Genomic DNA, 57236 nt, shown 5'->3' with positions numbered 1-57236 from the left:
CCCTGCCCGCCACGGACGACCTGCGCACCCGCGCCCGCACGAGCCTGCGGCGCATCGGCGTGAGCGTCCCGGAGGGCGGCGACTTCCAGGCACGTACGCCCATCACGGGCGAGGACCTCTTCGGCCTGACCGCGTCGACCGCCGCCGACGCCGAGGACGCCATCGCCGCAGCCCGCGAGGCGTTCCTCACCTGGCGCACCACGCCGGCCCCGCGCCGCGGTGAACTCGTTCGCCGTCTGGGGGAGTTGCTGCGCGACCACAAGAGCGACCTGGCCGACCTGATCACGATCGAGGCGGGCAAGATCCGCTCCGAAGCGCTCGGCGAGGTCCAGGAGATGATCGACATCTGTGACTTCGCGGTCGGCCTCTCTCGCCAGCTCTACGGCCGCACCATCGCCTCCGAGCGCCCCGGCCACCGCCTCGCCGAGACCTGGCACCCGCTGGGCGTGGTCGGAGTGATCTCCGCGTTCAACTTCCCCGCAGCGGTGTGGTCGTGGAACACGGCGGTGGCGCTGGCCTGCGGTGACACCGTGGTCTGGAAGCCGTCCGAGCTCACCCCGCTGATCTCGCTGGCCTGCGACCGGCTGCTGGCCCAGGCCGCGAAGGAGACCGGCGCGCCCCGCGACGTACACCGTCTCCTGCTCGGCGACCGTGCGGTGGGCGAGCGGCTGGTGGACGATCCGCGCGTCGCGCTCGTCAGCGCCACCGGTTCCACCCGCATGGGCCGCGAGGTCGGCCCGCGCGTGGCGGCCCGGTTCGGGCGCAGCCTGCTCGAACTCGGCGGCAACAACGCCGCGGTCGTGGCGCCGTCGGCCGACCTCGACCTCGGGGTGCAGGGCATCGTCTTCGCGGCGGCGGGCACGGCGGGCCAGCGCTGCACCACGCTGCGCCGCCTCATCGTCCACCGCGACATCGCCGATGCCCTCGTCGCGCGCCTGACGGCCGCGTACACCAAGCTCCCCATCGGTGACCCGTTCGACGAGAACACCCTCGTCGGCCCGCTCATCTCCCCGGCCGCCCTAGACGGCATGCAGGACGCTCTCGCCCGCGTACAGGCGCAGGGCGGCAAGATCCTCGCCGGCGGCAACAGGCGCCTTGCGGACGCGGCGCCGGGGGCCGCCTATGCCGAACCGGTCGTCGTCCGCGTCGACGAACAGACCGATGTCGTACGCCAGGAGACGTTCGCCCCGATCCTGTACGTGCTCACCTACGACACCCTGGAGGAGGCCATCGCCCTGCACAACGACGTCCCGCAGGGTCTCTCCTCCAGCATCTTCACCCGCGACCAGCAGGAGGCCGAGCTCTTCCTGTCCTCCGAGGGCTCCGACTGCGGCATCGCCAACGTCAACATCGGCACGTCCGGCGCCGAGATCGGGGGCGCGTTCGGCGGCGAGAAGGAGACGGGCGGCGGCCGCGAGTCGGGCTCCGACGCCTGGCGCGCGTACATGCGCCCGGCCACGAACACCATCAACTACTCGGGCCGCCTCGCCCTGGCCCAGAACGTCAGCTTCATCTAGGCACCGGGGGCAGGCTCACGGCCGGACAGCGCGGCGCCCCTTGGCATGGGGTTACCAAGGGGCGCCGCTGAACGCTGCCCAGGGCTGTTCAGGCCCTCAGAGGCCGTGCCGGAAAAACTCCACGATCACCACCCAAAGGGCGCGGCCCACCAGGGCCGCCGTGATGCGTGAAGCCAGATCCCGTCCCGCCTTTGTCCGCTTGGACGACTCGCGCTCTGACATATCTCCTCCTCTCGGTTTCCGAGCGCCCGCTCGGCCGCCGTATGACGGCCGAACACCGCGCTCCCCCCAACGCGAGAAAGAGACGAGATCAACGTAACGCTGAACAAAGGGAGTTCGGAAGCACGCGGACATCCGAGACTGCAACCGAGGCAGCCTTCTCGGAGAGGGAGCACCGCCGAGCCGCATCAGGGGCCGAGGGTGATACCGGCGGTGACGGGCAGGTGGTCGCTGCCTGTGGCGGGGAGCGTACGGACGTGGGTGACGGTTGCCGAGCGCGTCATGATGTGGTCGATCCTGGAGACGGGGAAGGAGGCAGGCCAGCTGAAGGCGAAGTAGTTTCGTCCCGTCGAGTCCAGACGTGTGGTGACCGGGGCGAGGCTGCGGTCGTCCGCCGTGCCGTTGAGGTCGCCCAGCAGGATCACCTTCTTCAGCTTCTCGGCGGCCAGTGCGTCGCCCAGCAGGCGCGCGCTCTCGTCCCGTCGCCCGGAGCTGAAGCCGTGCCACTGGACGCGTACCGAGGGCAAGTGGGCGACGTACACCGCTACATCGCCCCATTGCGTACGGGCTCGCGCCCTCATTCCGCGGTTCCAGTCCTTTCCGACCCCCTCCGGCCTGATGTCCACCGCATTGATCTCCGTCAGCGGATGCTTCGACCAGAGGCCGACCGTGCCCCTCACCGCCCGGTAGGGATACTCCGGGGCCAGCTCCCGCTCGTACGTCGGTAGCGCGGTCGGCGTCAGCTCCTCCAGGGCTATGAGATCCGGGCCGGAGTCGCTCAGTGCGCGTGCTGTGCCCGCGGGGTCGGTGTTCACGTCGCTGACGTTGTGCTGGACGGCCGTGATGTCGTGGCCGCCCTCGTCCCCGGCGGTCACCCGCCCGCCGAAGAGGATCCCCCAGGCGACCGCCGGCAGCAGCAGCGCCACCAGGGCCAGGGCCGATCGGCGCAGCAGGGCCAGGGCGAGCAACAGGGGAACGGTCAGGCCGAGCCAGGGCAGGAACGTCTCAAGGAGGCTGCCGAAGCGGCCGACGGCGTTGGGCACGGCTGAGTGGAACGCCAGCAGGGCTGCGGTCAGGACGGCGAGCGCCGCGAGAACCCGGCCGCGCGTCCAGGGCGACCTGCCCTTCGCGTCCACGCCCCACCGGAGCCGGGCGCCGCGACCCGGCCACCGCCGCCAGCGCGGTTTCCGCGTTTCCGGCGCCGCCCCGCTGTCCACCCGCTCCACTCAGCTCCCCTGTCTCCCCCGCTCCCCGGCCGTGAGCGTCGCGTGGCTGGAAGGACGCCACCATCGGGTGATCAGGTTCCGGCCGCCGGATGCGGGGCACGCGGGCAAAGGGAACACTGGGGACGCGTGTCCATACACGCGTGTCCGCGCACCCGTATCCACACACCCGTGTCCGCACACGCCCGTCCGCCCTCCGTCGAAGGGACCCACAGTGGCCGACCTCTACGCCCTCGTCGGAGAGCACCTCGAGAAGGCCCGCGCCTCCGCGCACGGGCGCAGTGCCGAGCTGCTCCTGCACGACGGTCCGCTGCGGCAGAGCCTCATCGTGCTCATCAGCGGACACGAGCTGAGCGAGCACGAGACGCCCACGGCCGCGACCCTGTTCGTCCTGCGCGGGCGGGTCGGGCTCACCACTGCGAGCGACACGCTCGAACTGGGCGAGGGTGAGTTCGCGCCCATCCCGCACGAGCGTCACGGCCTGACCGCGCTGGCCGACTCGGCCGTCGTGCTGACGGCCGTCACCGAGGTCTGAAGTCCTGAAGGTCTGAAGGTCTGAAGTTCTGAGCAGGCGGCGCTACTGCGGCGCGATGCCCTTGAGCCACTCCTCGACTGCGATGACCTCCGCCCACTGCGGGAAGAGCTTGCCGATCAGGAGCTCGTGCACCTCGGGGTCCAGGTCTAGGCAGGCGTCCGACAGGACGGTGAGCCCGAGGTCCCGGTCGTTCGCGTGACACGCCGTGTGCAGCACTACGCCGCTGGTGGCGATGCCGGTGAGAACGAGGTTGTTGATGTCGCGCGCCCTGAGCACCAGGTCCAGGTCACTGCCCGAGAACGCGCTCCCGCGCCGCTTGGTGACCACGGTGTCGCCCGGCCGAGGCGCGATGTCGGGGTGGATCTCGGTGCCGGGCTCGCCCTCGATGTGCAGACCCGCTCGCGCCACTGCCGTGAGCGCCTTGTTGCGGGTGCTGACGTCCGGATAGCCCGGTCGTAACGCGATGGCCACGTAGATCACGGGGATGTCCGCCGCGCGGGCGCCGTCGATCGCACGGCGCAGGCGCGGCAGATATCCCGAGCCGTCGTCGGCGAGGTCCACGATCTCCCGCTGGACGTCCATCACGAGGAGGGCGGCGTTCACGGCCGTACCGCCACCGCATCCACCTCGAACAGCATTCCTGGCAGCGCGAGCGAGGCCACACCGCTCAGCGTCTGCGCGGGGAGCCGGTCGCCGAAGCGGGCGTGCAGCGCCTTGCCCAGGGCCTCCAGCTTGTCCAGGTCGTGGTCGACGATGAAGGTGCCGAGCCTGACCACGTGCTCGTATCCGAGGCCGACGCCTTCCAGGGCCGACAGCAGCCTGTCGAAGGCCAGGTCCACCTGGGCGTCGAAGGCGCTGGGGACAGGGGCTCCGGTGGCGTCGGAGGCGTACTGGCCGCCGATGAAGACGAGTTCGCCGGGTGCCGACGCGGCGTGGCTGTAGCCGAACGGCGTCGGGTCGTGGAGGGTGTCCGGGTTCGTGATCGTGATCGTGCGCTGATCGTTCGTCATGTCTGATCGAACTCCCGCGGAGGCCCGCCCATTCCCCCGCGCAGGCCCACCCCATTCCCCTGCGCAGGCCCGCCCATTCCGCGGCGACGGAGGCGATCACCGCCCGGTGCGATCATGGTGCGTGATGAACGCCGATGAAGAGGACGCCGAGCGCGACCCCGCGCAGGACGGATGGCCGGACATACCGGGTGACACCGCGCTCACCATCAAGGTCCCCGAAGCCGACCCGCTGGTCCGGGCGGGGTTCCCGGCCCATGTGACGGTGCTCTACCCCTTCGTGCACGAGAGTCGCCTCGACGCCGCTGCCCGCCGCGAACTGTCCGGTCTCTTCGCCGGGCACGACGCCTTCACCCTGACCTTCGCCGAGTTCGCCCGCTATCCCGGCGTGCTCTACCTCGACCCGTGGCCGCACGCCCCGGTCACCGCCCTGACCAAGGACCTCACCGCGCTCTGGCCGGAGGCCGTGCCCTACCGAGGGATCTTCGACCCCCCGCTCGCCCCGCATCTGACGGTCGCGAACAGTGAGGGCCCCGCGACCCAGGACGCCGCGTACGACGCGTTGCAGGCCGAACTGGAGCCCCTGCTGCCGCTGAGCTGCCGTGTCCGCGCGGTCCACCTCATCGCCTGGGACGGCACACGCTGGCAGGACCGCGCCGAGTACCGTCTCGGCCCGTGATGGCGGAATCCTCGCGGCCCGTGATCGCAGAAGCCCCCGCGGCCCGAGATGCGGGACTCCCTTTTCGGCGATATGCCTGACTCACCGGAAGTGATTCCGCGACCTCGCGGACTCCGTGAAAGGGGCATCCGCCGTGGACGACTACCCGCTGCTGAATCTTTTCCTGACGATGCTGTACCTCTTCCTGTGGATCATGTGGTTCTTCCTGCTGTTCAAGGTGATCACCGACCTGTTCCGTGATCACACGCTCAGCGGATGGTGGAAGGCGGGCTGGCTCATCTTCGTGCTGGTCCTCCCCTTCCTCGGCGTCCTCGTCTACCTCATCGCCCGCGGCCGCAGCATGGGCGAGCGGGATGTGGCGCAGGCCAAGGAGCAGGAGCAGGCGTTCCGCGCCTACGTACAGAAGGCGGCCGGCTCAGGGCCGGGCGGCGGTCACGTCGACGAGCTGGCGCGGCTCGCCGAGCTGAGGAAGAACGGCGACATCACCACCGAGGAGTACGAGAAGGCCAAGGCGAAGGTCCTGGCCTGACCCGCTACGGCCGCCGGGCACCCACGCGCACGGGAAGCTTCTGCACGCTGTTCCCCACGAAGGAGGCGTGGCGGGGCAGTTCGGGCTCCGGGACGGCGAGGTCGAGGTCGGGGAAGCGGCCGAAGAGCTGCTCCAGGGCGATGGTGGCCTCCATGCGGGCCAGCGGTGCGCCCATGCAGAAGTGCGCGCCGTGGCCCAGGGACAGGTGCCGGGTGGTGGTGTTGTCGCGGGTGATGTCGAAGCGGTCGGCGTCGGGGCCGTGCGCCTGCTTGTCGCGGCCCGCCGCGGAGTAGCCGGCCAGGACAGGGGTGCCCTTGGGGATGACCGTGCCGTCGAGAGTGAGGTCACGGGTCGGGTAGCGGAAGGGGAAGTAGCTGACGGGGCTGTCCCAGCGCAGGGTCTCCTCCACCACGTCGGCCCAGCTCACCTTGCCGGTCTGGGCCAGGGCGAGCTGCTCCCGGTGGGTGCACAGGGCGCGTACGGCGTTGGTGATGAGGTTCAGCGTGGTCTCGTGCCCGGCGATGATCGTGAGCATCAGGGTGCCGAGCAGCTCGTGCGGGCTGAGCCGGTCGCCGTTCTCCTCACGGGCCGCGATCAGGGCGCTGGTCAGATCGTCGCCGGGGCTCGCGGCGCGGGCGGCGGCGACCGCTCCGAGGACTTCCACCATCTCGCGGTTGGCGGCCATCGCCTCTTCGGGGCCGATGTCGGTGGCGACGATCTGGTTCGACAGGTGGTGCAGCCGGTCGTGGTACTCGGCGTCCACGCCCAGGAGTTCGCAGATGACGCCCATGGGCAGCGGCAGCGCGAAGTGTTTGCGCAGGTCGGCCACGCCGTCGTCGGCGGCGGCCGCACCGAGGTCGTCGAGCAGCTCGGTCGTCAGGGCCGTGATCCGCGGCTGGAGTTCCGCCACCCGGCGCGCGGTGAACGCCTTGCCCATCAGGGAGCGCAGCCTGCGGTGGTCGGTGCCGTCGGCGGTGGTCATGCCCTGCACCGTCGCGAACGTCTTCAGGGGCCAGCCGTCGGCTATCTCGCCTGCCTGCAGCGCGGCGAAGTGCTGTGCGTTCTTGGCGACATCGGGGTGCGCGAGGAACTCCTTGAGCGCGTCATGGCCGAGGACCGCCATGCCCTGTACGTCACCGGGCAGCACCACCGGCGTGACGGCGCCGCGGGACAGGAGCCGGGCGTTGTCCGCGTGCGGGCAGCCGCCGGCCGGGTCGAAGCGGTGCGGCCTGCTTGCTGCGGCGTCGGTGTTCACCGGTGACGTGTTCAACGGGCTCTCCTGATCGAGGGGCGGGTCGGCTGCGGCCGATGGCTGACGGGGTGGCGGGTCAGAGCACGGCCTGGGCCTGCGGCAAGGGTGCCGAATGCTGTGACAGGACAGGGGCGGTGAAGCGGACAGGGAGCGCGGCGAGTCCCCTGCTCCAGGGTGACTTGATCCACTCGAGCTGGTCCTGCGGAATGGCCAGTTCGAGGTCGGGAAGGCGGTGGCGGATCGTGTCCACGGCGGTACGGGTGATGAGCCGGGCCGGGTCCTGGGCGGGGCAGATGTGCGGGCCCGCGCCGAAGGCCAGGTGCGAGCGGTTGCCCACGACCGGTGTGCCGTCGTCCGGGAGGATCTGCGGGTCCGCGTTGGCGCCGGCCAGACCGAGGATGAGCATGTCGCCGGTGCGGACGGACTGCCCTCCGAAGGTCATGTCGCGGGTGGCGTAGCGGGCGGGGAAGTTCTGGGTGGGCGGGAAGCGCCACAGGACCAGGTCGAGTGCGTCGTCCACGCTGAGGTGGCCGCCGGTCAGCGAGGAGCGGAACTGCGGGTCGCACAGCAGGATGCGCAGGGTGGTGGCGATCCAGTTGACGGTGGTCTGGTTGCCCGCGACGAACATGACGACGAGGTTGTGCAGGACCTCTTCGTCGGTGAGCCGGGCCGGGTGGTGCAGCAGGGCCGACGTGATGTCGTTGCCGCGGCGGCGCCGCTTCTCCTCGATCAGCTGGAGCAGGATGGCGCCCATGCGCTTGCTGGCGTCGGCGGAGTCGGCGGTGGCGGCGACGGTTCCGGCGACGGCCTCCACCAGGTGGCGGCCGGTCTGGTCGTCCACGCCGAGCAGCGCGGTGATGACGCGCATCGGCAGCTTGCGCGCGTAGTCGGCCACCAGGTCGGCCTCGCTGCGCTCCGCGAACGACACGATCACCTGCTCAGCGGCGGCCCGCACGGAGCGCCGCAGTTCGTGGCCGTTGATCCCGGCCAGCGCGGCGGAGACGGCGGCACGCATCCTGCGGTGCTGCTGTCCGTCGGCGAACAGCAGAGCAGGGCGCCAGCCGACCATGGGCAGGATCGGTGAGTCGACGGGCACCCGGCCTTCCCGCAGCAGGCTCCAGCGGCGCGGGTCGTGCGAGAAGTCCTGCTCGTCGCGGGTCAGTTGGAGCACTTCGCGGTGGCCGATGACGAGCCAGGCGTCGACGCCGGGGGCGATGGCGACGGGCGCCACCGGCCCGTGGTCGCGGCGCAGTTGCTCGTACAGGGCGGGCATGGCGTCGCCGTCGAGGTCGGGTCCGTGCAGCGCGGCCGCCGGCGCCGGGGCTCCGGTGACCGGGCAGCGGGCGGGCGGTCCGGCCGCGGCGTGGGGCGAGGTCATGAGGTCTCCGTGGCGACGTGGATGAGGTGCTGGACGAGAGCGATCAGGGCCCGGACCGAGGACGCGGGGTCGCGTGCGTCGCAGGTCACCACGGGGGTGCCGGGGAGCAGGTCGAGGGCGGCGCGCAGGTCGTCGGCGGTGTGCTGGGGGCTGCCGGGGAAGATGTTGACGGCCACCGCGAAGGGCAGCCCGAGCTCCTCCAGGTTGCCCAGGGCGTCGAAGGACGCCTCCAGGTCACGCGTGTCCACCAGGGCCAGAGCGCCGAGCGCGCCCTTGGCCAGGTCCCGCCAGGCGGGCAGGAATCGCTGCTGGCCCGGGGTGCCGAACAGATAGAGCACCAGCTCGCCGTCGATGGTCATCCGGCCGAAGTCGAGGGCCACGGTCGTGGTCGTCTTGCCGCCGGCCACGACGGTGTCGACCCGGGCGCCCGCCTGGGTCATGACGGCCTCGGTGGACAGGGGTTTGATCTCCGAGACGGTGCCGATCAGGGTGGTCTTGCCGACCCCGAGCGGCCCGACGACCAGGATCTTGGCGGCGCCGGCGACGCTGGAGGTGAGGTACTTCCCGGAACCGGCGGGCCGCGGGGCCGGTGCCGGTGCTGGTGCGTCAGAGGCGGCTTTCGAGACCATGGAGGACCTTTCTGAGCATGGTCACATCGGTGTGTTCGGCCGGGGGGACGGGCGGGCGGGTCACGATGAGCCCCCATTCGAGGAGATCGCAGAGCAGCACCTGTACGACCGAGGGGGGCTGGCCGATGTGGGCGGCCACCTCGGCCACCGAGAGGAGCCCCTGGCAGTGCGCCAGGATGGTCTGGTGCTCGGGCTGGAGCGAGGCGGGAAACGCCGCGTCCGTCGCCATCACCAGGGACTCCCAGGCCAGCGCCTCGGTGTCGGCTGCCGCCCGCCCGCGAGTGATCACGTACGGGCGGATCGCCGAGGCCGTCGGCTCCTCCGGCCGAGGCTCCTTCATGACGCCGCGGCGGCCGGATCCCGCGGCTGGCTGCTCAGGTGCGAGCCGATCTTCACCACGAGCAGCTGCATCTGCTGGGCCACCAGGCCGACGTCCGCCTCCAGGTCGGTGGCGACCCCCAGGTGCGCGCCCACACCGGCGTGCGTGAACAGCACGAAGCCGTGGTCGGACTCCAGCATCAACTGCCGTACGCCGGCGCCGGATCCGAAGAGCAGCGCGGTCGTGGACCGGCCCGTCATGGTCATCGCCGCACAGGCCGCGGAGAGGGACTCGGCTTCGGCGACGCTGAGGTCGGCCACCGGGCCGGTGAGGTTCTCCGCGGAGGCGTGTCCGAGCCGCAGGCCGTCCTCGGAGACCACCACGCTGTGCCGGACCCCGGGGATCTCGATCAGGGGGCGGAGCATCCAGCCCAGGTCGGGAAGGGGGGTGATGATTCCGGTCACTGCCGGCCTCCGAAGTGCTCGTCAGGGGTGGGGGGTTGGGTCGGTGCCGCGGCCGGCCGGGGCTCCGCCGACGGGTTCGCCTCCCGCTCCGCGGGCTGTGCCGCCTCGGCGTCGAGGGCCGCGCGGCCACGGAGCGAACCGGACACCACGCTGGCGATCGACGCACGCGCCGCCTCCGGCGTCCAGGGGGCCGTGGGTGCGGCGGGGGGTGCCTGCCGCTGCTCCGGGACCGGCCGGTGGAGAGCTCCCGGGGCCGCTTGGCGCCGGTTCCGCCGCCGGGGCAGACCGGCGGGTGTCTCGCGCGCGGGAGGCGCACCCGGTGCGGCCCGGACGGAGAACTCTTCGTGTGCGGCGGGGTCGTGCTGATCCTGCTGGCCGTGCTGGTCGTGCGTCCGCGCGTCGACGTCCTCCGGCGACCCGCCGGGAACCATCGGCTGCCGTACGGGGACGGCCGCGGGCTCAGGATCGGCGGCCTGCTGCGGCGGAGCCGTCTGGATGCCCGCCCGGTGGGATCCCGTGAGCCGCGAGGGCGGTTCGGTGAGCAGACGGAACGGCACGAACGTCACCGCACGCGTGCCGCCGTAGGCCGAGGCCCCGCTCAGCTCCACGTTGAAGCCGAGCTCCCGGCTCCAGCGGCCCACGCAGGCCAGGCCGAGGCGCGGCACCGCGCCGAGGCGGGCCAGGTCCTGGTCGTCGCGGAGCTGGCCCATCGCCCGGTGCAGCACGTCCGGCGGCATCCCGAGCCCGGCGTCGTCGATCTCCAGGACCGCTCCGGCCCCCACCTCGCGGATGGTGACGACGACTTGGGAGCGCGAGGGGGAGAACACCGTGGCGTTCTCCAGGAGTTCGGCGATGGCGTGCATCAGCCCCTCCACCGCGGGCGGCACGGCGTACAGCGTCTGTCCGCCGTGCACCTCGATCCGGCTGTACTCCACGATCCGCGACTGCGCGCCGCGTACGCAGTCGTACAGCGAGACCGGCCGTGTCTCCCTGCGGGCGGGCCAGATCCCGCACATGACGAGGAGCGTCTGGGCCTTGCGGGTCATCTGTGCCGCCGCGTGGTCGGCCTTCATCACCTCGCCCATGAGGTGCGGGTCGTCGATGGAGCGCTCGACCCGGTCGAGCACCTGCTGCTGCACGGTGGCCATGGCGTGCATGGTGCGCGCGACGGACTCGAACGCGGCCTGTACCGAGTCGCGCAGTCCGCGCTCGCGGCGCACCGCCTCGTCCGACCCCAGGGCGACGGCCACGGCGGACAGGGCCCGCGCGAACTGCTCACCGGTCTCCGCGGGCGCCGCCAACGGCCCCGGCACACCCTCAAGGCGCTGCCCGGCGCGTACGCGCTCCGCGATCGCCGGGAGCCGCACACCGGCGAGGTGCGTGACCTCGGCCTCCCGGGCCGCGGCAAGGCGCTCCTGCCGGGCGCGGTCGGCCCGCTCGGCGGACAACTGCCGCACCAGCAGCAGCACCCAGGCGAGCAGCAGCACCGCGACCGCGGCGCAGCCGCCGGCCAGGACCTGCCGCCACTGCGCCGCGGCATCCAGTGCGGCGAGCACCGCGCCCGCGATCGCGAGGACCACGGCCATCAGCCAGACCACGGCCTCGCGGCCCACGGACCCGCGCCTGAGACGGCTCACCACGCCCCACTTGCCCCGGCGATCCTGCACACCTTCACCACGACGAACGAACCCTCCCCGAACGCACCGAACTCCCTTACGAATGGGGAGCGTGGCGATCTTAGGTCAACTCGGCCTTTTCTGGCTGGCCGTTCGGGAAGCTTGCCTTCCGGCGCGCGGGTCCCTGCCCAGGGTTGGCCGAAATTACTGCCCGGTAAGGCGGCATCGGGCAAGGAGAGTTGCCGGGTCGGCGGTATCCGGACGCGGCACGGTCCGGCTGGGCGGCGGCTGCTTCCCCCGGTCGAGCCAGGCCTCCATGGCCGTGAAGGCGGAACGGTGGCAGGGCACCAGAGGCCGCAGCTTGTCGGGGAACGTGTCGACGAGTGAATCGACGTGCGTGCCGCCTTCGACGCGGTAGTAGCGGAACAGGCCGCCGCGGCCCGCGCCCCGCACCATCTTCGCGTAGACGTCCGAGTCCTTGCTGATGGGCAGTTGGACGTCGAGGGTGCCGTGCAAGGTGATCAGCGGTTTGCCGATGCGTCCGGTCAGGGCGATCTTCCGCACGGCGTCGCGGACTGCCCGCGGCCGGGACGCGTACGCGTAGTCGGCGTCGCACGCCGGTGTCCCCGGTGCGCAGAAGGGAGTTCCGGCCTCGGTCGCGCCGTCGTAACCCGGGTCGAGCTCCTCGCGGTAGATCCGCTGGGTCAGGTCCCAGTAGACCTGGTGGTGATAGGGCCACAGGAACTCCGAACCGGCGGGGAACCCGGCAGCGACCATCTCCTGACGGGCCTTGTCCGCTCCTTCACCACCCGCAGCGTAGGTCGGATAGGCGCGCAGCGAGGGCGGCAGGAAGTCGAGCAGATTCGGCCCCTTGGTCCGCCACAGCGTGCCTTCCCAGTCCACTCCCCCGTCGTAGAGCTCGGGGTGGTTCTCCAACTGCCAGCGCACCAGGTATCCGCCGTTGGACATGCCGGTGGCCAGCGTGCGCGCGGGAGGCCGGTGGTACCGCTGGGCGACCACGGCGCGGGCGGCGCGGGTGAGTTGGGTGAGGCGTGTGTTCCATTCGGCGATGGCGTCGCCCGGCTCGGCCCCGTGCCGGTAGAAGGCGGCGCCGGTGTTGCCCTTGTCGGTCGAGGCGAACGCGTAGCCCTGGGAGAGCACCCAGTCGCCGATCGCGCGGTCGTTGGCGTACTGCTCACGGACGCCGGGTGTGCCAGCGACCACGAGGCCGCCGTTCCAGCGGTCGGGCAGGCGGATGACGAACTGGGCGTCGTGCTTCCAGCCGTGGTTGGTGTTGGTCGCCGAGCTGTCGGGGAAGTAGCCGTCGATCTGGATGCCGGGCACGCCGCGCGGTGTCGTGAGCCCGGCGGGCGTCAGGCCCGCCCAGTCGGCCGGGTCGGTGTGGCCCGAGGAAACCGTCCCCGCGGTGGTCAACTCGTCGAGGCAGGCGACCTCTTGGCGTTCGGCGCCCGGCACCTTCAGCCTCGCCGATGACCCGCAGTGCCCTGCGCCGCCGCCTCGATCTGCGCCGGGCTGTCCGGCGGCGGCTGGAACCGCGGCGAGCGTGACGAGCAGCGCCGTCAGGGCGAGGGCGCTGCTGCGTCGGGGCGGATCGGTGGCGGGCACGGGTTCCTCCGGGGGTGGGCGTGAATGCGTACGGCGGTTACTGAGCGGGGTCGATCAGGGGCAGGCGCCGTCGGCGATGACGTAGTAGCCGGTGGGCGACTCCTTGAGGGTGTGCGTGACAGCGGTGTTGTAGAGGCCCATGTTCTGGTTCGAGCCCTTGGCGTAGGCGTAGCCGCCGCTGGTGGAAGCCCGTCCGGCTTGGACCTGCTGGTAGTTGTTCGCTTTCCAGCACTTGGCGGCGGAGCCCGTGGTGGAAGCCGTCACCTGGGACGACCGCGCCCCTTCCGCGCCGTCCGGGCCGCGGGCGGCCACGCTGTACGTGTGACTGCCGCCGGGGCTGAGGCCGGTGTCCGTGAACGGAGGGCCGGTCGGGGTGGCGACTCGGGCGCCGTCCCTGTAGACGGCATAGGACGCGGCGTCGGTGACGCTGTTCCAGTTCAGGGTGACGGAGGTGTCGGTCGCGCCGGTCGCCGCCAGGCCGCTCGGCGCCGGCAGACCAACGGGGTCGGGGGCGGAGCCGTCCAGGCCGAAGAAGCCGGTGATCCAGTGGCTGGAGCAGATGGAGTCGATGAAGTGCGCCGTGCCGGTCGCGCCGCACTGCTCCGCGCCCGTCCCTGGGTCGACCGGGGTGCCGTGGCCGATGGAGGGGACCCGGTCGACTTCCACGGCGACGGCGCCGTCCGTCCCGAGGTACTGCTCCCTGCGGGTCGAGTTGGGGCCGATCGTGGAAGTACGGTCCGGGCTCTGGTCAAGGCCGTGCACGGCGGTCCACTGGTCACGCAGCTCATCGGCGTTCTTCTTGGCGACGGTGGGGTCGTTGTCGCCGTGCCAGATCGCCACCCTCGGCCAGGGACCCGTATGGCCGGGGTAGGCGTCACGGACGCCTTGCGCCCACGCCGAGGGGGTGCGGTCGACGCCGGGGCTCATGCAGCTGTACGCGGACAGCACGTCGTCGGCACAGTCGTACGGGAGGCCCGCGACCACGGCGCCCGCCTTGAACACGTCCGGGTAGGTCGCGAGCATCACCGACGTCATGGCGCCACCGGCCGACAGACCGGTGGTGTACACCCGCTCCGTGTCGCTGCCGTACGCGGAAGCGGCATGCGTGACCATCTGGCGGATCGAGGCCGCCTCGCCCTGCCCGCGTCGCGTGTCGCCCGGCTGGAACCAGTTGAAGCACTTGCTGCTGTTGTTGGCGGACGTCTGCTCGGGGAAGACGAGCAGGAATCCGTGCCGGTCGGCGAATTTCACCAGGCCCGCGTTGTCGGCGTAGATCTGCGCGCTCTGGGTGCAGCCGTGCATGGCCACCACCACGGCGGGGTTCGCCGCCAGGGTCGTCGGCCGGTACACGTACATGTTCAGACTGCCGGGATTGGCACCGAAGTTGCCGACCTTCTCCAGGGCGACGGCCGCCTGTGCCGAGGGCGGCGGCGAGAACACCGCTCCGGCCACGACAAGGCCCACGACGGCGGTCAGCCGCCCGAAAACGCGGCGCCACCTCCTCGCACCGCGGGAAGGCGGCTCTTCGGGCACCTGACTCAAAGGTCTCTCGTACGACGGCATGGCGGCTCCCGACGGAGGGTGGCGCGGTCTCCGGGGCGGATCACGCGACCCCAGAGCCCGTCCACACCTGCCGCGGTCCGGGACGGCCCGCTGCGAGCCGGGACACTGGGGTGCAGGCAACCGTAGGAGTCGCCGGAGCGGGGCCAGAATGGCGCGGGGAGCCACAACGTCACCAACTGCCGCTGGTGTCCGACCCGTTGTCACCTCACCCCGCCCGTGCTAGGGGGGCCGTGGACATCGACGGCGCCCCGGTCAGGGGTGAGTCGCGGATACCGCCGCGTGCGCCTCGGCCCGCAGAACGTCGGCGTCGGGCTGTTCGCTCGCCCAGGCGACATGGCCGTCGGGGCGGATGAGCGCGGCACGCACGGTGGACCAGGCGGGGCGTGGGTCGGGCCGGTGTGCCGTGTGCGTGACGATGTGGGGAGTGGAGGGCGGTGCCGGGGTGCCGGTGAAGTGCAGCAGGACGTGGCGGCCGGTCCGGAGCAGTGTGAAGAGGTCTGTGCTGTTGGAGAGTTCGAGGTTGGGTGCGCGGTGACCGGTCAGGGAGTGGTGGTGTGCGGGGGCCGGGTAGGTGACGGCCAGTGCGGAGAGTCGTTCGGCCAGGCTTCGAGAGAACTCGGGGACGGTGGCGATGAGTTGGCTCAGGAGTGCGCGCAGGTCCTGGCCCTCCGCCGAGTAGGCGTTCATCAGGGCCGTCTGGGCGCGGGTGCTGCGCAGCAGGTCGGCGCCGACCGGGTGGCGTTCGGAGTGGTAGCTGTCCAGGAGCCCGGCGGGGGCGGTGCCTGCCACTGTGGCGGCCAGTTTCCAGCCGAGGTTCGTGGCGTCCTGGATGCCGACGTTGAGGCCCACGCCTCCGGCCGGGTAGTGCATGTGCGCCGCGTCGCCCGCGAGGAGGACGCGGCCCTTGCGGTACTCGGCGGCCTGGCGGGTGGCGTTGCCGAACCGGGAGAGCCAGCGCGGGTCACGCATGCCGAAGTCGGTGCCGGCGATCCGGGTCACCTTGGCGCGCAGCCCGTCGAGGGTGAGTTCGCCGGGGTGGCCGGCACCTGTACTTTCCGGGTCACCGCCGACGATCCGGTGGATGCCGCCCGGCAGCGGGACGATCATGACGCCGCCGGTCGGGCCTGACATGGCCGGCACCGCTTCCTGCGGCGGATTGTCCAGGACGACGTCGCCCAGGAAGCCCCAGGTGGTGGCGTCGTTGCCGGGGAAGTCGATGCCCGCCGCCTCGCGCACGGTGCTTCGGGTGCCGTCGCAGCCGACGAGGTAGTCGGCGCGCAGCGCGTACGGGCCGTCAGGGCCGGTTGCCTCAACGCTCACCCCGTCTTCGTCCTGGGTAAGTCCGGTCACTTGGTGCCCGCGCCGGATTGTGGCTCCGACCGCATTCGCGTTCTCCTCCAGTAGCTCCTCGGTGCGGGCCTGCGGCAGGGCGAGTGTGAAGGGGTAGGGGGTGTCGAGGACCCCGAAGTCCATCCTGTCGTCGAGCCCGCCGAAGTGGCCGCTGGGGATGCGCCGCCCCTCCGCGAGGAAGGGCTCCAGCACGCCCCGGGTGGCCAGGGCCTCCAGTGTGCGCGGATGGATGGTGAGGGCCTTGGAGTGGGGATTCCGCTCGCGGCGAGTCTCCAGAACGGTGACGGGTGTCCCGCCCAGCCGCAGTTCGGCGGCCAGCCACAGCCCGGTGGGGCCGCCTCCTGCGATGACTACGTGCTCATGCTCCATGACAGCTCCTCAAGAATTTCTTGGTCACTGACCAAGACGGGGTGCGCCCAGTAGACTAGGTCGGTGACCAAGAAGCAAGCGGAGAATCTCGCCCGGACTCGGCTCGACCCCGCGACGGTGGTGCGAGCGGCCCTGGAACTGCTGGAGGAGAAAGGCGCGGACGGGCTCTCGATCCGCGGCATCGCGGACCGGCTCGGCGTCCGGATGAACACCGTGCTCTGGCATGCGAAGACCAAGGCGCGGCTGTCGGAGTTGATGGCGGACGCGATCGTGGCCGGGGCACCGGTGGACGGACTGCCCGAGCCCTGGGAACCACGGGTCCGCGAACTGCTCCACCGCTACCGCCGCGCCCTGCTGGCCCACCGGGACGGGGCCAGGATCGTGGCCGGTACGTACGCCGCCGAACCCGCCACGCTCCGCTTCGCCGACCTGATGACCGAGGCGCTGCTGGCCGGCGGTCTCGCGGAACGCGAGGCGGTCTGGACCGGCTGGAGCCTTGTCTACTTCACCCTGGGGCTGGCTCAGGAGGAACAGGCGCTTCCTGACGCGATGGGTCCTGCATTCGCACGACGGCTGGACACGGGCGAATACCCCTCACTGTCCCGAGCCGCCGCGTACTTCGAGGACACCTCCTTCGACGAGCGCTTCGACTACGGGCTCTCCCGCATCCTGGGGGTGTGAAACGGAACGGCGCCCCAACGGCCCGCTCTCCACGCTCGACGGGGGCCCGGCGCTCGGCCGCTCCAGAGGCGGACTGACCAGCAAACCTCCACGGGGCGGCCCCCAGAAAGGTAGAACGGCGATGCCCGGGGCACTCGTCGCTCCGGACGCAGGCCGCCGACCGGTCTGGCCCACTTATGAGGCCCCACCGGCACCGCGGAGGTGCGGATCACCATGCCCACACAACAGCCCATTACCGCCGGCGTCGACGGCTCACCCGGCAGCCTGGCCGCCGCCGACTGGGCCGCGGGCGAGGCCATGCGCCGTGACCTGCCCCTGCGTCTGATCCATGCCAGTGAGCCGCCCGGGGAACGCGGCCGGTTCCAGGGGAGCGACGCCGCGGCCCGTCTGCAGACCGGCGCACTCGAGCGCTCCGTCCAGCAACTCTTGTCCCTTTACCCCGAGTTGGAGATCCTCGACGAGCAGGTGAGCGGTTCACCGGCAGGGGCGTTGCTGGCGGCGGCCTCCTCCTCCGCTCTGGTCGTCATCGGAGCGCACGGCGCCGGCAGACTCAGCAATGTCATGGTCGGCTCGGCCGCGCTGGCCGTAGCCACCCGCGCCTCGTGCCCCGTCGCTCTGGTACGGACGGCGGAGGACCCCGAGGACAAGCACCGGGACGCGGCGGACCGCCCGGTCGTGCTCGGACTCGACCTCGATCGTCGCGGCGACGAGCTGCTGGAGTACGCCTTCGACGCCGCGGCCTCCCGCAAGGCGCCTCTCCATGTCGTGCACGTGTGGACCGCCCCCTTGACCGAGGATTCGGAGGCCATCGACCCCATGCCCGACAAAGAGCGCCTGATGGCCTCCGAACTCGGCTCATGGCGACGGAAGTTTCCCGGAACGCACGTTGACCAGAAGCTCGTGCACGACGCGGCCGGCCATCACCTGGTCGAGGTGACCTCGACCGCCTGCCTGCTGGTCATCGGCCGCCTCGTACCCACCGGGCCGCATCTCGGCGAGACCGCGCACGCGGCGATCCACCAGGCCAGGTGCCCGGTCGTCATCGTCCCGCACAACTGACGGGCTAGCCGTCGAGCGTCGCGGGACCGTACCGCGCGGCGGGTGCCTCGGTCGTGAGGGCCCAGTAGCGGTCGCCGTAGGACCAGTGCCACCACTCCGTGGGGTAGTTGACCAGGCCCGCCGTGGCGAGGGCCGCGGTGAGGGTGCGGCGGTTGCGGCGGGCGGCCGGGGAGATCAGGGCGCTGTCCATGTAGCAGGCGCCGTCGCTCTCCTCCGGGCTGGCGTTCACCGGGGTGCCGAGGTCGAGTTCGGTGCCGGACGCGCTCCGCAGGGTGAGGTCGACGGCGGCGCCGGCGACGTGCGGGCCCACCTCCGGCGGTGAGAGGGAGCGGCTCGTCTGCTGATGGAGGTAGGCGTCCGACCAGTCGGGGTTGGCCTTCCTCAGCTCGGCGGCGTACTCCTCGAAGTACTGGATCTGCAGGGCCAGCGGCCGGTACCCCTCGGTGACCAGGAGGCGCAGGCCCTCGGGCAGCAGCCGGGCGGCGCGGGCCAGGCGCCAGGCCACGCCCTCGCGGAGCTGGGCGTAGGCACCGGCCGCGTCGGCGAGGCGGTCGTCCACGTCCACGAAGGGCAGTTGGCGCAGGTCCACGAGGGCTTCGCCGCAGTCGTGGACCGGGATGCCGACGACTCTGGGATCGTTCATGAGGATGATCGACGACATGATTGCCCCTTCGTGGCGACGGCGGCGGGCACAGCTCCGGGGACGGGCTGCCGCCCGCCCCCGAAGTCCCCTCCGTGCCCTGGCAGGGGCTCTACGCGACGAGCGGCCCACACGACCGACGGTGTCGGTGGTGTGGGCCGTACGAGGCATCAGTGGCCTTCCCCCGTGCTTCCCCCGTTGAATTCCGCTGAGTCCCCCGTTGTTTCCTGCGATCCCCCGATGGCGTCGGCGTGTTCACCCGCCGACAACCACAGAGTGACGCAGCCCGCTGTAAATTCTCTGCAAGTCCGGGACAAGCGGATTACAGGCCGCCCCTTGAAGCGCCCTCAGAGCCCCGGCTCGTTCCGTTCGCGCGCTTCGTACGCCGTGAAGACCTCGCGTGCCTCGGCGCGCAGCGCACCTGCCGCCGCCCTGTCCCCCGCGGCCTCGCGCGCCGCCGCGAGATCGCGCAGGGTGCGGGCGCGGGGCAGGGGAAGCCCGAGGTCGTTCCAGAGCGCGGCGGCCGTGGTCAGGTACTGTTCCGCGGTGTCGAGGCGGCCCGTGGCGAGTTCGCACTCGCCGAGGGTGCGCAGGCCCAAGGCCTCGCCGAAGCGGTCGCGTTGGCCCCGGCAGATGTCGAGGACCTGGCGGATCTCGGCCTCCGCTTCGGCCGAACGCCCCAGCCTGATACGGCACTTGGCCCGCGCCTGCATCGCGTACGCGAGCATGAGCGGATCCCCCAGGGTGCTCAGGAGGTCCACCGCACGGCTGGAGAGTTCCTCCGCCGCCTCGTACTCGCCGAGCGCGCGATGGACCAGGCCGAGCGAGCGCAGCGTGAGGGATTCGCCGCGGCGGCTGCCGAGCCTGCGGTAGGCCCACAGGGATTCGTCGAGGAACGCGCGGGATGCGGCGAAGTCACCGAGTTCGAGCTGGACGGATCCGGCGTAGCGGCAGGACAGGCCGAGGCCCGGGTCGTCGTGGAGTTCACGGAACCCGTCGACGGCGCGCACCAGCGTCTCCTGCGCCGCGCGCAGCTGCCCCGCTTCGCGCAGGGCGCTGCCGAGCCCGGCGAAGGCGGCGGCCTGTCCGCGTATGTCTCCGAGTTCGGCGCAGAGCGCGGCGGCCTGCTTGAAGTAGCCCTGCGATTCGGGGAACCGGTCCTGTTCGTAGCGGAGTTGGCCGAGACCGATGAGCAACAGGGCCTCCCCCGCCCTGTCCTCGGCGCGGCGGGCGGCGGCCAGGGCCGCGTCGTGCGTGCGCCACCAGGCTTCGAAGCGGTTCCCGACGGTGTACGCGGAGGAACACAGGGCCGCGGCGGCTTCGCAGGAGAGGGTGTGCAGATCGAGGGCGGCCGCGCGCTCGACGGCGGCGGCGATCGCGTCGGCCTCGGCCTCGAACCAGGCGGCCGGGTCGGCGAGTGCCCTTTGGGTGGCTTCCGGTCCGACCGGGCGGACGAGTTGCCGCAGGGACCCGGCCGGGGATCCGTTCGGGCTGGTGGAGTCCAGGAGCCCGCGGTGCAGTTCGACGGCGCCCGAGGGTGTGGCGGACGCGGCGAGGCCGGTGAGCCAGAGCCAGGCGCCCAGTGCGCGGCCGACGGCGGCGGCCCGTTCGGCGGGCGGGTCCTCGGCGTCGGCGCGTTCGGCGGCGTACACGCGGACCAGGTCGTGGGGCCGGTAGCGGGGCTGGCCCGCGCGGTCGACGCCGGTGCAGTGCAGGAGCTGGGCGTCGATGAGCTGTTCCACGACACGGTCCGCGTCGGCCTCCGGCACGTCGAGCAAGGCGGTCACCACCCACGCGGCGACATCGGGCGCGGCGAGCAGACCGAGGCGGCGCAGGGCGGTGCGGGCGGGGGCGTCCAGGGCCCGGTAGCTCATGCCGAGACCCGCGCGCACCTCCAGGTCGCCGACGGCGAGTTCGTCCAGGCGGTGGTGTTCGTCGGCGAGCCGGTCGGCGAGCATGCGCGCGGTCCAGTGCCGCCGGGTGGCGAGGCGGGCGCCCGCGATCCGGATGGCGAGCGGGAGCCCGCCGCACAGTTCGACGATGCGCCGGGCAGCGTCCGGCTCCTCCCTGACACGCCGCTCCCCCGCGACGCGGCCGAGCAGCTCGGTCCCCGGCTCCGTGTCGAGCACGTCGAGATCGGTGCGGTGGGTGCAGGGCAGGGCGCCGAGGCGGGCCCGCGCGGTGATGAGCACGCCGCAGGTGGCGCTGCCGGGAAGCAGCGGGCGCACCTGGGACTCGCTGGCCGCGTCGTCGAGCACGAGCAGGACGCGGCGCCCGGAGACCAGGCTGCGGAAGAGGTCGCGCCGCTCGGCGTCCCCGTCGGGCGGATCCGCCCCCAGGGCGTAAAGGAGGCGTCCGAGGACTTCACCGGGCGCCACGGGATCGGTGGCGCCCCGCAGCTCGGCGTACAGCTGCCCGTCCGGGTACGCGTCGGCGACCTGGTGCGCCGCCCGGATGCCCAGCGTGGACTTGCCGACGCCGCCGGGCCCGGAGAGCACGACGACCGGCATGGCCTCGTGGGGGCCCGACAGTGCGTCCCGCACATCGGCGAGCTGCGCGTCCCGGCCGGTGAAGTCACCGATGGTGGGCGGCAGGAGGGCCGCCACCGGGACGGCGGCGGCCTCCCTTGAGCCGGGGCCGGGGGTGTCCGCCGCGGTGGGCAGCAGCTCTTCGTCGGCCCGCAGGATCGCCTCGTACATCCGTGTGAGGTCGGGGCCGGGATCGATACCGAGCTCCTCCGCGAGTACGGCGCGGCCCTCCGCGTAGATCGCGAGCGCGTCGGCCTGGCGTCCCAACCGGTAGAGGGCGAGCATCAGTTGGCCGCGCAGCCGCTCCCGGGTGGGGTGCGTGGCGACCAACGCGGTGAGTTCGGCCACCAGTTCCGTCTCGCGGCCTGTCTGAACCAGCTCCGCGGCGATCCGCTCCTCCAGGGCCGCCTGCCGCGCCTCCTCCAGCTGGTCGGCCATGGCCCGCAGCGTCTCGCCGATGCCGCCGAGCGCGGGGCCGCGCCACAGCGCGAGGGCGTCCCCCAGCAGCCGGGCGGCCGCGACATGATCCCCTTCGGCGGCGGCCTGCCTGCCCTGTACGGCGAGGCGCTCGAACTCGACGCGGTCGACGAGGGTGGCGTCCGCGTGGATCAGATAGCCGGGCGGCCGGGTCTCGATGGCGTCGGCGGACAGCGCGCGACGCAGCGCGGAAACGTACGACTGGATCAGGGAACGCGCCGTGTCCGGCGGCCTCTCGCCCCAGATGGCGTCGATCAGCGCGTCGACGGACACCACGCGCCCAGGCTCCAGGAGCAGCGCCGCGAGCAGGGCCCGGGGCTTGGGTCCGCCGAGGCTCAGCCGGCGGCCCGCGCGCCACGCCTCGACCGGGCCCAGTAAGCGGTAGTCGGTGTCCGTGTCCAAGCCCGTCTCCATGGGTCCTTGCCCCGCGCCGCCCCCACAGCCCCCGCTCCTGATCGGCTGGTCATACTACGTCTGCCCGCTGTCAACTGGCGTGCACACCAAGGGAATCAGGCCATACGCCGGCGGGGCGCCGCGCGGGCTCGGGCCGCGGGGCTTCAGCCGGGCGCGGGAGGTCCCTTGCGGGGAGAAGTGCCGTCGCCGGGGGAAGGGTCTGCCGCACCCGGCGTGTCCGGCGTGTCCACGGCCGGCGCGACCGGAACGCCGCCGCCCTGGAGGCGCTCCAGGTCGGCGGACCGCACCTGGATGACCACCAGGGCGATCAGCGCGGCGACGACGGCGAAGACGGCAGCGGCGATGAAAGAGCCCGAGATGCCCGAGGCGAGGACCTCATCGCCCCAGCGCCCCGGCAGCTCTCCCGTCCTGCGGAACTCCAGCTGCTCGGCCCGGGTCGCCTCCGCCATGAAGCGGGGGACCTGGTCCGTGGCCTCGTTGCGGCTCGCCGTGCCGAAGACGGTGACAAGGACGGACAGGCCGAGCGAACCGCCCACCTGCTGGGTGGCGTTGAGGATGCCGGAAGCCGCTCCGGCGTCCTGCGACTCCACACCCGACACCGCCATCAGGGTCAGCGACACGAACTGCATGCCCATGCCGAAGCCGAAGACCAGCATGGGCCCGAGGAGGCTTCCCATGTACGTGCTGTCGACATCGGTCAGCGTCAGCCAGCCGAGCCCAGCGGCGGCCAGCACGGCGCCCACGACCATGAAGGGTTTGGGCCCCCACTTGGGCAGCAGCTGGGAGGCGAGTCCCGCGCCCACCGCGATGATCGCGCTGACCGGCAGGAAGGCGAGACCGGCCCGCAGCGGGCTGAAGTTCAGGATGTTCTGCACGAACAGCGTCAGGAAGAAGAACATCCCGAACATGGCGGCGGCCAGGCACAGCATCATCCCGTAGACACCGGCGCGATTGCGGTCGCGGAACATCCACAGGGGCGTGATGGGCTGCCTCGACCGGCGCTCGACGGTGAGGAACAGGCCGAGCAGTACAACGGCCCCCGCGAAGGCCCCGATGGTCACGCTATCGCTCCAGCCGTCCTCGGAGGCGCGGATGAAGCCGTAGACGAGCAGCACCATGCCCGCGGTGGAGGTGAGCGCGCCGAGGATGTCGAAGTGTCCCGGGTGGCGCTCGGACTCACGGATGTAGCGGGGCGTCGCGAAGGCGATGAGCAGGCCGATGGGGATGTTCACGAACAGGACCCAGCGCCAGTCGAGCCATTCCACGAGCAGTCCACCCGCCAGCAGTCCGATCGCGCTGCCGCCCGCCGAGACAGCCGCGAACACGCCGAACGCCCTGTTCCGCTCGGGTCCTTCGCGGAAGGTCGTGGTGATCAGCGAGAGCGCGGTGGGCGAGGCGATGGCGCCGCCGACGCCCTGTAGCGAGCGCGCCGCGAGCAACTGCCAGGATTCCTGGGAGAGTCCGCCGAGCAGCGAGGCGAAGACGAAGAGAAGGACGCCGAACATGAAGACCCTGCGGCGTCCGAGGATGTCGCCGAGGCGCCCGCCGAGCAGGAGCAGGCCGCCGAAGGTCAGCGTGTAGGCGTTGATCACCCAGGACAGGGTCTCGGTGGAGAAGCCGAGCGAGGTCTGGATGTGCGGTAGAGCGATGTTCACGATGGTGATGTCGAGGACCACCATCAGCTGGCACGAGGCGATGACGAGGAGTGCGATACCGCTGCCGCTGCCCCGCTTCGGGGAGGCGGCAGGATCTGAGGGTGTCGTCCGAGAGCCCGTCATGGGATTGCTGGCGTGTCAGGCAGGCAGTGCGTGTCAAGCAGGCAGTGAACGGAGGCGTTCACTGATCCAAGGCTAAGCCCGGCCGCCCGGGCCCGCCATTCGTTCGCTGGGCGCGGGGACGCGTGGACGCTGGGACTCCGGACTAGTCGGCACCGTTCGATCGGGTCGGGGGTGGAGGAGGCCCGGCGAACAGGTGTGAGGGCAGGATCGTCCGTGAGTCGACTCTGGCGGCGTCGATCTGCTCCTTGAACAGCTCACGGGCGTCGGTGAGGTCCGCTCCCTTCAGGTTGGCCCCCTCGAGCGTCGCGTCTCTCAGGTCGGCCCCGTTGAGTGTGGCGTCGCGCAGGTCTGTGTGCGTGAGCGTCGTCCCCGCCATGAAGGTCCGGGTGAGTGTCGCTCTGACCAGGACGGCACCGGTGAGTGTGGCGCGCCTCATCTTGGCGTTGGTGAGCGTCGCCTCGGTCAGGTTCGCGCCGGTAAGCGTCGCGTCGGTCAGATTGGCCCAAGTGAGAGCCGCCTCGCGCAAGTTGGCGTTGCTGAGCGTCGCTCCCCCCAAGTACGCCTTGGTGAGTGCCGCCTTGAACATCTGGGCGTCGGTGAACGTCGCCCCCTGGAGGTTGGCTCGGGTGAGGGTCGTTCTGATGAGGTCGGCGCCGGTGAGATCGGCTCCTTGGAGGTTGGCGCCGGCCAGGTGAAGTCCGTGGAGGTCGAGGGGCTCGCGCGGATCTACGTGGGTGCGGGACTCCGGGCGGGTCAGGGCAGTGAGTGCGACCTGGATGTCCGCGGCGGGCTCGTCGGGGAGCGGCTCGGCGGGGAGCGGCTCGGCGGGGTCGGGTTCCCCGCTGCTCGAATCGCCGGCCGAGGCCTGGGGCGTGCGCGTACGTGGGGCGCTGTCCCGGAGGAAGTGACTGAGGACGCGGGCGGCATCGGTGGCTTGCTCGGGGGCGTCCTGAACGATCTGCTCCAGGGCGAGGATGCCGCCTATCCGGACGTAGAGCTTGTCGGATCCCAGGCGCTCGAGGGCCTTCGTGAACCGGTCAGTGACCTGCCCACGGTGGTTGAGGCGATAGGTGCGGGCCGTGTAGAGCAGTGCGATTCCGGCGCCGAGGGCGGCGATGCACGCCACCAGTGCGGTACGCAGACCGGTGACCAGGGCAGCCGATCCGGTGCCCTCACCCACCGTCTCCTCGTCGATGTACCGGGAGTCCATGACGTAAGGCGCTTTCCAGACCAGCCAGGGCAGTCCCACGCACAGCCCCGCCGCGGCTGCTGCCACCAGGAGCCAGGCTCCGGCCCGACGTGCTCGGCGTATCCCGCGTGCCCGACTGCGGCGCGCGCTGAGGGTGCTCTTCATGCATCCGTACATGCCCAATGCCGGTGTGGCATGCGCCTAGTGGCGTGCGACTAGTGGCACGCGACCAGGGCGCGTCCTGTCCATCTGACCGGCTGAGCAAAACCAGGTGCGACCGGTCGCCGCGGCGGTGTGAGATGCGGGACATGACGATCGTTTTGAACGAGCCCGGTGTTGACGGGTTGACCGGGGCCGTGGGTGCCCTCCGGGAATGGCAGGACGACCGTACGCCGCTGCAACTCCATCCGGGAGACCTCGGCTGGGCCTGGGCGCTGGGTGCAGAGAAGCTGGCTGCGGAGGTCCGTACCTGGAGCGTGGACGGGCGGATCGTTGCCGTCGGATTCCTGGACGGAACTGATGTGCTGCGCCTGACGACCGCGCCGGATCTGCGACAGGACGGTGAGCTGGCGCGCCAACTCCTTGTGGACCTCGATGATCCGGAGCGCGGGGTCCTGCCGCCCGGGAAGGTCGGCCTGGAACTCCCCAACGGCGCCCTGCTCCGCGAGGTCCTCTTGGAGGCGGGCTGGATTCTGGACGAGCCGTGGACGCCGCTGCGCCGCGACCTCGCCGAGCCGGTGAAGGACTCCGGCCTGCGCATCGAGGTGGCCGGTCCGGAGACGGCGGGGGTGCGGACCGCAGTGCACCGCTCGGCGTTCGGCGGCCAGAAGTTCACCGAGGAGGTCTGGCACGTCCTCGCGGCCGGGCCGGTCTATGCCGACGCCCGCTGTCTGATCGGCTACGACGACCAGGACAACGCGGTGGCCGCGGCGACGGTCTGGTCGGCCGGGCCCGGCAAGCCCGGTCTGCTGGAGCCGATGGGCGTGCACGCCGACCATCGCGGTCACGGCTACGGGACGGCGATCAGCATCGCCGCTGCGGCGGCGCTGCGTGAAATGGGTGCGTCAAGCGCACTCGTCAGCGCGGAGAGCTCGAACACTGCCGCCGTCGCCACCTACAAGGCGGCTGGATACCAGCCGTCGTCCGAACGGCTGGACGTCAGCCGAGCCGCCTGAAAATGATCAGGCGGCGGCGTCGGACAGGCCGCGTCGTGGCGGGATCACCGCCAGGTCATCGACGGGCTCTTGTGGAAGGTACGCACGGATGCGCCGTGGCGGGATCCGCCCCAGTGGCATGCGACTACTCGCACGGACGCGAAGGGGTGTGTGAGCCAGGCCACCTCGGTCGGCCGATTACTTGATCGCTTCCCGCCCGTCTTATGGGCAACAGCACTCCGAAAGACGGGACGGCATCACCATGACCGAAGCCACCAAGGGCCCTGCCAGCTACTTCCCTTCGATCGAGAAGAAGTACGGGCGCCCGATCCCGGAGTGGAAGGACCTCATCCGTTCCTCGCCGCTGACCAAGCACATGGAGCTCGTCGGCTGGCTCAAGACCGAGCACGGCCTGGGCCACGGCCATGCCAACGCCCTGGTCGCGCACACCCTGGCCGAGGCCCGCGCCGAGTGAGCCGCCGCTACCGGCTCAGCCCGGCGCCTCCCTTTCCCTTGCGGCGCCGGGCGAGCCGGTGGAAGGCCTTCGGCGTGCTCCGCGGGGCGGGCAGGGCGCCGGCGACCGCGTCGGCCAAGAGCGTGGTGACGGTCTCGGCGGCGCAGGTGCGATTGGCGCCGATGCCGCCGCTGGGCCCCCGCTTGATCCAGCCCACCACGTAGGTGCCGGTCCTTCCGGTCACCCGGCCGCCGTCGTGCGGGACGGTGCCGGTGCTCTCGTCGAAGGGCAGTCCGGCGACCGGCACCCCGCGGTAGCCGATCGCGCGCAGCACCATGTCCGTCCGTATCGTCCGCTCCCCCGACGCCTCCGCGACGCGCACGCCCTGGACGGCTTCCTCGCCGAGCATCTCCACCGGAGCCGAGTGGAAGCGGAGCACGATGCGCCGCCCCGGAGCGGGTGCTTCCGCCCAGTCGACGCGGTCGCGCGTGACGCCTCGCAGGAGTGCCGCCTTGCCCTTCGGGTCGGTCGCCGGACCGGCCTCGTCGATGGCCTCCGCGGTCCGGGGGTCATGGTCGTCGACGACCATGACCAGGCCCGGGACATGCTGGAGGGCGAGCAGTTCGGACTTGGTGTACGCGGCGTCCTCGGGGCCCCGCCGTCCGAGCAGGACCACCTCGCGCACCTTGCCCGCACGCAGCGACGCGAGGGCGTGGTCGGCGATGTCGGTGCGGGCGAGGCTGTCGGGGTCGGCGAGCAGGATCCGGGCCACGTCGAGGGCGACGTTGCCGTTGCCGACGACGACCACGCGCTCGGCGGACAGGTCGACCGCGTCCTGCGCCGCGTCCGGGTGGCCGTTGTACCAGGCGACGAACGCCCTCGCGGAGATGCTTCCGGGCAGGTCCTCGCCCGGCACGGCCAGCGTGCGGTCGGCCGAGGCGCCCACGGCGTAGATGACCGCGTCGTGGTGTGCGGCCAGCTCCTGCGCGGTGACGTCGGTACCCACGTCGAGCCCGAGGTGCATCCGCACCCTCGGATGCGTGTGGAACCGTGCGAACGTGTCGCCGACCTTCTTGGTGGCGGGGTGATCCGGCGCCACGCCGAAGCGTACGAGGCCGCCGGTCACGGGCAGCCGGTCGATCAGCGTGACTTCGGCACTGGTGTGCAGGAGCAGGTCCTGGACCGCGTACATCCCGGCCGGTCCCGTGCCGACGACGGCGACCTTGAGCGGCGCGAAGTCGGACGGCAGGACGCGCGGGAAGGTCGGCTCGTCCCAGGCGTGGAAGTTCGGCCCGTCCGGGGTGGGTTCGGGCGTCCGGTCCGCGTAGTAGGCCGCGTTGATCGTCGCGTACTCCCGCTGTGCGAGGGGCAGGCTGTCCACCGGGAAGATCGCCTCGACCGGGCAGGCGTCGGCGCAGGCGCCGCAGCCTATGCAGGTCGTCGGATCGATGTGCAGCATCTCCGTGCTGCCGAACGCCCTTTCCTGCGGCGTCGGGTGGATGCAGTTGACCGGGCACACGGCGACGCAGGTGGCGTCGTTGCAGCAGGTCTGGGTGATGGCGTAGGAGGTCATGTCGTCGGCTCGACTCGCTCGGGTCAGGTGAGGCCGGCTCAGGGAGGCCGGCGCAGATCAAGCTGGCTCAGGTCAAGCTGGGTCAGCTCAAGCTGGGTCAGATGAGGTTGGCGCGCTTGTAGAAGGCCAGCGCCGGCTTGGTGAGCAGCCGGGAGGAGGCCAGGAACTCCATCAGGCCCGAACAGCTGGACCGCATCATGGACTTGTGGTGTTCGTTGGCCTTCGCCTCGGCGATGGCACGCTTCTCGTCGAGCCCGGCGTTCGCGTACACCTTGCGGTTCACCATGCTCGTGACGATGACGTACGACGCGATGGCGATGACGAACGCGTTGAGCTGGCGGCGGACCCGGCCCGTCCCGGCCATCCGCTTGGTCGTCTGGTCGCGGGCGAACTTCATGTGCCGCGATTCCTCGACGACATGGATGTTGTTGATCGTGCGGACGAAGGGCACGACGCGCTCGTCGCGCATCCAGTCGCGCTGCATGACGTCGAGCACCTCTTCGGCCACCAGGATCGCGGCATAGGCCGCCTCGCCGAAGGCCAACGTCTTGAACGCGCGGCCCAGTTCGACGGCGAAGCGGTGCGGCCGGTAGGCGGGCGCGCCCAGCTTCTGGGCGCCGCGGGCGAACATGATCGAGTGCCGGCACTCCTCGGCGATCTCGGTGAGCGCCCACTGCACCTCGTCACTGGCCGGGTTCTTCGCGTACACGTCGCGCAGCACCATTTGCTGGAGGATCATCTCGAACCAGATGCCCGTGCTGGCCACCGAGGCGGCTTCCTGCCGCGTGAGCTCCTTGCGCTGGGCTTCGGTGAGCTCCTGCCAGTACGCCGTGCCGTACAGGGAGCTCCATTCCGGGCTCGCGCCGTGGAAGTCCCGGTCGAGCGGCGTGTCCCAGTCCACTTCGGTGGCCGGGTCGTAGGCCGACACGGCGGCCGAGTCGAGCAACCGCCGGGCCACGTCGTCCTCTTCGGGGCGGTCCTGCGAGGTCGGCCGAACAGTGCTGCTTGCCATGCTGCGGCTCCTTGACTCTGATGCGTACGTTCTCTTGTTCGCTCAGGCAACGGACCGGGGCGCCGTCCCGCAACGCGCCGCGGCTCGCTTGTTAGACAGACCGTATAACAAGGGAAGCGGCGATCCTACCCCTGAGTAAGAACTGAATCTGCGCAACTTCTTGCAGCAACTCCCCCGCACGATCTCCCAGTTGTTGAAATTTCTTGCAGAAAGCCTTGACGCGTACATGTGCGGGCGGCAGGCTCCCTCGAAATCCCCCCACGAAGGAGCCGCACCATGCAGCACCGATCCCGCCTCCTTGCCACCACGTCGGCCGGCGTCCTGGCCGCGGCCGGACTCGCGACGTTCGCACCCTGGCAGTCGCAGGCGACGCCGCCCGGCGAGAAGACGGTCACCGCCACCATGTTCGAGCGGCGGTACGCGGACGTGGGCAAGGCCTGCACCGAGCAGCTCGGCCCGTCCGGCTACGGCTACGTCCAGGTGTCGCCCGCCACCGAGCACATACAGGGTGAGCAGTGGTGGACCTCGTACCAGCCCGTCAGTTACAAGATCGCGGGCCGTCTCGGCGACCGTGCCGCCTTCAAGAGCATGGTCGACGCCTGCCACCAGGCGGGCGTCAAGGTCATCGCGGACGCCGTCATCAATCACATGGCGGCAGGCTCGGGGACGGGCACCGGGGGCACGCGGTACGGCAAGTACGAGTATCCCGGCCACTTCCGGGACGCGGACTTCCACACCTGCCGTACGAGCATCAACGACTACACCAACCGTGACAACGTCCAGAACTGCGAACTGGTGGGCCTTGCGGACCTGGACACGGGCAGCGACGCGGTGCGCGGCACCATCGCCGCCTACCTCGACGACCTGCGGTCCCTGGGCGTGGACGGCTTCCGCATCGATGCCGCGAAGCACATGTCCGCCGACGACGTCGCCGCCATCAAGGGCAAGATGGGCGACCCCGGGTTCTGGGTCTCGGAGGTGATCCACGGGGGCGGCGAGGCCGTCCAGCCCGACGAGTACACCGGCATCGGGGACGTCGACGAGTTCCGCTACGGCGGGCACCTCAAGAGCGCCTTCCAGGGCGGGAACATCGCACAGCTGAAGTCGGTCGCGGACGGCAAACTGGGCAGCGGCTCGGCGCGTACGTTCGTCGACAACTGGGACACAGAGCGCAATGGCTCGACGCTCACCTACAAGGACGGCGCGACCTACGCCCTGGCCAACGTCTTCATGCTCGCGTCCCCCTACGGCTCACCGAACGTGTACTCCGGCTACGAGTGGTCCGAGAAGGACGCGGGCCCGCCGAGCGGCGCGGACGGCTGGACGAACACGCACGCCCAGCAGGCGATCACCGGCCTGGTCGGGTTCCGCAACGAGGTGGGCGCCGCCGAGCTGACCGACTGGTGGGACAACGGCGGCAGCGCCCTCGCCTTCGGCCGCGGCGACAAGGGCTTCGTAGCTCTCAACAACGGCGACGGCGAGCTGGCCCGGACGTTCGCGACGTCCCTGCCCGGCGGCACGTACTGCAATGTCGCCAAGGCATCCCCGGACAACTGCGAGGGCAACACGATCACTGTCGGGGACGACGGAAAGATTGAGACCACCCTGCCCGCCCGCAGCGCCCTGGCCCTGCATGTCGGCGCGAAGACCGGCTGACCTAGACCAGCCGGAACACCGGATGACGTACCGACTCGGCGGCGAACTCCTCGTCCGTCGAGTCGCCCGTCACGTCGAAGTAGGGGCGGGTGACGGGCACTTCGCGCCAGTACTGGCGCAGAACGGGGACGCTCTCCTCGGGGCCGAGCTCGACCACGCGCACGGTCTGCGACTTGCCGCCCCTGCTGAGGTCGATCTGCCCGGCCGCGCGGGCGTTGCGTACCCAGTTGCTCACCCCGTAGGCGCCGACGACCCAGCGCTCGCCGCCGGCCGACATCACGTCGACCGGGGTGGAGAACAGGCGGCCCGACTTCCTGCCGCGCACGGTCAGGATGTACCGGTAGCCCTTTCCGATCCCGAACCGGGTCATCGTCCGGAACACGCCGTTGATCAGACGCGTGCCGAACCCGACGCGATACGTCTTCGCCATCAGCCTTCTTCCTGTTCTGCGACCGGCGGTTACCGCGCGGCCAGCAACTGAGCCGCGCCCTGCCGGGCTTGGCGCGCCGGTTCGGGTGAGCCCGAAATGGCGGCCGCGGTCATGGCCCCCTCCGCGAGCAGGACCAACGGGCCGACAGTCTGCCCCGATTCGCCCGCGGCGGCCACAAGTCCGGCCATGTAGTCGTGGAAGGCGCTCTTGTGTGCCCGGACGGTGTCGGCCACCGCCTGGTCCACGGCACCGAGTTCGCCGAAGGAATTGATGAAGGCGCAGCCCCGGAAGTCCGGCTCGGAGAACCACTCGTAGAGCCAGTCGTAGACCGCGAGGACACGCTCCGTCCCTCCAGGACGTGCGTCGGCGTACTCGGCGAGTCGTGCCCGCCAGTGGCCGTCCCGGCGTTCGAGCCAGGCGCGGACCAGCTCCGACTTCGAGGGAAAGACCTGGTAGAGGCGCTTGAGCGAGACGCCGGATGCCGCACGCACCTGGTCCATGCCCACGGCCTGGATGCCACGTTCGTAGAAGAGCTCGTCTGCGGCGTCGAGCAGTCTGACTTCCGCTTCGGCGCGATCCATGAAAGCTCCCGACAGGGGTGAGAACGTACGTTCTCCCAGGCTACTACGGGGCCAGGCACCGTTGCACCATTGCGCGAGAACGACCGTTCTCCTATCGTGGTCGACCTCAACGGAGAACGACCGTTCTCCCCGCTGTCGTACTTGAGGAGCCAGCCATGACCACCCGACCCCCAGTCCCGCCCTTCACCCAAGAAACCGCAGCCGAGAAGGTCCGCCTCGCCGAGGACGGCTGGAACTCCCGCGATCCCGAGAAGGTGGCCCTCGCCTACAGCGAGGACTCCCGCTGGCGGAACCGCGCGGAGTTCGTCACGGGGCGCGACGCCATCGTCGCCTTCCTCTCGCGCAAGTGGGCCCGGGAGCTCGACTACCGCCTCATCAAGGAACTGTGGGCGCACGACGGCAACCGCATCGCGGTGCGCTTCGCCTACGAATGGCATGACGACTCCGGCCACTGGTACCGCTCGTACGGCAACGAGAACTGGGAGTTCGACGACGACGGCCTGATGCGTGTCCGGCACGCGTGCATCAACGACCTGCCCATCCAGGAGTCCGACCGCAAGTACCACTGGCCGCTCGGCCGCCGCCCCGACGACCACCCCGGCCTCAGCGACCTGGGCCTGTGACAGTGGCCCAGCGCCTCAGGAGCAGCGGAAGCAACGCGCACTGTACGGCGACCGCGGCCCAGAACAGACCGGCGCCGCCTGTGCGTTCGGCCAGCTGGTAGCCCTCGCCTCCGGCGATGCCGCTGGCGAAGGCGCCGATGCCGGCCGCGAGCCGCTGGTGGCCGAACACGACCGCCGGTGCGCGGGGCGACCGGGCGAGGGCTTCGAGGTCGTTCTTGAAGAAGAGGACGATCTCACCGAGGCAGACGAGCAGGGCTCCGGCCAGAATCGCGGCACGGTTGCCGATGGCGAGCGTGGACATCCCCGCGGCCATCGCGCCGAAGCCGAACCACAGGGCGCGGACGTAGGGCAGGCGCGCGATCCAGTCCGAGAGGAGGGGTTGCGCGACGACGAGCAGAAGGGCGTAGAGCGCGAGGACCAGGCCGTAGTACGTCGTCGATGTGCGGGGCACCGCGTACAGCGCAAGGTAGTGCTGGAAGAACATGAAGACGTACAGGCTCAGCACGGTGGTCGCGAAGGGCAGCACTGCGAACCCGGAGAACACCCTTCCCCGGTGCGGAGGTTGACCCTGACCGGCGGCCCCGGTGGTCTGCCCGTCGTCGGGGCCCTCCGTGGGCAGCAGGGCATGGCCCGCGGTGATCGCCGCGAACAGCGCGGTCACCGCGGTGAAGAGTCCGGCCGATGCGCTGAGGACGATGGGCGCCGCCGCCAGCGGTCCCAAGGCGATGCCCGCGTTCAGGGCCGAGCTGCTCGTGGACAACAGCAGGGGGCGCTGCTCATCATCGGCCTCGTGTATCAAGTAGGCCTTGTTCGCGGGCAGATAGAGCGCGGCGCCGACGGACACCAGGAAGAGGGCGAAGACGGCGGCGGCCGGATGGCGCAGGCCCGGCAGGAAGCAGGCGAAGCCCGCCGTGCGGATCACCAGGGCGAGCAGCATCGTGCGTCGAAGGCCGATGCGCTCGGAGACCGCGCCGCCCACCACGCCGCCCGAGAACTGCACCAGCGAGGCGACGGCGAGCACGACGCCGACCGTGCCGAGCCCCATGCCGAGCCGCTCGTGGAGGAGCACCGACATGAAGGGCAGGACGGCGAAGCTGCCCAGCGGGATCAGGAACGATCCGGCAAGGAGGAAGCGTTGCGGCCCGGTGAGCCGCGCGAGGCCGGTTCGCAGGCGCCCGCGCGGCTTCCCAAGGAGTGTCACTCCGGGGCGTCGGCGGCGACGAGCGAGCGTATGCTCCCGGCCGCGCTCAGCGCACGGTGCAGGGCGAGTTCGGCGGTCGCGCCCTCGGCAAGGACGATCCCGGTGCAGCCGCGCTGATCGCTCACGTGCTCCAGGCGGTCGCCGGGGGCCGCGGTCGGGTACCACTCGGGCGAGCCGGGGAAGGCGGAGAGGCCGTCCACGCCGGTCCATCCGGTGAGGGTGCCCGGCCGGTCGGGGTAGACGAGGACGAATCCCGTGGCGGGGCCCGTGGCCGCCGGTGCGTCGAGCAGGGCGGGGCGCAGGCCGAGCGCCACGGCGACCATCGCGTCGTACACGTTGGTGCGCAGGGCGCGGCACAGTGCCTCGCCGACGAGCGCGCCGCCGATGCGCCGGTTGATCTCGACGAGCTCCGGTCCTTCGGCGGTGAGGACGAACTCGACGTGTGCGAAGCCCGCGTCGTGTCCCGCCGTCTCCAGGACGCGCCCCACCCACTCCTCGATCAGGGCGAAGTCAGGTTCCGGCAGGGCCACCGGGAAGGCCGCGGCCTCCTCGCGGACGGACGGCTCGGGAGACATCTGGCGGCTGAGCACGCCCAGGAGCTTCGTCTCGCCCGCCCAGCTGAGCGTCTCCGCGCTGTAGACGGGGCCGGCGAAGAAGGGCTCCGCGAACAGCCCCCCGGAGAAGGGACGCCCGGCAGCTTCGCGGAGAGCGGCGTGCAGTTGCCGCTCGTCGCGGACCAGCCAGACGTTACGGGAGGAGGTGCCCGCCGAGTCCTTGAGGACCACCGGCAGGCCGATCTGCCGGAGCACCTCGTCGGCCGCCGCGGGCTCGGCCGGGATCGTGAGGGCGGGGCCGCGGCTCAGGTTCTGTTCGTGCAGGAGGTTGCGCACCCGGGACTTGTCCCGCAGGAGGCGGACCGCGGCCGGGTCGGGCCCCGGCAGGCCGAGCTGGGCGGCCAGGTCCGCGCCCGGCACGCTCCAGGTGTCGGTCGAGTTGATGAGCCCCTTCAGGCCGGGCACCGCTGCCAAGGCCGTGGCGGACGCGGCCGCGTCGTGGGTGTCGACGTCCACGATGTCGAGCGCGCCCGGTGCGATGCGGTCCAGTTCGTGCCGGTAGACGGCTCGGTTGCCGGTGAGCAGGCAGAGCCGGTGCCCGGCGGCGTCGGCCGCCTCCACAAGCCGTCCGAGGCCGAAGGTGAGTGCTTCCAGGGCGGCGATGGTCACGATGCCTTCCCCTCCATCTCGTGCTGCTCGTGCTTCTGGTGCTGCTCGTGGTTCTGCTGTGTCTCGTACCTCTGGTGCTTCTGGTGCGTCTCGTGTTTCTTCGTGTGTACGTCGTAGCTGCGCCGGTTCCACTCCATCGCCGACCACGGCAGCGCGAGGTCGGTCAGGTCCGTGATCTGGTGCGGCTTGAGGGTGCGGGGGTCGAGGGCCTCCTGATGGCGGGCGAAGACCCGCTCGGTGTAGCGGTGTCCCGTGTCGGCGCCGATCACCAGGTGCATCCGGTCCGGGTTGCGTGCCGCCTCCCAGCCCGCGACGAGGTGGGCCGCCCCGGTGGACAGACCGGCGAACACCGCGTGGGCGCGCAGCAGATCGACGGCTCCCGCCATGGCGTGCCGGAAGTCCACCCAGTGGAGGGTGTCGTACAGATCGTGGCGGACGTTGTCGAAGGGGATCGAGCTGCCGATCCCGGCGATGATCGCCTCGGGATCACTGAAGTCCTCGCTGCCGAACGTGACGCTGCCGAACGGCTGCAGCCCCAACAGCCGCACCTCGCACCCGCGTTGGCGCAGCGGCTGGACGAGCCCTCCGGTGGAGGCGCCGGTGCCGACGGCGCCGACCACGGTCAGCGGGGCGTCGGGCAGCGCGGCGTCGACCAGGTCCGCGAACTCCTCGTAGCCCGCGTAGTGGACGCCGTCGTGGTACTGGCGCATCCAGTGCAGATCGGTGCGCTCGCCGAGCAGTTGGCGTACGCGGCGCACCCGCCTCTCCTGGTCGAGCCGCAGGCTGTCGGAGGGTGGCATCTGGTCCACCGTGGCGCCGAGGATCTCCAACTGGGCCCGCATCGCGGCGTCGACGGTGGTGGAGGCCACGATGTGGCAGCCGAGCCCGTAGCGGTGGCAGGCCATGGCGAGGGCGAGCGCGTAGATGCCGCTGGAGCTGTCGACGAGGGTCTGGCCCGGCCGCACGGTGCCGCGTTCGAGGAGGGTGCGGACGGCGCCGAGCGCCGCGTACACCTTCATCGTCTCGAAGCGCGCGAGGACGATGTTGTCGGAGAGCCGCAGCAGGTCGGGGGCTTTCATCGCGTCGGTGATGTGCCCGTGGACGGTGGCCGCGGGGGCGGCAGGAGCGGCGGGGGCGGCGGGGGCCGCTGCCGCGCGCAAGGGGGTCATCGGCCCACCGACCGGAGGTAGCCGCCCAGGCGCTCCGCGCCCTTGACGTTGCGCGGGCCGCTCACGGCATCGCCGTACGACATGACGAAGAAGCGGCTCTCCTTCACGGCCGGGACCGACTTCAGGCTGTCGAGCGACTTCAGGTAGGCGATCTTCTCCTTGGCCGGCTGGTCGGCGTAGTCGATGATGACGATGACCTCCGGCTTCGCCTTGATCACGGGCTCCCAGCCCACCGTCGTCCAGCCCTTGTCCAGGCCGTCGAAGACGTTCGTGCCGCCTGCGGCCTTGATGATGTCGTTCGGTGCGGCATGGCGCCCGGCGGTGAAGGGCTGGTCGGTGCCGGAGTCGTAGACGAAGACCTTGGCGGGGTCTCCCTTGGCGGGCCAGGTCTTCTTCAGGGCGGTGACACGTTCCTTGAGGTCGGTCACGACCTTCTCGGCGCGCTTCTCCACGCCGAAGATCCGGCCGAGGTTGTCCAGATCCGTGTAGAGCGCCTCGAGCGGCGTGACGTCGACGCTCTTGTCGCCGTAGTCCCAGCACGTCTCGGTGTGCAGATAGCTGGCGGCCCCGACCTTCTCCAGGAGGGCGGGCGTGATGCCACGCTCCTCGCTGAAGCCCGAGTTCCACCCGGCGAAGACGAAGTCGGCCTTGGCGTCGGCCACGATCTCGCGGGTGATGCGCTCGTTGCCGAGGCGCTCCACGTCGGCGTAGTCCTTGCGCCAGGGCGAGCCCTTGATGGAGGGATCGCCGAGCTTGTTCATGACGTAGCCGCGCATCCGGTCGGCGAGGCCGAGGGAGAACATCTTCTCGGCGCCACTGACGTCGTAGGCCACCGGACGCTTGGGACGGGTGTACGTGACGTCCATGCCGCAGTTGGAGACGGTGACCGTCTCTGCCTTGCTCTTCGCCGTCGGCTCGACCTCGGCGCCGCAGCCGGTGGTCAGGAGCCCGGTCGTGAGCAGCACGGCGGCTGCCAGTGCGCGGGGCAGCGGTGGTCGGATCATGAGTGGGGTCCTTCTGACAGGGCGTCGGCGGGTGCCGGGGAGCCGGTGGGGGCGAGGTCGTAGACGAGTTGGGGCGTCCCGGTGCGGGGGTGGTGCACGACGGTGGCGTCGACGCCGAACACCTTGCGGATCAGCTCAGGGTTGAGGACTTCCGCCGGGCTGCCCGTGGCGACCAGGGAACCTGCGCTCAGGACGGCGATGCTGTCGCACGCTGCGGCCGCCAGATTGAGGTCGTGCAGGGCCGTGAGCACGGTGAGGCCCGATCCGCGCAGGAAGGAGAGGAGCTCCACCTGGTGGCGGATGTCCAGGTGGTTGGTCGGCTCGTCGAGGACCAGGACGCGCGGTTCCTGGACGAGGGCGCGCGCCACGAGCACGCGCTGGCGCTCGCCGCCGGAGAGAGTGAGCACGCTGCGGTCCGCGAGATGGGTGACGTCGAGGCGGTCCATCGCCTCTCGGCACAGGGCGCGTTCGCGTGCGGTGAGGGGCTGGTTGCCGCGTGCGTGCGGGGCGCGGCCGAGAGCCACGACTTCCCCCACCGTGAAGTCGAGTTCGGTGTGGCTCTCCTGGGTGAGCGCGGCGATCGACCGGGCACTGTCGCGCAGCTTGAGCGTTGTCAGGTCGGCACCGTCCAGGAGTACGGCTCCGGACGTCGGCTTCAGCGCCCGGTAGACGCAGCGCAGCGCGGTGGACTTGCCGCTGCCGTTCGGGCCGACGAGCCCGACGATCCGCCCTGCCGCCACCTCGATGTTCAGCCGGTCGACCAGAGCACGCCCAGCCGCCTCGACCGAGAGCTCCCGCAGTACGAGGGTCATCTACCGCCCTCCGAACAGATAGCCGCGGCGCCGCATCAGGACGACGAACACCGGTACGCCGATGAGCGCGGTGATGACCCCGAGCGGCAGTTCCTCGGGGGCGAAGGCGGTACGGGCGACGAGATCGACCCAGACCAGGAAGCAGGCCCCGGCGAGCGGAGCGACGGCAAGGACGCGGCGGTGCGTCGAGCCGACGAGGATACGCACGACGTGCGGCAGGACGAGCCCGACGAAGCCGATCGCGCCGCTGACCGCGACGATCAGGCCGGTGACCGCCGCCGTGAGGAGGAAGAGACGGCGCCGCAGCGCCTCCGCGTCCACGCCCAGGCTGGCCGCGGTCTCGTCCCCCAGCGAGAGGACGTCGAGGGAGCGGCTCTGGCGCAGCAGCACCACGACCGTCACCAGTACGGCACCGGCCGCGAGCGGCAGCGATTCCCAGGACGCCGAGCCGAGACTGCCGAGCAGCCAGAACAGCACGGTGCGCGCGGCCTGGCCGTTCGGGGAGAGGAAGACGAGCACGCTCATCAGCGCCTGGAACCCGTAGGCAAGCGCGACGCCCGTGAGGACAAGCCGCAAGGGCGTCAGGCCGAGCGGCCCGCGCGCGGCCAGGTACACGAGGACGGTGGCGCCGAGCGCGCCGAGGAACGCGGCGGCGGACAACGCGTAGACGCCAAGACTGGCGAAGACCCCGAACACCACGACCGCGGTGGCCCCGACGGAGGCACCGGATGAGATGCCGAGGACGAACGGGTCCGCGAGGGCGTTGCGCACCAGCGCCTGGATGGCGACGCCGACGACCGAGAGCCCCGCCCCGACCACGGCGGCGAGCAGTACCCGTGGGGTGCGCACGTGCCAGACGATGGAGTAGCCGGTCACGTCATCGGCCCCGATGCTGCCCCCGGTGAGGGCGGCGGTCAGGAACCGCACGACGTCCCCGAGCGGCACGACGGTCGGCCCGAGGGCGATCCCGGCAAGGACGGAGACGACCAGCGTCGCGGAGAGCACGGTCAGCGTGGTCACGAGCCGCCCACGGCCGGCCTTGCCAACCGTCGGCTCGTGGAGGTCTGCTTCCGGGGAGGCAGCCCCAGGCGACGCCTCTGTCGTGGCATCGGATGTGGCCTCGGTCATGAAGTCCCTTCACCCATCGGACAGTTCGAAGCGGTGTGGCCGCCTCTGCGTGGGCGGCACGATCCAGTAGTCGGCGGTCGATGCCGCCGAGTTCCCGGAGATTCACGAACTGCCCCGCTCACCGGCCGGGCTTGGTGCCTCTCACGATGAGGCGCCGCGAGTGATGGTCGTAGGCCTCACCGTCGAAGCCGCCAAAACACTCCACGCCGGTGAACCCGGCGTCCTCGAAGAGGGTGCGGAGTTCGGCCGCGCTGTAGAGGAAGGAGGTGATGGATGCCTCGCGCGCAATGCCGTCACGCACGAGCGTCCAGTCGGTCCGCAGCCGGGTCCAGCTGTCCAGGACGGTGTCGCGCTGCACCACGTACGCGCCGTCGAGTTCGACGATCTGCGGGCGGCCGATCCACCCGGCAAGCACTTCCTTGCCCATCACGTCGATGAACAGCTGCCCGCCGGGCACCAGCGAGTCGTACGCGTTGCGCAGCACTTGGACGTTGTCCTGCGGGTCGTCGAAGTAGCCGAAGGAGGTGAAGACGTTGAGCACCACGTCGTACGCGTCCGGCTCGACGTGGGTGAGCATGTCGGCCCGGATCAGGCGGACATCGACCCCGTCGTCCTCGCACACGGCCTGTGCCCGCTTGAGGAGCTCCGCGCTGAGGTCGACACCCGTGACCGTGTAGCCACGGCGCACCAGCGGCACGAGGTAGAGGCCGGGCCCGCAGCACAGGTCGAGCACGCGGCTACCCGCCGGGAATTGGAGCAGCGGCGAGCGCGCGACGACGTCCGCCGTCTCCGCCCGCCGCCGCTCGGAGAACATCGTCTCGGAGAAGTCGGACCAGAACCCGTCGTCCTCGTACCAGTGCATGCTGCCGCAACCTCGATCCAGTGAGCTGTTCCGGCCCGTACGCCGCGGCTGCGTGGGCGGCGCGGCGTACGGGACTTGCGCACCAGTGGTCGGCTGCGGGGGGCGTCTGGTTCCCGTTCAGTTCCCGGCGTTCAGGGGGATGCCGATCCGGAGGAAGGCCTGGAGGAACGGTGCAGGCGGGATGACGGGCGGCACGACGTGAGGACCGAAGTGGGCTATGAGTAGGCCAAGTTGGGGCGAGACGAACAGGCGCTGGCCGTGGATTTCTCTGGCCACGTAAGAGCCGTAGGGATCGAGTTCGCCTCCAAGCGCGCCACGGGCGCATGATTACCCGCGACCTTCCAGGGAAGATCTCGCGTGCATCTCAGCGAGTCGGAGGGGCTACTCATGAGCGGTACGTCACAGTCGCGTAATGACAGGACAGAGCCAGGGCCGCCGCCCGAGCGCGGCTCCGACGATCCCCCTGATCCCCTCGCCTCGCTACTGGCCAAGGTCGACAAGGGGGAACACATTTCGGCGCCTGGAGACAACACAGGCGGCGAAAACCGCGACCCCCATGACGAGGAATGGCGGGAACACGATCGCCACGGCCCCTATGCGCAGGGGCGTCGCCGAAGGAACTGACGCACAGGACAAAGTCCACGTCCCCGTCTGCGGCAGCGTAGGCGGGGACGTGGCGTGAGGGCTGCTCACGCGGGCTGGAGCGGGGCGGCCTGCAACTCGACGAGCAGACGGCTCGCGCCGGGCGACAGCTCCCCCGACGGGCACATGGGGCTCGACCATCTCAACCCAGTGGCCGACGCTCTCGACGTGAAGCGTCAGTTCATGCTCGCGCGGTGGAATCAGGGCGCCTCACCGGTGGGAGACCTGGACGCCTGCCAATCCCCCACCAGTTTCGGGACAGCCTGTCTTTAGGCGCCCATAGGCGCCCTCAGGCCCCGCTCGCCTTGAGCATGTCCTCGCGTTCGACGATCTTCACGCGCTCGCGCTCCTCCGCCTCGCCGAGGGCCTTCTCCGCGGCGTCGAGGCGGTACCAGCCATCCCACGTGGTGAAGCGGACGTTCCGGTCGCCGAGGAAGGCCTCGACTGCTGCCGGGTCGGGGGCCGTGGGCGTGTGCAGGCGGGCGTTTGCGTGGTCGTCCAGGAGGCTGGCGACCGTCTCGTTGGCGTCGCCCTTGGTGTGGCCGATGAGGCCCACGGGACCGCGGCGGATCCAGCCGGTGACGTACGTCGACTGCAGGTGCTCGCCGGTCTCCTCGATGACCCGGCCGCCCTTGTCCGGCACCGTGCCCGACGCGATGTCCCAGGGCAGCTTGGGCAGCTCGTCGGAGAGGTAGCCCACGGCGCGGTAGACGGCGCCGAGGTCCCACTCCTTGAACTCGCCGGTCCCCTTGACGTTGCCGGTGCCGTCGAGGGCGGTGCGCTCGGTGCGCAGGCCGACGACCTTGCCGTCCTCGCCGAGGATCTCGGTCGGCGACTCGAAGAAGTGCAGGAAGAGCTTGTGCGGACGGTCGCCGACGTCGCGGATGGCCCAGTTCTCCAGGGTCTTGGCCACCATGTCGGCCTGCTTGTTGCCGCGCCGGGTCGCGATCGAACCGTCGTCGTAGTCGATGTCCTCGGGGTCGACGATGACCTCGATGTTCGGGGAGTGGTCGAGCTCCCGCAGCTCCATCGGGCTGAACTTGGCCTGGGCGGGGCCGCGACGCCCGAAGACGTGCACCTCGCGCGCCTTGTTGACCTTGAGCCCCTCGTGGACGTTCGGCGGGATCTCGGTCGGCAGGAGCTCTTCCGCGGTCTTGGCCAGGATGCGGGCCACGTCCAGCGCCACGTTGCCGACACCGAGGACGGCGACCTTCTCCGCGTCGAGCGGCCAGGTGCGCGGGACGTCCGGGTGGCCGTCGTACCAGGAGACGAAGTCCGCGGCGCCGTGCGAGCCGTCGAGGTCGATGCCGGGGATGTCGAGCGCCCGGTCGGCCGTCGCGCCGGTGGAGAAGATCACCGCGTCGTAGAAGCTGCGCAGATCGTCCAGGTCGATGTCGTTCGGGTAGTCGACGTTGCCGAAGAAGCGGATCTGAGGCTTGTCCAGGACCTGATGCAGGGCCGTGATGATGCCCTTGATCCGCGGGTGGTCGGGGGCGACGCCGTAGCGGATGAGGCCGAAGGGCGCGGGCATCCGCTCGAAGAGGTCGATCGACACACCGGGCTCGACCGCCGCTGCGGATTTCAGCAGCGCGTCGGCGGCGTAGATGCCGGCCGGACCGGCTCCGACAACGGCTACCCGCAGAGGGCGAGACATGATCAGGTTTCCCTTCGAGCGAAGACATGGGGCTCGTGGGGAAGCCTAAACTAAGGCAATCCTAAGTTAGTACCCGGCCTTGACCTATGACCTCATAAGGACGGCTTATGGGGTCGCGAAGGTGGGGTTTGAGCCGCAGGTCGCACGCGGGAGCGGGACGCCAGGGAACCCGGGACACGGCCACCTCGTTGTCAACATGCCTTACGCGCAACAGAGTTGAGGCCGCTGAAGCTCCCACCCCCGCTCTCCACGGAGGCCCGGAACATGACCCGCGATCACCGGAATCACCCCCAGCCGTCCCGGCGCACCCTTCTCGGCGGCGCCACCCTCGCAGCCCTCACGGTGGCGACCGGCGCCGGAACGGCCGGGGCGGCCACCGCCACACAGGGCGCCACATGGCCGACCGAGTTCCCGCTCCCCGACGGCTTCCTCCCCGAGGGGATAGCCATCGGCAGACGGCCGTACGCCTACATGGGCTCGCGCGCCAACGGCGCCGTCTACCGCACCGACCTGCGCACCGGCCGGGGCGAGGTCTTCTACGAGGGGGCCGCGGGCATGGTGGCGGTCGGCCTGAAGGTGGACGACGACGGCCTGCTCTACATCGCCGGGAACACCGGGGTCGCGCGAGTCCTCGACACCCGCAGCGGCAAGCTCGTGGCCACGTACCAACTCACCGAAGCCGCAGGCCACTTCATCAATGACGTGGCCCTGCTCGGCGACCGCGCCTGGTTCACCGACTCCCGTGACAGCGTGCTCCACGGAGTGCCGCGCGGCGGCAAGGGCAAGGTGCGCGCGCTGCCGCTCGGCGGCGACTGGGTGCAGACCCCGGACGTGATCAACGCCAACGGCATCGTCGGCACCCCCGACGGCCGAGGCCTGATCGTCGTCAGCAGCTCCCCCGGCAAGCTCTACCGCGTACACCTCAAGACCGGGTACGCCACCGAGATCACGCTGGTCGGCGCGGACAACGTGGTCAACGGCGACGGCCTCCTCCGCATCGGCCGCACCCTGTACGTCGTACAGAACCGGCTGAACCTCATCAGCGTGTTCCACCTCGACGCCGAGGCGGGCACCGCCACCCTGCGCCGCACGATCACCGACCCCCGCTTCGACGTGCCCACCACCGCGGCCCGCTGGGGCGACCGTCTCTACCTCGTCAACGCCCGCTTCACGAGCCCTCAGGAGCCCGGGACGACGTTCAACGCCGTCGCCGTTCCCCTCTGAATCCCCCCCCGAATCCCCTCTGAAGCGCGGGCGGGCGGCACCCATTGCATGATCAAAAGCAGCGTCGGGTTAGCATATGAGCGCCGCCTAGCTCGAAAGATACTTCTGTGACTGTCAATGACGACTCGTTCACCAATTGGAAGCACCGCGAGGAGATCGCGGAGTCGATGATCCCGATCATCGGGAAGCTGCACCGGGAGCGGGACGTCACCGTCCTGCTCCACAGCCGCTCCTTGGTGAACAAGTCGGTGGTCAGCCTCCTGAAGACCCACCGATTCGCCCGGCAGATAGCCGGCGAGGAACTCTCCGTCACCGAGACGCTGCCGTTCCTCCAGGCCCTCACCACGCTCGATCTCGGCCCTTCGCAGATCGACCTCGGCCTGCTCGCGGAGGCATACAGGACCGACGACCGCGGTCTGTCGGTCGCGGAGTTCACCGCCGAGGCCGTCGCCGGTGCCACGGGCGAGAACAAGATCGAGAGCCGCGAGGGACGCGACGTCGTCCTCTACGGCTTCGGTCGCATCGGCCGCCTCGTCGCCCGCCTGCTCATCGAGAAGGCCGGTTCCGGCAACGGCCTTCGCCTGCGCGCCGTCGTCGTCCGCAAGGGCGGCGAGCAGGACATCGTCAAGCGCGCCTCGCTGCTGCGCCGTGACTCCATCCACGGCCAGTTCCAGGGCACGATCACCGTCGACGAGGCGAACAGCACGATCATCGCCAACGGCAACGAGATCAAGGTCATCTACGCCAACGACCCCTCCGAGGTCGACTACACGGCGTACGGCATCAAGGACGCCATCCTCATCGACAACACCGGCAAGTGGCGCGACCGCGAGGGGCTCTCCAAGCACCTGCGCCCCGGTGTCGACAAGGTCGTCCTGACGGCGCCGGGCAAGGGCGACGTCCCGAACATCGTGCACGGCGTCAACCACGACACGATCAAGCCGGACGAGCAGATCCTGTCCTGCGCCTCCTGCACCACGAACGCGATCGTGCCGCCCCTGAAGGCCATGGCCGACGAGTACGGCGTGCTGCGTGGCCATGTGGAGACGGTCCACTCGTTCACCAACGACCAGAACCTCCTGGACAACTTCCACAAGGCCGACCGCCGCGGCCGCTCCGCGCCGCTGAACATGGTGATCACCGAGACCGGTGCGGCCTCCGCCGTCGCCAAGGCTCTGCCCGATCTCAAGGCTCCGATCACCGGCAGCTCGATCCGCGTCCCCGTTCCGGACGTCTCGATCGCCATCCTGAGCCTGCGCCTGGGCCGCGAGACCACCCGCGAAGAAGTCCTCGAGCACCTCCGCGACGTCTCGCTGCACTCGCCGCTGAAGCGTCAGATCGACTTCACGACCGCTCCCGACGCCGTCTCCATGGACTTCGTCGGCTCGCGCCACGCCTCGATCGTCGACGCGGGCGCCACCAAGGTCGACGGCGACAACGCGATCCTCTACCTCTGGTACGACAACGAGTTCGGCTACTCGTGCCAGGTCATCCGCGTCGTCCAGCACGTCTCCGGCGTGGAGTACCCGACGTACCCGGTGCCGGTGGTCTGACACCGGCCCTGACACGGGCGTACGGCTCCGCGGTGGGCGGCAAGGGATTCCCTTGCCGCCCACCGCCGTTTCGCGCTCACCCACCCAGCAGCCTGCGCGCCCCGAGCGCCAGCGATATCTCCACCAGGTCGCCGACCCGGGTGAGGTTCCGGCCGGTCAACTGCTCGACGCGGCGAAGGCGGTTGAGGACGGTGTTGCGGTGGCAGTAGAGGCGGGCGCCCGCACGCTGCGCGGAGCCGTCGGTCTCCAGCCAGACGACGAGCGTGTCGAGCAGGAGGTCCCGGTCGGCGGGGTCGAGGGACCGTAACGGGCCGAGTACGCGCTCGGCGAGCGCTTCCGCCAGCTCGGGCGACGAGACGACGAGGGCGTCGGGCAGACGTTCGTCCAGGAGTACGGTGCCGCCGCTGCGGGGGCATGCGCGCAGCGCCGTGTCGGCGAGGCGGCGGGCGTGCGGGACGGCGGCCAGGCCCTCCACGGGTGAGCCGATGCCGGCGCGGGCCCCGGTGGGCAGAGCGAGGCCAGCGCCGAGTGCGGACAGTTCGGCCGCCGGGTCGCCTTCGGCGTCGCCGAGCAGGACCAGGGCGTACTGGGTGTCGGGGCCGGAGTGGCGCAGGGCCCGTGTCCCCGGCGGCAGGGTGAGGACGCACTCCTCTCCCGCCAGGGCGATCACGGCGTACCACCCGTCCTCGGGCAGGCCAAGGACTTCGGCGGCGGTGGGCAGATCGGTGAGGCGGGCGCTTCCGTCGAGGAGGCTCGCCGTCAGGAGCCGCATCCGGTTCTCGTGCCGCCAGGCGATGCGGCGCTCGGTGCGGCGGTAGGCGTCGGCGACCACGCCGCAGTGTTCGTCGACGAAGTTCCATACGTCCGTGGCGACATGGATGAGCAGGCGCATGTCGTCGGGGTTGCCGCGCGAGACCTCCTCGACCAGGCCCTGCCACACCATCGCCCCGCCGAGCCGGAAGGCGTGCAGCAACGCGTCGAGCGGCAGGCCCCGTTCGGCGCGCACCCCGGCGATCTGCATGGACGTGCGGTGGGCGGCCTCCCTGGTCTCCCCCGGCTGGAGGAGCGAGGTGACGCTGTACCGCAGGGAGCGGTGCACCTCCTGCCACACCTCGGTGGGGCGGGCCTCGATGTCGGCCCGGTAGGCGGGCTCCTGCTCGCGCAGTTCCGCGACGAGCCGGTCGGTCATCGCGGGCAGGTCCCTCAGCAGGGCGCGGGCCGCGCGGTGCAGTACGGCGACGGCCTCGGCGTCGAGGAGGGAACGGGCGCCCGGTGCGAGCGGGGCGATCGGGGCGATCGGGGCGATGGCGGGCACTTCGTGCAGGGGCCCGCCCCGTGACCGCAGGACGTGTGGCATGGGGCCTCCACGGGAAATGTGCACGCCGGATCTTCCTGACGCCCGAAGAATGGCATACCGCCCAGTCGGTACCTAGAGGTGTGCGGCAATCTCCTCATCACGGTCCGGCAACCCTCCGTCGCCGGCGAGCAGCCGGGACAGCTCGACGCGGGAGCGTACGCCGAGCGCGGCGAACACATTGCGCAGGTGGTGGTCGACCGTGCGGTGGCTCACCGACAGGCGCACGGCCACTTCACGGTTGGTGGCGCCCTCCGCCACATGACGGGCGATGCGCTGCTGTTGCGGGGTCAGTGCGGCGAGCGGTCCCGGTCCCGGTCTCGGTCCCGGCTCCCCCGCGACCGCCTCGCCCGCGGCGCGGAGTTCGCCGCGGCTGCGGTCCGCCCAGGCGCGTGCGCCGCACCGCTCGAAGCCGACCAGCGCGTCCCGCAGCGGGCCGCGCGCCTCGCGGGTACGGCGTCTGCGGCGCAGCCACTGGCCGAACAGCAGCTGCGTACGGGCGCGTTCGAACTCGCCGGGTGAGCGGTCGTGGTGCGCGAGGGCACTCTCGTACGCGGCGGCCGTCTGCTGCGGCGGGGCCAGCAGGGCGCGGCAGCGGGCCAGTTGGGCCGGAGCGAGCCGGTCCGCGGTGGACTCGGTCCAGCGGGTGAACTCGGCTGTGGCGCTGTGGGCCTCTGCTGTGCGCCCGGCCTGTACGGCTGCTTCGACGAAGCAGGGGACGGCCAGCATCCTGACGGCGAAGTGCCCGCGCCGGGGCCCCGGGGCGACCAGAGGTGCGAGGCGGGCCGCCGCGTCGCCTGGGCGCCCGGCCGCGAGATCCGCTCGGGCGACGGCCCAGACGGCGAGCGTGGCGGCCTGGTTGAGGCCGTGGGGTCCGGCGCCCTCGGCGGCGGCCGCCGCGTGCCCGGCGCAGGCCTCCGCGTCACCCTCCACGGACGCGGCGAGCGCGAGGACGGCGTGCAGGGAGGCAGCGACGTTGGGCTGCCCGGTGCGGTGCGCGGCCTTGAGCCCATCGAGGGCGTGGGCCCGGGCCGTGGTGTGGCGCCCCGCGCGCAGTTCTCCGTACGCCAGATGTTCGAGGGTGCGCGGCAGCAGGACCTCGGGCCCGTAGGCGCGTACGGCGGCCAGCGCCCTGGCGCCCGCCGCGCAGGCGGTCGCAACCTCGCCGACGACCAGGGCGGCGGCACTGGCACGCAGGAGCCCGGCCGGCCCGCCCGTCCCGGGTAACGCGTCCAGGCATCGACGCAGCAGGGCGTGGCCTTCGGCGGTGCGGCCGGAGAGGACCGCGCACATTCCGGCGCGGTACGCCTCCAGGGGCGGGTCGTCGGCGCAGGCGGGGACGCGCGCCATCGCCTCCCGGTAGGCCGCGGCGTCACCCATCGCCCAGGCCGCCTCCGCCGCGGCGATCAGCGCGTGGCGGGCCGGTTCGGGCGGGAGCAACGCGGCGGCGGTGAGCAGGGCCTCCCTGGCATCGGCGACCGGCCCGTCGGCGAGGGTCAAGAGTCCGCGCACCCGGTGGACGCCGCCGTGGGCGGGAACGGCAGCTGTGCGGGCGAGCAGGGCGCGGGCCCGGACGGGGTCCCCTGCCAGGCGGGCCGCTTCCGCCGCGTCGGCGAGCCGGTCGGTGCGCAGCGTCGTGTCGGCGGTGAGTGCCGCGGCGCGGGCCAGGGCGGAGGAACGCTCGGCGTGCGGGCGGGACGCGGTCGCAGCCGCGGCGAGGGCTTCGGCGAGCCGCGCGTCGTGATCCCCTGCGGCGCTGGCGAGTTGGACCAGGCAGGAGAGGCGGTCACGGCAGACGGCGGCGAGGCGGGCGTGGGCGGCGCGGCGGCGGGCGAGCGGGGCGCGGTGCAGTACCGCCCGGCGAAGGAGGGGGTGAGTGAAGTGGACGCGCCCACCCACTACGACGACCACCCCAGCAGCCTCAGCAGGCGCAAGCCCCACGGAACCACAGCCACCCCGCAACAACAGCTCAAACCCCGCACGCTCGGCTTCGCGCTCCCCACCCGCCGCAGCCCCCAGCGACAAAGCCGGGCCCACACCGGCCCCCTCAACCTCACGCACCGCGTCCGCCGCAGCCCGCAGCGGCGGAGCCAGCCCCTCCCCCTCCCCCTCCCCAACCCCCGCCCCCCGCAACACCAACGCCAGGTCCACCCCCGCCCCCTCAGGCTCATGCTCCCCGGCCGCCGCCGCGAGCAGCAGCAAGGCGCGGGTTGGGCCGGGGAGGTCGTCGGTGCGGGTGGCGTAGGTGGCTAGGACCTCTTCGCCGCCGGGTAGGGGGTCGGGGAGCGGGGTGCGGCCGGACAGTTGGCCGGGGGTGAGGGCCGCGGTGAGGGCGGTGAGCAGGCGCGGGTTGCCCGCGGCCTCGCGGATCAGCCAGGCTGCGACGACCGGGTCGACCGAGCCGCGGGTCAGCCCGTCGAGCAGGGCGGCGGCCGCACCGTCGTCGAGCGGACCCAGGCGCACCGTCGTGAGCCCTCCCAACTCCCCCTCCCTGGCGTGGTCTTCAGTGAAGGTCAGTAACACGGCCACGGGTCTCTCGGCGGGCAGGCGGCGCAGGTCGGCCAGGAGAGCGGACCGGGCCGCCGGGCGCCAAGTGTGCGCGTCGTCGATGCAGACCAGCAGCGGGCCCTCCCTCGGCAGCGCCGCCGGGGCCGTGGGCCGCACCGACGGGACCGGGTCGCAGATCGCCCGCGCGTACTCCACGAGCGCGGTGCGCCCGAGGCCGGGCTGCGCGACGAGGGCGAGCACGCCGCCTCGACCGGCCCGCAAGCGCCCCACCAGGGATTCCACCGCGGCGATCTCCTCGCGGCGGCCGTGCAGCTCGGGAGCCCTGAGCGCGCCGGGTACGGTCGTCGAAAGGGTCACGCCCGCACGTTACTTCCGCGTAACACAACCCGGAAGCCCCGCGTCCACCGCACTGGGCACACCACCAGCGGCAGCCTCGTCCGGGTGTGCGCGGGCACAGTCCGGGGGCAGGAGCCGGGGCGCGGCACGCGTCGTCCGCCGCCTGTCAGTCGGCGACGGACGACTGGCACCCATGACGGGTCATCAGGATCAGGAGCCGTGCGGGCAGTTGCCCCGGTACTCCTCGATCGTGAGGCTCGGCCTCGGCAGCGGGCACAGGAACTGCTCGTAGCGGGTGTCGTTGTCGATGAACCGCTTCAGCCAGGAAATGCTGTATTTCGCGATCGTCGTGTTGGACGAGTTCGGCGTGAAGTGGCTGGCGCCGTTGAGCTCCAGGTACGCCTTGTCCAAGGTGCTCGGCAGCGACTCGTAGAACGGCTCGGAGTGGGAGGACACGGGCGCGACGGTGTCACCGTCCGCACCGACCACCAGCGTCGGTGTCCGCAGCTCGGGCCAGGTCTTGTCGGAGTTCCAGCCGGTCAGCGGGATCGCCGCCTTCAGCGAGGTACGGCTCTTGGCGGCCTCCAGGCTGCCGCCGCCGCCCATCGAGTGCCCCATCACACCGAGCCGGGAGGCGTCGACGCGACCCCGCACCGAGCTCGACTTCGTCAAGTAGTCCAGCGCGGCCAGAAGTTGGCGTCCCCGGCTGTCGGGCTGGTCGAGGGTCGTGTTGGTGTCGATGGTGAAGACGACGAAGCCCTGGGAGGCGAGCCGCGGCCCGAGCCAGGCGATGCTCGACTGGTAGGCGGTGAAGCCCGGGGAGATGACGACCGCGCCGAAGGTGCCGTCGGCGGTGGACGTCGGGTAGTAGACCGTGCCGCCGCCGAAGCCGGACACGCTCAGCGACGAGACGCTGGTCTGCGAGACGGCGTACGAGCCGCGCGCGGCCTCGATGCTGGAGACGGTGGGTGCGGGGCCGCGCTCGTACGGGTTGTCCGCGGCGGCCTGGGCGCCGGGCGCGAGGCCGGTGCCGAGGAGTCCCGCGGTGGCGACCGCGGCGGCCAGAGCGGCCCGCATCACAGGGCGGGAGAAGACGTGCAGGCGCACGGAGGGGTCCTCTCGGTAGTGGCGGAGCCACCCGGGAGAGGAGGTACACCCCGGTGGAGACCGCCGTGTTCGTTGGCGGTCCCCACCGTGGCGGTGCCGACGGGGTGCCGACATCGGCGAAATCACCGGTGTCGCGCACGGATGCCGTCCGCCGGCACGGGGATGGCTGTCAGCCGCGCAGGGGGCCCTCGCACGTGTAGTGCGACGTCCCGGCGCGGCCGTTGGTCCAGATGTCCACCTCGCCGAAGGCGCAGTTCATGTCGGTGAGGTTGTTGTCGCCGCCCGCGGCCCGGTCGAGGATGAAGTAGTCGACGGTCTCGGACATGTCCTTGAAGACGAGGTCGGGGCTTGCCGCGTCACTGAGGTTCGCGGTGATCCGGCCGGTGCACACGAACCGCGGGCGGCCCGGCGCGCTGATGGAACGGCAATCGGGTGTGATGCCGGTCGTCGCGACGAACGAGGAGCGGACCTGCTCGGCCGTGCTGTCACGCAGCTGGTCGACGGGGACGTACTTGGTGTCGGGTACGAACAGGTCGTCGACGTGCGCGATCTGCTTGTCGAGGAAGGCGTCGTAGGCGCTCTGCAGCCCTGAGTCCCGGCCGAGGCGGTCGCGCCACGCGTCGAAGGCGCCCGGGTTGTCGGAGCGCAGGTGGCGGTACATCTCCTTGATCAGCGCGGGGCGTTCGGTCCACAGGAACTCGAAAAAGGCGCCCGCGTAGTCGTAGAAGCGGAAGCCGTCACCGTCGTAGGTGGCGTGCAGCAGCTGGTTCACGGTCATGCGCGGCCCGCCGCCCGCGGTGTCGTCGATGATGCCCTGGATCAGGGACTTGCGGACCTTGATGCCGTCGTCGCGCGTGGCACCGTCGAAGAACTCCGCCGTGCCCTCGTCCATCGCGGTCGTCCGGTCACCCTCGTACCACGGCCCCTCGCCGAAGAAGCCGGGCACCGCCCAGCGGCCGTTGAGGTAGTGCGTGTACTCGTGGCGGAACAGCTCCTCGAGCGTCAGCGAGGAGTCCTGGGGAACACGCCGCTGGTAGGTGTAGAAGGTCGCGCCCCGCTCGATGTAGACGCCGCCGTTGTCGGTGCCCATGCCGGTCAGCAGCGGATGGTAGTTCTCGTAGTCGGCGCGGGAGGCGTAAAGGACCGTGGTCAGGCTTGCGTTGGGGTCGCCCTTGAGCGGCTCCTGGGTACCGACGACGCGGTGGAACTGGGCCTTGACTTGCTTGCTCGCGTAGTAGAGCTGGTCGACGGTGGCACGGTCGAGGGCGGTGCGGACCTTCATTCCGCCCTCGTCGTACGTATAGGTCTGCGGGAAGACGCGGCGCTCGATGTCGTCCCTGCACACCTTGTACGGCTTGCAGGCCTCGAATTCGATCAGCCAGGTGACGACCTTCGCCCACGGCGCGCTGCCGTCACCGAAGTTGCGGGCGGTGGTGTCCAGGAGCGGGCCGAGCCCGGCGACGATCTCGGAGCGCAGGGCGTCGATCTGGCCCATGCGCCCGTACTCGCTCACCGCGTCGCGCACCACCCAGGCGTTGGGCTTGCCCTTGAGGTGGGTGTGCCCGGCGAACGCCTTGAAGGCCGCGCGATAGGAGGGGTCGGCGGCCACCGCGGCGCGGAAGGCGCTGTCCTGGTTGCCGGGGTAGACACCGAGGTAGTTCAGGGTGAGCGCGGAGAGGGCGGCGCCGGCCCAGCTGCGGTCCTGGGCGGTGTCGGGATGAGCGGCGTCCATCGTGGCCAGGACCCGCTTGACGAGCGGGAGTTGGTACTGGCGCAGACCTGCCGCACTGGCCGCGGTGAGTGCCTCGCGGAGCGTCTCGGCGTTGGAGCGGGTGACGTCGAAGGCGTGCGGGGCCGTACCGAAAGCGTCTACGGCGCGGCGCATGGCGGCCAGGGTCGCCGGGTCGGTGAGGTCGACCTCGTCGTGCGAGAAGCCCTGGTAGGAGACGGCGTGCAGGTAGGTGAACATCTCAAGGAGGTGGCTGCCGTTGGTGCCGTCGTGGGATGCGGCGAGCTGGGTGACGCGCTGGGAGACGGCCTGGATGTGCGCGGCCGACATGACCGGGGCGAGGCGCCGGTCCCAGTTCCAGATGAGCCCCCGCAGACACCCGTCGGCGGTGACGGCCGGATCGGCGAGGAAGTCGACGAACTGAGCGGGCGACAGGCCCGTGACGCCGTCGAGGGTGCACGGCACCAACGCCTTGCCGACGGTGGCGCGGGGCACGCCGGCCGTGACTTTCGCCTTGTCCGTACGGGGGCCGGGGACGCGGCCTTCGGTGAGTCCGCCGGGCGCCGGGAGCTTCCGGGCGGCGGGCTTCGGGGCCTTGGCGCGGCGGTCGACCCGGTCGAAGGGGCTCGGCGCCTCAGGTCCCGGCGCGGCGGGTGACGCGGTGGCCGGACGCCGGTCGGGCGCTGGGGCGTCAGCAGCGGCGGCCGGCGCGGCGGTGGCGCACAGCGTCACGGATATCGCCGCGGCGACCACGGATCTGCGCAGGGTGGTACGGGACTGGTGCACGACAGGCTCCTGATGTGTGGGAGGTGGGGCAGAGGTGGGGCAAGCGGTGCGTGCGCGCACGACGCGGCGGCCTTCTGCCTTAACTGCCAGGCAGCTGGGGCTACTTGAGGAGAGCGGGCCGCGCCATGTGATGCGTAACGTAGTAATGTGAAATGGTACTGACAACCCCTCAGACACGGGGTGAATCACAACTCCCTTGCCGCACCCGGGTGTTCACCCTGCTCGTGGGCTCTTACGGCGCACCGGATCCTGGGGTGAGAACAAGGTGACCTTGTACGCTGGTGCACCACTCGGGGCGGGCGCGTGGGCCACGGCCTGCGGGGCCACGAAGGGATCACCACCATGGGGCACCTCACACAGCGCACCCTCGTCACTCCCCGGGAGCGGTTGCGCGATCAGGTCGCCCACCATCTGCGGGCTGCGCTGATATCGGGCGAACTGAGGCCCGGCGAGGTCTACTCGGCGCCCGTACTCGCCGAGGACTTCGGGATCTCCGCGACGCCGGTGCGCGAGGCGATGCTCGATCTGGCCCGCGAGGGCCTGGTGGAACCGGTCCGCAACAAAGGCTTCCGCGTCACCGAGGTCAACGAACGCGACCTCGACCAGTACACCGAGATCCGTACTCTCATCGAGGTCCCGATGATCGGCCGTATCACCCGGTCCGCGTCACACGCGGAGCTGGAACGGCTGCGCCCCGTGGCCGACGAGATCGTGCGCGCGGCACGGGAGCACGACCTCATCGGCTATCTCGAAGCTGACCGGCGGTTCCATCTCTCCCTGCTCGCGCTCGGCGGCAACGACCGCCTCGTCGAAACCGTCGGCGACCTGCGCAAGCGCTCCCGCCTCTACGGCTTGACGGCACTGGACGAGCGCGGCCGGCTGATCCCGTCGGCACAGGAGCACATCGAGCTCCTCGACCTGATGGTGGCGGGTGACGCGGAAGGGGCGGAACAGTGCATGACCCGCCATCTCGGGCATGTGCGCTCGCTGTGGGCCCGGGGCACCAAGGAGTAGGACCTACCCGCTGGTTCGAAGGAGCAGCGCCTACTCGCCGGTTCGAAGGAGCAGGACCTACTCGCCGGTTCGTTTGATTCTTCAACACAGCGCGCGATTCATTGACGCGGACCGTTCACATCTTTATGGTCGCCTGACCTTCCCCGGCGACCCCGCAACGGAGCACAATGAGGTCCCTCCCCCGCACGGCCCGGTTCATCGCACCCTTCCTCGTGGGTGTGCTTGCGGCAGCCGTTCCCCCCACCGCGGCGGCCGACATCGCGTCCCCGCGAGCCGAAAGGCCGACGACGCCCGCGTCCTTTGACGACGACTGGACGCTGACGTCGACCCGTATCGACGCCAAGGACACGTACCACGCCTTCGTCGGCAACGGCTATCTCGGCCAGCGCGTCGCACCCAACGGAACGGGCTACACCGCCTCCGACGCCAAGACCGGATGGCCGCTGTTCAGCCGCCGCTACGACGGTTCGTTCGTCTCCGGGCTGTACGCGCACAACAAGGACACCACCGAGAACCGCCAGGTCGCCGCGGCCATCCCCACCTGGAGCCCGCTCACGGTGTCCACCGGAGGTCCCGAGTCCGAGACGTTCACCTCCGCGACCCCGGCCTCCCGGATCTCGCACTACCGGCAGAGCCTCGACCTGCGCCGCGGCCTGGTGCGGACCGAGCTCACCTGGACGGCCGCCGACGGCCGTGCCACCGACCTCGTCTACGACGTCCTCGCGGACCGCGACAATCCCCACGTCGGCGCCGTACGCCTGCGCATGACCCCGCACTGGGACGGCGACGCGAAGGTCACCGACCGCATCGACGGACGCGGCGCCCGGCGTGTGACCGCCACCGGCGGCGGCGCCCGCTCCGGAGGGCAGACCATGGCCGTGGGGTTCCGCACCGAGGGTACGAAGACCGAAGGGACGGTCGCCTCGACGCTCCGCGCCGGGCATGGCGTGCGTACAGGAAATGAACAAACCTCAGCTCCTGCCCACAAGTTGAGTGCCCACCGGTCCCTCGGACTGCCTGTCCGGTCCGGCCGGACCTACGAGTTCACCAAGTACGTCGGCGTCGATACCGCGCTGACCTCCCGCTCCCCCGAGCGCGACGCCGTCGCGGCCTCGCAGCGTGCCGCAGGGCGCGGATGGGACGCGCTGTTCGCCGGGCACACCGCCGCCTGGCGCAAGCTGTGGCGCGGCGACATCGAGGTGCCCCGACAGAGCGACCGGGGCGAGCTCCAGTCGTGGGTGCGGTCCGCCCAGTACGGTCTCCTTTCCAGCACCCGCCCCGGCTCGGCCAACAGCATCTCCCCCACCGGCCTGAGCAGCGACAACTACGCGGGCCTCGTCTTCTGGGACGCGGAGACCTGGATGTACCCGGCGCTGCTCGCCGCGCACCCCGACCTCGCCAAGTCCGTGCTGGACTACCGCTACCGCACCCGGGACGGCGCCCGCGCCAACGCGAAGAAGCTCGGCCACCGTGGCCTCTTCTACCCCTGGACCAGCGCGAGCAAGGGCGACCTCAAGTCCGAGTGCCACAGCGTGGACCCGCCGCACTGCCGCACCCAGAACCACCTGCAGAGCGACATCGCCCTGGCGGCCTGGCAGTACTACCTCGCGACCAAGGACACCCAGTGGCTGCGCACCCGCGGCTGGCCGGTGCTCCAAGGGATCGCCGAGTTCTGGGCCGACCGCGCGACGCGCAACGCCGACGGCAGCTACTCCATCAAGGACGTCGCAGGCCCCGACGAGTACAGCAACGGCGTCGACGACGGCGTCTTCACCAACGCGGGAGCCGCCACCACCCTGCGCACCGCCAGCCACGCCGCGAAGATCCTCGGCAAGGACGCCCCGGCGAACTGGAACACCGTCGCCGACAAGCTGCGCATCCCCTACGACAAGAAGAAGCAGGTCTTCCAGCAGTACGACGGCTACAAGGGCTCGGTGATCAAGCAGGCGGACACCGTGCTGCTGATGTACCCGCTGGAGTGGCCGATGTCGAAGAAGGCCGCCACGAACACCCTCGACTACTACGCGGCCCGCACCGACCCCGACGGCCCCGCCATGACCGACTCGGTGCACGCCATCGACGCCGCCGCGATCGGCGAGCCCGGCTGCTCCGCGTACACCTACCTGACGCGTTCCATCCGGCCCTTCGTACGCGGCCCGTTCGACCTCTTCTCGGAGGCGCGCGGCGACAAGGCGGGGGCATCCGACCCGCTGTCGGGCTCCCCGGCGCAGAACTTCACGACCGGTCAGGGCGGCTTCCTCCAGGTCTTCACCAACGGCCTGACCGGGCAGCGGATGCGCGAGAACAGTGTGCACCTCGACCCCATGCTGCCGCCGCAGCTTTCCCAGGGCGTGAAGCTCAACTCCCTGCACTGGCAGGGCCGTACGTACGACATCGCCATCGGCGCCCACGAGACCACGGTGCGCCTCACCCATGGCGAACCCTTCGAGATCGAGACGCCGCAGGGTAAGCAGGTCGTCAGCCAGGGGGCTCCGGCGCACATCAAGACCCGTCGCCCGGACCTGGAGCCCACCGACAACCTCGCCAGGTGCCGTGACGCGAAGGCGAGTTCGGAGCAGCCGGGCCAGTACGCGGACGCCGCACTCGACGGCAACACCGCCACCGCCTGGGTCCCCGACACCGCCCGCGCCACCCTGACCGCGGACCTCGGCAAGGTCGCCCGTATCGCCGAGATCACCCCGCGCTGGACGGACGTGAAGCCGACGAAGCACACGGTGCGGACCTCGCTCGACGGCAAGCACTGGAAGACGGCCGACCCGGGCGGCGCCACGGCCCGCTACGTCCGCGTGACGTTCACGTCCAAGGACGCGAAGAAGCCCGCGGGCATCCAGGAGCTGACCGTCAACCGGTAGAACGCGTCGGGAACGGCGGTGGAGGCACGGAAAAGGTGTGCCTCCACCGCCGTTGCCGTTGCCGTTGCGGTTGCTAGCTTGCCGGGTGTGGCGGACAAAGCGGACGAGACTCCGAGGCTTGCGGCGCTCTACGACCCGCTGGAGGCGGACCGCAGCGACCTTTCGATGTCGCCCGCGCCAAGCCCGGCAGCGCGCGCGTGCGGTGGTTCCACGGCGACGCGACCTTGCTCCCTCAGGGGGACGTATACGCCGATTTGGCAAGCGAACTGAAACCACGTCAGGTGCTGGACGGGGGGTGCGGCACGGGCACCTTCGCGCTGCCCCTCGCCCACCGCGGGCTGCGCGTGACGTCGAGCCGGCCGCGGCCTCACTGGCCGCGACCCACCGCACGGTCACCGTCGACGGCATCGGCGACGTCGAGACCTGGGTGGACGTCACCGGCGTCAGCCTGCCGCTGGTGTCCTTCCGCCACACCTTCGTCCTGGCCGCGACCGGCTAGACCCTCACCTTCCGCGAACGCGACGAAGTGACCG

Annotated in this window: 48 protein-coding genes (1 of these 48 running past the window's edge); 15 read left to right on the top strand and 33 right to left on the bottom strand. The window is 71.0% G+C overall.

Annotated elements, in window-relative coordinates:
• Window positions 1-1517, top strand: partial view of an L-piperidine-6-carboxylate dehydrogenase gene (gene amaB / locus ACWGI2_RS33855; RefSeq protein ID WP_453699615.1) — the 3' portion only. The gene continues 16 nt to the left of window position 1, outside the view; 1517 of the gene's 1533 nt are visible here — the last part of the coding sequence; its start codon lies off the left edge, out of view; its stop codon occupies window positions 1515-1517.
• A 96-nt stretch (window positions 1518-1613) separates the two neighbouring features.
• Here the strand turns inward: amaB and ACWGI2_RS33850 are convergent, their stop codons facing one another.
• Both ACWGI2_RS33850 and ACWGI2_RS33845 read right to left on the bottom strand, forming a co-directional pair.
• A complete protein-coding gene (locus tag ACWGI2_RS33850) occupies window positions 1614-1739 on the bottom strand; it encodes a hypothetical protein (protein WP_453699614.1) in 126 nt (41 codons plus the stop codon).
• A gap of 185 nt (window positions 1740-1924) precedes the next feature.
• Complete coding sequence (locus tag ACWGI2_RS33845) at window positions 1925-2872, bottom strand: endonuclease/exonuclease/phosphatase family protein (RefSeq protein WP_453699613.1); 948 nt, start codon at window positions 2870-2872, stop codon at window positions 1925-1927.
• Between the two features lie 301 nt (window positions 2873-3173).
• Between ACWGI2_RS33845 and ACWGI2_RS33840 the strand changes: the two genes are divergently transcribed.
• Complete coding sequence (locus ACWGI2_RS33840) at window positions 3174-3494, top strand: cupin (RefSeq protein WP_453398467.1); 321 nt, start codon at window positions 3174-3176, stop codon at window positions 3492-3494.
• Between the two features lie 42 nt (window positions 3495-3536).
• On the opposite strand, the gene ACWGI2_RS33835 is transcribed toward ACWGI2_RS33840, so the two are convergent.
• Together ACWGI2_RS33835 and ACWGI2_RS33830 are read right to left on the bottom strand one after the other, a co-directional pair.
• Window positions 3537-4097 (bottom strand): cysteine hydrolase family protein, encoded by a 561-nt coding sequence (locus ACWGI2_RS33835; RefSeq protein WP_453699611.1) that lies wholly within the window; start codon window positions 4095-4097, stop codon window positions 3537-3539.
• Window positions 4094-4504, bottom strand: coding sequence for a RidA family protein (locus ACWGI2_RS33830; RefSeq protein WP_453699610.1), 411 nt, complete (start codon window positions 4502-4504; stop codon window positions 4094-4096). The genes ACWGI2_RS33835 and ACWGI2_RS33830 overlap by 4 nt, the downstream gene beginning before the upstream one ends.
• A gap of 124 nt (window positions 4505-4628) precedes the next feature.
• Between ACWGI2_RS33830 and ACWGI2_RS33825 the strand changes: the two genes are divergently transcribed.
• Both ACWGI2_RS33825 and ACWGI2_RS33820 read left to right on the top strand, forming a co-directional pair.
• A complete protein-coding gene (locus ACWGI2_RS33825) occupies window positions 4629-5180 on the top strand; it encodes a 2'-5' RNA ligase family protein (protein ID WP_453699609.1) in 552 nt (183 codons plus the stop codon).
• Window positions 5181-5313: 133 nt separating this feature from the next.
• The gene (locus ACWGI2_RS33820) at window positions 5314-5709 is read left to right on the top strand and encodes an SHOCT domain-containing protein (RefSeq protein ID WP_453699608.1); all 396 of its coding nucleotides are present in this window, start codon (window positions 5314-5316) and stop codon (window positions 5707-5709) included.
• 4 nt (window positions 5710-5713) lie between these two features.
• Here ACWGI2_RS33820 and ACWGI2_RS33815 read toward each other — a convergent pair whose 3' ends face one another.
• The 9 genes from ACWGI2_RS33815 to ACWGI2_RS33775 all read right to left on the bottom strand — a co-directional run bounded on the left by ACWGI2_RS33815 (window position 5714) and on the right by ACWGI2_RS33775 (window position 16275).
• Window positions 5714-6979, bottom strand: coding sequence for a cytochrome P450 family protein (locus tag ACWGI2_RS33815; RefSeq protein ID WP_453699606.1), 1266 nt, complete (start codon window positions 6977-6979; stop codon window positions 5714-5716).
• Between the two features lie 58 nt (window positions 6980-7037).
• Window positions 7038-8339 (bottom strand): cytochrome P450, encoded by a 1302-nt coding sequence (locus ACWGI2_RS33810; protein WP_453699605.1) that lies wholly within the window; start codon window positions 8337-8339, stop codon window positions 7038-7040.
• Entirely contained in the window at window positions 8336-8968 is a 633-nt protein-coding gene (locus ACWGI2_RS33805; RefSeq protein ID WP_453699604.1) for a GTP-binding protein, read from the bottom strand. Before ACWGI2_RS33805 ends, ACWGI2_RS33810 begins: the two co-directional genes overlap by 4 nt.
• Complete coding sequence (locus ACWGI2_RS33800; protein WP_453398475.1) at window positions 8946-9308, bottom strand: DUF742 domain-containing protein; 363 nt, start codon at window positions 9306-9308, stop codon at window positions 8946-8948. Before ACWGI2_RS33800 ends, ACWGI2_RS33805 begins: the two co-directional genes overlap by 23 nt.
• Entirely contained in the window at window positions 9305-9751 is a 447-nt protein-coding gene (locus tag ACWGI2_RS33795) for a roadblock/LC7 domain-containing protein (protein WP_160502690.1), read from the bottom strand. Before ACWGI2_RS33795 ends, ACWGI2_RS33800 begins: the two co-directional genes overlap by 4 nt.
• Window positions 9748-11337, bottom strand: coding sequence for an ATP-binding protein (locus tag ACWGI2_RS33790; protein WP_453699811.1), 1590 nt, complete (start codon window positions 11335-11337; stop codon window positions 9748-9750). Before ACWGI2_RS33790 ends, ACWGI2_RS33795 begins: the two co-directional genes overlap by 4 nt.
• A 234-nt stretch (window positions 11338-11571) precedes the next feature.
• Complete coding sequence (locus ACWGI2_RS33785; protein WP_453699603.1) at window positions 11572-12993, bottom strand: tannase/feruloyl esterase family alpha/beta hydrolase; 1422 nt, start codon at window positions 12991-12993, stop codon at window positions 11572-11574.
• A gap of 54 nt (window positions 12994-13047) precedes the next feature.
• The gene (locus ACWGI2_RS33780) at window positions 13048-14556 is read right to left on the bottom strand and encodes an extracellular catalytic domain type 1 short-chain-length polyhydroxyalkanoate depolymerase (protein WP_453699601.1); all 1509 of its coding nucleotides are present in this window, start codon (window positions 14554-14556) and stop codon (window positions 13048-13050) included.
• 252 nt (window positions 14557-14808) lie between these two features.
• The gene (locus ACWGI2_RS33775) at window positions 14809-16275 is read right to left on the bottom strand and encodes an FAD-dependent monooxygenase (protein WP_453699600.1); all 1467 of its coding nucleotides are present in this window, start codon (window positions 16273-16275) and stop codon (window positions 14809-14811) included.
• A gap of 63 nt (window positions 16276-16338) precedes the next feature.
• On the opposite strand from ACWGI2_RS33775, the gene ACWGI2_RS33770 reads away from it, so the two are divergent.
• Window positions 16339-16956 (top strand): TetR/AcrR family transcriptional regulator C-terminal domain-containing protein, encoded by a 618-nt coding sequence (locus ACWGI2_RS33770; RefSeq protein WP_453398479.1) that lies wholly within the window; start codon window positions 16339-16341, stop codon window positions 16954-16956.
• 213 nt (window positions 16957-17169) lie between these two features.
• Window positions 17170-18015 carry a universal stress protein gene (locus ACWGI2_RS33765; protein ID WP_453699598.1) on the top strand — a complete coding sequence of 282 codons (846 nt, stop codon included), beginning with the start codon at window positions 17170-17172 and terminating at the stop codon, window positions 18013-18015.
• 4 nt (window positions 18016-18019) lie between these two features.
• On the opposite strand, the gene ACWGI2_RS33760 is transcribed toward ACWGI2_RS33765, so the two are convergent.
• The 4 genes from ACWGI2_RS33760 to ACWGI2_RS33745 all read right to left on the bottom strand — a co-directional run bounded on the left by ACWGI2_RS33760 (window position 18020) and on the right by ACWGI2_RS33745 (window position 25128).
• Window positions 18020-18676 (bottom strand): M15 family metallopeptidase, encoded by a 657-nt coding sequence (locus tag ACWGI2_RS33760; RefSeq protein WP_453398481.1) that lies wholly within the window; start codon window positions 18674-18676, stop codon window positions 18020-18022.
• 326 nt (window positions 18677-19002) lie between these two features.
• Complete coding sequence (locus ACWGI2_RS33755; RefSeq protein ID WP_453699596.1) at window positions 19003-22062, bottom strand: BTAD domain-containing putative transcriptional regulator; 3060 nt, start codon at window positions 22060-22062, stop codon at window positions 19003-19005.
• 155 nt (window positions 22063-22217) lie between these two features.
• On the bottom strand, window positions 22218-23852 hold the full coding sequence (locus tag ACWGI2_RS33750; RefSeq protein ID WP_453699594.1) for an MFS transporter: 1635 nt from the start codon (window positions 23850-23852) through the stop codon (window positions 22218-22220).
• A gap of 142 nt (window positions 23853-23994) precedes the next feature.
• Window positions 23995-25128, bottom strand: a complete 1134-nt coding sequence (locus ACWGI2_RS33745; protein WP_453699593.1) for a pentapeptide repeat-containing protein — start codon at window positions 25126-25128, stop codon at window positions 23995-23997.
• 221 nt (window positions 25129-25349) lie between these two features.
• Between ACWGI2_RS33745 and ACWGI2_RS33740 the strand changes: the two genes are divergently transcribed.
• Both ACWGI2_RS33740 and ACWGI2_RS33735 read left to right on the top strand, forming a co-directional pair.
• Entirely contained in the window at window positions 25350-26216 is an 867-nt protein-coding gene (locus ACWGI2_RS33740; protein ID WP_453699591.1) for a GNAT family N-acetyltransferase, read from the top strand.
• Window positions 26217-26457: 241 nt separating this feature from the next.
• Window positions 26458-26670, top strand: a complete 213-nt coding sequence (locus tag ACWGI2_RS33735) for a DUF4287 domain-containing protein (RefSeq protein ID WP_453699590.1) — start codon at window positions 26458-26460, stop codon at window positions 26668-26670.
• A gap of 7 nt (window positions 26671-26677) precedes the next feature.
• Here the strand turns inward: ACWGI2_RS33735 and ACWGI2_RS33730 are convergent, their stop codons facing one another.
• Both ACWGI2_RS33730 and ACWGI2_RS33725 read right to left on the bottom strand, forming a co-directional pair.
• Window positions 26678-28222, bottom strand: a complete 1545-nt coding sequence (locus ACWGI2_RS33730; protein ID WP_453699589.1) for an FAD-dependent oxidoreductase — start codon at window positions 28220-28222, stop codon at window positions 26678-26680.
• A gap of 97 nt (window positions 28223-28319) precedes the next feature.
• Window positions 28320-29234 (bottom strand): AurF N-oxygenase family protein, encoded by a 915-nt coding sequence (locus tag ACWGI2_RS33725; protein ID WP_160502701.1) that lies wholly within the window; start codon window positions 29232-29234, stop codon window positions 28320-28322.
• Between the two features lie 276 nt (window positions 29235-29510).
• Here ACWGI2_RS33725 and ACWGI2_RS33720 point away from each other — a divergent pair, with 276 nt between their 5' ends.
• Window positions 29511-30890 (top strand): alpha-amylase, encoded by a 1380-nt coding sequence (locus ACWGI2_RS33720; RefSeq protein WP_453699587.1) that lies wholly within the window; start codon window positions 29511-29513, stop codon window positions 30888-30890.
• A gap of 1 nt (window position 30891) precedes the next feature.
• Here the strand turns inward: ACWGI2_RS33720 and ACWGI2_RS33715 are convergent, their stop codons facing one another.
• On the bottom strand, window positions 30892-31320 hold the full coding sequence (locus tag ACWGI2_RS33715; protein WP_453398490.1) for a nitroreductase/quinone reductase family protein: 429 nt from the start codon (window positions 31318-31320) through the stop codon (window positions 30892-30894).
• A gap of 29 nt (window positions 31321-31349) precedes the next feature.
• Complete coding sequence (locus ACWGI2_RS33710) at window positions 31350-31901, bottom strand: TetR/AcrR family transcriptional regulator (protein WP_453398491.1); 552 nt, start codon at window positions 31899-31901, stop codon at window positions 31350-31352.
• Between the two features lie 155 nt (window positions 31902-32056).
• On the opposite strand from ACWGI2_RS33710, the gene ACWGI2_RS33705 reads away from it, so the two are divergent.
• Window positions 32057-32524, top strand: a complete 468-nt coding sequence (locus tag ACWGI2_RS33705; RefSeq protein ID WP_453699585.1) for a nuclear transport factor 2 family protein — start codon at window positions 32057-32059, stop codon at window positions 32522-32524.
• Here ACWGI2_RS33705 and ACWGI2_RS33700 read toward each other — a convergent pair.
• From ACWGI2_RS33700 to ACWGI2_RS33665, 8 genes are all read right to left on the bottom strand, one after another.
• Complete coding sequence (locus ACWGI2_RS33700) at window positions 32505-33725, bottom strand: MFS transporter (protein ID WP_453699584.1); 1221 nt, start codon at window positions 33723-33725, stop codon at window positions 32505-32507. The genes ACWGI2_RS33705 and ACWGI2_RS33700 overlap by 20 nt on opposite strands.
• Window positions 33722-34948: an ATP-grasp domain-containing protein gene (locus ACWGI2_RS33695; RefSeq protein WP_453699582.1), complete on the bottom strand. Its 1227-nt coding sequence runs from the start codon at window positions 34946-34948 to the stop codon at window positions 33722-33724. The genes ACWGI2_RS33700 and ACWGI2_RS33695 overlap by 4 nt, the downstream gene beginning before the upstream one ends.
• Window positions 34945-36117, bottom strand: coding sequence for a pyridoxal-phosphate dependent enzyme (locus ACWGI2_RS33690; RefSeq protein ID WP_453699581.1), 1173 nt, complete (start codon window positions 36115-36117; stop codon window positions 34945-34947). The genes ACWGI2_RS33695 and ACWGI2_RS33690 overlap by 4 nt, the downstream gene beginning before the upstream one ends.
• Complete coding sequence (locus ACWGI2_RS33685; protein WP_453699580.1) at window positions 36114-37121, bottom strand: ABC transporter substrate-binding protein; 1008 nt, start codon at window positions 37119-37121, stop codon at window positions 36114-36116. The genes ACWGI2_RS33690 and ACWGI2_RS33685 overlap by 4 nt, the downstream gene beginning before the upstream one ends.
• Window positions 37118-37933, bottom strand: a complete 816-nt coding sequence (locus tag ACWGI2_RS33680; protein WP_453699578.1) for an ABC transporter ATP-binding protein — start codon at window positions 37931-37933, stop codon at window positions 37118-37120. The genes ACWGI2_RS33685 and ACWGI2_RS33680 overlap by 4 nt, the downstream gene beginning before the upstream one ends.
• Window positions 37934-39061, bottom strand: coding sequence for a FecCD family ABC transporter permease (locus ACWGI2_RS33675; RefSeq protein WP_453699577.1), 1128 nt, complete (start codon window positions 39059-39061; stop codon window positions 37934-37936).
• A gap of 118 nt (window positions 39062-39179) precedes the next feature.
• The gene (locus ACWGI2_RS33670; protein WP_453699575.1) at window positions 39180-39923 is read right to left on the bottom strand and encodes a class I SAM-dependent methyltransferase; all 744 of its coding nucleotides are present in this window, start codon (window positions 39921-39923) and stop codon (window positions 39180-39182) included.
• 931 nt (window positions 39924-40854) lie between these two features.
• Entirely contained in the window at window positions 40855-42219 is a 1365-nt protein-coding gene (locus ACWGI2_RS33665) for an FAD-dependent oxidoreductase (RefSeq protein ID WP_453699573.1), read from the bottom strand.
• A 264-nt stretch (window positions 42220-42483) separates the two neighbouring features.
• Here ACWGI2_RS33665 and ACWGI2_RS33660 point away from each other — a divergent pair, with 264 nt between their 5' ends.
• On the top strand, window positions 42484-43443 hold the full coding sequence (locus ACWGI2_RS33660; RefSeq protein ID WP_453699571.1) for an SMP-30/gluconolactonase/LRE family protein: 960 nt from the start codon (window positions 42484-42486) through the stop codon (window positions 43441-43443).
• A 107-nt stretch (window positions 43444-43550) separates the two neighbouring features.
• Window positions 43551-44996: a glyceraldehyde-3-phosphate dehydrogenase gene (locus ACWGI2_RS33655; RefSeq protein ID WP_453699570.1), complete on the top strand. Its 1446-nt coding sequence runs from the start codon at window positions 43551-43553 to the stop codon at window positions 44994-44996.
• A gap of 76 nt (window positions 44997-45072) precedes the next feature.
• Here the strand turns inward: ACWGI2_RS33655 and ACWGI2_RS33650 are convergent, their stop codons facing one another.
• The 4 genes from ACWGI2_RS33650 to ACWGI2_RS33635 all read right to left on the bottom strand — a co-directional run bounded on the left by ACWGI2_RS33650 (window position 45073) and on the right by ACWGI2_RS33635 (window position 52816).
• Complete coding sequence (locus ACWGI2_RS33650) at window positions 45073-46353, bottom strand: PucR family transcriptional regulator (protein ID WP_453699569.1); 1281 nt, start codon at window positions 46351-46353, stop codon at window positions 45073-45075.
• 72 nt (window positions 46354-46425) lie between these two features.
• Complete coding sequence (locus tag ACWGI2_RS33645; protein ID WP_453699568.1) at window positions 46426-49215, bottom strand: LuxR C-terminal-related transcriptional regulator; 2790 nt, start codon at window positions 49213-49215, stop codon at window positions 46426-46428.
• A 189-nt stretch (window positions 49216-49404) separates the two neighbouring features.
• Window positions 49405-50271: a bis(hydroxyethyl) terephthalate hydrolase gene (gene bdeA, locus ACWGI2_RS33640; RefSeq protein WP_453699810.1), complete on the bottom strand. Its 867-nt coding sequence runs from the start codon at window positions 50269-50271 to the stop codon at window positions 49405-49407.
• A 199-nt stretch (window positions 50272-50470) separates the two neighbouring features.
• A complete protein-coding gene (locus tag ACWGI2_RS33635) occupies window positions 50471-52816 on the bottom strand; it encodes a collagenase (RefSeq protein WP_453699566.1) in 2346 nt (781 codons plus the stop codon).
• A 342-nt stretch (window positions 52817-53158) separates the two neighbouring features.
• Between ACWGI2_RS33635 and ACWGI2_RS33630 the strand changes: the two genes are divergently transcribed.
• The 3 genes from ACWGI2_RS33630 to ACWGI2_RS33620 all read left to right on the top strand — a co-directional run bounded on the left by ACWGI2_RS33630 (window position 53159) and on the right by ACWGI2_RS33620 (window position 57202).
• On the top strand, window positions 53159-53830 hold the full coding sequence (locus ACWGI2_RS33630) for a GntR family transcriptional regulator (RefSeq protein ID WP_453699565.1): 672 nt from the start codon (window positions 53159-53161) through the stop codon (window positions 53828-53830).
• 167 nt (window positions 53831-53997) lie between these two features.
• Window positions 53998-56703 (top strand): discoidin domain-containing protein, encoded by a 2706-nt coding sequence (locus ACWGI2_RS33625; RefSeq protein WP_453699564.1) that lies wholly within the window; start codon window positions 53998-54000, stop codon window positions 56701-56703.
• A 295-nt stretch (window positions 56704-56998) separates the two neighbouring features.
• A complete protein-coding gene (locus tag ACWGI2_RS33620) occupies window positions 56999-57202 on the top strand; it encodes a hypothetical protein (protein ID WP_453699562.1) in 204 nt (67 codons plus the stop codon).
• The last annotated feature ends 34 nt before the right edge of the window (window positions 57203-57236 follow it).

Source organism: Streptomyces sp. NPDC054866 (assembly GCF_053610745.1).
This window is presented reverse-complemented; position numbering and strand designations above follow the sequence as displayed.

What these genes read in the sequence shown, in the direction of transcription:
- ACWGI2_RS33850 (WP_453699614.1), bottom strand. Translation starts at nt 1,739, where the DNA reads ATGTCAGAGCGCGAGTCGTCCAAGCGGACAAAGGCGGGACGGGATCTG.
- ACWGI2_RS33830 (WP_453699610.1), bottom strand. Translation starts at nt 4,504, where the DNA reads ATGACGAACGATCAGCGCACGATCACGATCACGAACCCGGACACCCTC.
- ACWGI2_RS33825 (WP_453699609.1), top strand. Translation starts at nt 4,629, where the DNA reads ATGAACGCCGATGAAGAGGACGCCGAGCGCGACCCCGCGCAGGACGGA.
- ACWGI2_RS33810 (WP_453699605.1), bottom strand. Translation starts at nt 8,339, where the DNA reads ATGACCTCGCCCCACGCCGCGGCCGGACCGCCCGCCCGCTGCCCGGTC.
- ACWGI2_RS33805 (WP_453699604.1), bottom strand. Translation starts at nt 8,968, where the DNA reads ATGGTCTCGAAAGCCGCCTCTGACGCACCAGCACCGGCACCGGCCCCG.
- ACWGI2_RS33800 (WP_453398475.1), bottom strand. Translation starts at nt 9,308, where the DNA reads ATGAAGGAGCCTCGGCCGGAGGAGCCGACGGCCTCGGCGATCCGCCCG.
- ACWGI2_RS33790 (WP_453699811.1), bottom strand. Translation starts at nt 11,337, where the DNA reads ATGGCCGTGGTCCTCGCGATCGCGGGCGCGGTGCTCGCCGCACTGGAT.
- ACWGI2_RS33780 (WP_453699601.1), bottom strand. Translation starts at nt 14,556, where the DNA reads ATGCCGTCGTACGAGAGACCTTTGAGTCAGGTGCCCGAAGAGCCGCCT.
- ACWGI2_RS33775 (WP_453699600.1), bottom strand. Translation starts at nt 16,275, where the DNA reads ATGGAGCATGAGCACGTAGTCATCGCAGGAGGCGGCCCCACCGGGCTG.
- ACWGI2_RS33765 (WP_453699598.1), top strand. Translation starts at nt 17,170, where the DNA reads ATGCCCACACAACAGCCCATTACCGCCGGCGTCGACGGCTCACCCGGC.
- ACWGI2_RS33760 (WP_453398481.1), bottom strand. Translation starts at nt 18,676, where the DNA reads ATGTCGTCGATCATCCTCATGAACGATCCCAGAGTCGTCGGCATCCCG.
- ACWGI2_RS33750 (WP_453699594.1), bottom strand. Translation starts at nt 23,852, where the DNA reads ATGACGGGCTCTCGGACGACACCCTCAGATCCTGCCGCCTCCCCGAAG.
- ACWGI2_RS33740 (WP_453699591.1), top strand. Translation starts at nt 25,350, where the DNA reads ATGACGATCGTTTTGAACGAGCCCGGTGTTGACGGGTTGACCGGGGCC.
- ACWGI2_RS33735 (WP_453699590.1), top strand. Translation starts at nt 26,458, where the DNA reads ATGACCGAAGCCACCAAGGGCCCTGCCAGCTACTTCCCTTCGATCGAG.
- ACWGI2_RS33730 (WP_453699589.1), bottom strand. Translation starts at nt 28,222, where the DNA reads ATGACCTCCTACGCCATCACCCAGACCTGCTGCAACGACGCCACCTGC.
- ACWGI2_RS33725 (WP_160502701.1), bottom strand. Translation starts at nt 29,234, where the DNA reads ATGGCAAGCAGCACTGTTCGGCCGACCTCGCAGGACCGCCCCGAAGAG.
- ACWGI2_RS33720 (WP_453699587.1), top strand. Translation starts at nt 29,511, where the DNA reads ATGCAGCACCGATCCCGCCTCCTTGCCACCACGTCGGCCGGCGTCCTG.
- ACWGI2_RS33715 (WP_453398490.1), bottom strand. Translation starts at nt 31,320, where the DNA reads ATGGCGAAGACGTATCGCGTCGGGTTCGGCACGCGTCTGATCAACGGC.
- ACWGI2_RS33710 (WP_453398491.1), bottom strand. Translation starts at nt 31,901, where the DNA reads ATGGATCGCGCCGAAGCGGAAGTCAGACTGCTCGACGCCGCAGACGAG.
- ACWGI2_RS33705 (WP_453699585.1), top strand. Translation starts at nt 32,057, where the DNA reads ATGACCACCCGACCCCCAGTCCCGCCCTTCACCCAAGAAACCGCAGCC.
- ACWGI2_RS33690 (WP_453699581.1), bottom strand. Translation starts at nt 36,117, where the DNA reads ATGACCCCCTTGCGCGCGGCAGCGGCCCCCGCCGCCCCCGCCGCTCCT.
- ACWGI2_RS33685 (WP_453699580.1), bottom strand. Translation starts at nt 37,121, where the DNA reads ATGATCCGACCACCGCTGCCCCGCGCACTGGCAGCCGCCGTGCTGCTC.
- ACWGI2_RS33680 (WP_453699578.1), bottom strand. Translation starts at nt 37,933, where the DNA reads ATGACCCTCGTACTGCGGGAGCTCTCGGTCGAGGCGGCTGGGCGTGCT.
- ACWGI2_RS33675 (WP_453699577.1), bottom strand. Translation starts at nt 39,061, where the DNA reads ATGACCGAGGCCACATCCGATGCCACGACAGAGGCGTCGCCTGGGGCT.
- ACWGI2_RS33670 (WP_453699575.1), bottom strand. Translation starts at nt 39,923, where the DNA reads ATGCACTGGTACGAGGACGACGGGTTCTGGTCCGACTTCTCCGAGACG.
- ACWGI2_RS33665 (WP_453699573.1), bottom strand. Translation starts at nt 42,219, where the DNA reads ATGTCTCGCCCTCTGCGGGTAGCCGTTGTCGGAGCCGGTCCGGCCGGC.
- ACWGI2_RS33660 (WP_453699571.1), top strand. Translation starts at nt 42,484, where the DNA reads ATGACCCGCGATCACCGGAATCACCCCCAGCCGTCCCGGCGCACCCTT.
- ACWGI2_RS33650 (WP_453699569.1), bottom strand. Translation starts at nt 46,353, where the DNA reads ATGCCACACGTCCTGCGGTCACGGGGCGGGCCCCTGCACGAAGTGCCC.
- bdeA (WP_453699810.1), bottom strand. Translation starts at nt 50,271, where the DNA reads ATGCGGGCCGCTCTGGCCGCCGCGGTCGCCACCGCGGGACTCCTCGGC.
- ACWGI2_RS33630 (WP_453699565.1), top strand. Translation starts at nt 53,159, where the DNA reads ATGGGGCACCTCACACAGCGCACCCTCGTCACTCCCCGGGAGCGGTTG.
- ACWGI2_RS33625 (WP_453699564.1), top strand. Translation starts at nt 53,998, where the DNA reads ATGAGGTCCCTCCCCCGCACGGCCCGGTTCATCGCACCCTTCCTCGTG.